The organism is Ferrovibrio sp. (assembly GCF_029255545.1).
Taxonomy (GTDB): domain Bacteria; phylum Pseudomonadota; class Alphaproteobacteria; order Ferrovibrionales; family Ferrovibrionaceae; genus Ferrovibrio.
Genome location: NZ_JANLJJ010000027.1, coordinates 18,700 through 67,376, shown reverse-complemented (window position 1 = coordinate 67,376; position 48,677 = coordinate 18,700). Strand labels below are relative to the sequence as shown.

At 63.9% G+C, this 48,677-nt stretch carries 51 protein-coding genes; 25 read left to right on the top strand and 26 right to left on the bottom strand.

Annotated elements, in window-relative coordinates; all coding sequences use genetic code 11:
* The coding region (locus Q1J79_RS04905) for an AMP-binding protein (protein ID WP_300297320.1) at nucleotides 1-766 on the bottom strand (766 nt) is incomplete at its 3' end.
* Nucleotides 767-821: 55 nt separating this feature from the next.
* Nucleotides 822-1,289 carry a flavodoxin domain-containing protein gene (locus Q1J79_RS04900; protein ID WP_300297317.1) on the bottom strand — a complete coding sequence of 156 codons (468 nt, stop codon included), beginning with the start codon at nucleotides 1,287-1,289 and terminating at the stop codon, nucleotides 822-824.
* Nucleotides 1,290-1,385: 96 nt separating this feature from the next.
* Here Q1J79_RS04900 and Q1J79_RS04895 point away from each other — a divergent pair, with 96 nt between their 5' ends.
* The 5 genes from Q1J79_RS04895 (at nucleotide 1,386) to gpt (ending at nucleotide 6,643) form a co-directional block, all read left to right on the top strand.
* A complete protein-coding gene (locus tag Q1J79_RS04895; protein WP_300297314.1) occupies nucleotides 1,386-2,288 on the top strand; it encodes a helix-turn-helix transcriptional regulator in 903 nt (300 codons plus the stop codon).
* 86 nt (nucleotides 2,289-2,374) lie between these two features.
* Nucleotides 2,375-4,054: a 2,3-epoxybenzoyl-CoA dihydrolase gene (gene boxC, locus Q1J79_RS04890; protein WP_300297311.1), complete on the top strand. Its 1,680-nt coding sequence runs from the start codon at nucleotides 2,375-2,377 to the stop codon at nucleotides 4,052-4,054.
* Nucleotides 4,055-4,068: 14 nt separating this feature from the next.
* Nucleotides 4,069-5,481: a benzoyl-CoA 2,3-epoxidase subunit BoxB gene (gene boxB / locus Q1J79_RS04885; RefSeq protein WP_300297308.1), complete on the top strand. Its 1,413-nt coding sequence runs from the start codon at nucleotides 4,069-4,071 to the stop codon at nucleotides 5,479-5,481.
* A 126-nt stretch (nucleotides 5,482-5,607) separates the two neighbouring features.
* Entirely contained in the window at nucleotides 5,608-6,108 is a 501-nt protein-coding gene (locus Q1J79_RS04880) for a thioesterase family protein (protein WP_300297305.1), read from the top strand.
* 19 nt (nucleotides 6,109-6,127) lie between these two features.
* The gene (gene gpt, locus Q1J79_RS04875) at nucleotides 6,128-6,643 is read left to right on the top strand and encodes a xanthine phosphoribosyltransferase (RefSeq protein WP_300297302.1); all 516 of its coding nucleotides are present in this window, start codon (nucleotides 6,128-6,130) and stop codon (nucleotides 6,641-6,643) included.
* 6 nt (nucleotides 6,644-6,649) lie between these two features.
* Here the strand turns inward: gpt and Q1J79_RS04870 are convergent, their stop codons facing one another.
* From Q1J79_RS04870 to Q1J79_RS04855, 4 genes are read right to left on the bottom strand one after another with little or no spacing between them, the layout of a single operon-like run.
* A complete protein-coding gene (locus tag Q1J79_RS04870; protein ID WP_300297299.1) occupies nucleotides 6,650-7,276 on the bottom strand; it encodes an ABC-type transport auxiliary lipoprotein family protein in 627 nt (208 codons plus the stop codon).
* Nucleotides 7,273-8,262 (bottom strand): MlaD family protein, encoded by a 990-nt coding sequence (locus Q1J79_RS04865; RefSeq protein WP_300297296.1) that lies wholly within the window; start codon nucleotides 8,260-8,262, stop codon nucleotides 7,273-7,275. Before Q1J79_RS04865 ends, Q1J79_RS04870 begins: the two co-directional genes overlap by 4 nt.
* Before the next feature lie 4 nt (nucleotides 8,263-8,266).
* Complete coding sequence (locus Q1J79_RS04860) at nucleotides 8,267-9,052, bottom strand: ABC transporter ATP-binding protein (protein ID WP_300297294.1); 786 nt, start codon at nucleotides 9,050-9,052, stop codon at nucleotides 8,267-8,269.
* Between the two features lie 2 nt (nucleotides 9,053-9,054).
* Complete coding sequence (locus Q1J79_RS04855; RefSeq protein WP_300297291.1) at nucleotides 9,055-10,170, bottom strand: MlaE family lipid ABC transporter permease subunit; 1,116 nt, start codon at nucleotides 10,168-10,170, stop codon at nucleotides 9,055-9,057.
* A gap of 171 nt (nucleotides 10,171-10,341) precedes the next feature.
* Between Q1J79_RS04855 and otnI the strand changes: the two genes are divergently transcribed.
* Nucleotides 10,342-11,136: a 2-oxo-tetronate isomerase gene (otnI, locus tag Q1J79_RS04850; protein ID WP_300297288.1), complete on the top strand. Its 795-nt coding sequence runs from the start codon at nucleotides 10,342-10,344 to the stop codon at nucleotides 11,134-11,136.
* 17 nt (nucleotides 11,137-11,153) lie between these two features.
* Here the strand turns inward: otnI and Q1J79_RS04845 are convergent, their stop codons facing one another.
* From Q1J79_RS04845 to Q1J79_RS04835, 3 genes are all read right to left on the bottom strand, one after another.
* Nucleotides 11,154-12,452: a TRAP transporter large permease gene (locus tag Q1J79_RS04845; protein ID WP_300297285.1), complete on the bottom strand. Its 1,299-nt coding sequence runs from the start codon at nucleotides 12,450-12,452 to the stop codon at nucleotides 11,154-11,156.
* A complete protein-coding gene (locus Q1J79_RS04840) occupies nucleotides 12,449-12,976 on the bottom strand; it encodes a TRAP transporter small permease (RefSeq protein WP_300297282.1) in 528 nt (175 codons plus the stop codon). Before Q1J79_RS04840 ends, Q1J79_RS04845 begins: the two co-directional genes overlap by 4 nt.
* Before the next feature lie 82 nt (nucleotides 12,977-13,058).
* Nucleotides 13,059-14,120 carry a TRAP transporter substrate-binding protein gene (locus tag Q1J79_RS04835; RefSeq protein WP_300297279.1) on the bottom strand — a complete coding sequence of 354 codons (1,062 nt, stop codon included), beginning with the start codon at nucleotides 14,118-14,120 and terminating at the stop codon, nucleotides 13,059-13,061.
* A gap of 209 nt (nucleotides 14,121-14,329) precedes the next feature.
* Here Q1J79_RS04835 and Q1J79_RS04830 point away from each other — a divergent pair, with 209 nt between their 5' ends.
* Nucleotides 14,330-15,460 carry a TRAP transporter substrate-binding protein gene (locus Q1J79_RS04830; RefSeq protein WP_300297276.1) on the top strand — a complete coding sequence of 377 codons (1,131 nt, stop codon included), beginning with the start codon at nucleotides 14,330-14,332 and terminating at the stop codon, nucleotides 15,458-15,460.
* A gap of 3 nt (nucleotides 15,461-15,463) precedes the next feature.
* Here Q1J79_RS04830 and Q1J79_RS04825 read toward each other — a convergent pair whose 3' ends face one another.
* Nucleotides 15,464-16,195 carry a hypothetical protein gene (locus Q1J79_RS04825; protein WP_300297273.1) on the bottom strand — a complete coding sequence of 244 codons (732 nt, stop codon included), beginning with the start codon at nucleotides 16,193-16,195 and terminating at the stop codon, nucleotides 15,464-15,466.
* Between the two features lie 218 nt (nucleotides 16,196-16,413).
* On the opposite strand from Q1J79_RS04825, the gene Q1J79_RS04820 reads away from it, so the two are divergent.
* From Q1J79_RS04820 to Q1J79_RS04775, 10 genes are all read left to right on the top strand, one after another.
* Nucleotides 16,414-16,794, top strand: a complete 381-nt coding sequence (locus Q1J79_RS04820; protein WP_300297270.1) for a cytochrome c family protein — start codon at nucleotides 16,414-16,416, stop codon at nucleotides 16,792-16,794.
* A gap of 152 nt (nucleotides 16,795-16,946) precedes the next feature.
* The gene (locus Q1J79_RS04815) at nucleotides 16,947-17,291 is read left to right on the top strand and encodes a rhodanese-like domain-containing protein (protein WP_300297266.1); all 345 of its coding nucleotides are present in this window, start codon (nucleotides 16,947-16,949) and stop codon (nucleotides 17,289-17,291) included.
* Nucleotides 17,292-17,376: 85 nt separating this feature from the next.
* On the top strand, nucleotides 17,377-17,973 hold the full coding sequence (locus Q1J79_RS04810; RefSeq protein WP_300297264.1) for a gamma carbonic anhydrase family protein: 597 nt from the start codon (nucleotides 17,377-17,379) through the stop codon (nucleotides 17,971-17,973).
* Between the two features lie 103 nt (nucleotides 17,974-18,076).
* Nucleotides 18,077-18,724 (top strand): RNA polymerase sigma factor, encoded by a 648-nt coding sequence (locus Q1J79_RS04805; RefSeq protein WP_300297261.1) that lies wholly within the window; start codon nucleotides 18,077-18,079, stop codon nucleotides 18,722-18,724.
* A 15-nt stretch (nucleotides 18,725-18,739) separates the two neighbouring features.
* Nucleotides 18,740-19,195, top strand: a complete 456-nt coding sequence (locus Q1J79_RS04800; protein ID WP_300297259.1) for a hypothetical protein — start codon at nucleotides 18,740-18,742, stop codon at nucleotides 19,193-19,195.
* Between the two features lie 5 nt (nucleotides 19,196-19,200).
* Nucleotides 19,201-19,776 (top strand): periplasmic heavy metal sensor, encoded by a 576-nt coding sequence (locus Q1J79_RS04795; RefSeq protein WP_300297256.1) that lies wholly within the window; start codon nucleotides 19,201-19,203, stop codon nucleotides 19,774-19,776.
* Between the two features lie 87 nt (nucleotides 19,777-19,863).
* Nucleotides 19,864-20,889 (top strand): D-erythronate dehydrogenase, encoded by a 1,026-nt coding sequence (gene denD / locus Q1J79_RS04790; protein ID WP_300297253.1) that lies wholly within the window; start codon nucleotides 19,864-19,866, stop codon nucleotides 20,887-20,889.
* 21 nt (nucleotides 20,890-20,910) lie between these two features.
* Complete coding sequence (argE, locus tag Q1J79_RS04785; protein WP_300297250.1) at nucleotides 20,911-22,095, top strand: acetylornithine deacetylase; 1,185 nt, start codon at nucleotides 20,911-20,913, stop codon at nucleotides 22,093-22,095.
* 143 nt (nucleotides 22,096-22,238) lie between these two features.
* A complete protein-coding gene (locus Q1J79_RS04780; RefSeq protein WP_300297247.1) occupies nucleotides 22,239-22,772 on the top strand; it encodes a PAS domain-containing protein in 534 nt (177 codons plus the stop codon).
* A 49-nt stretch (nucleotides 22,773-22,821) separates the two neighbouring features.
* Complete coding sequence (locus tag Q1J79_RS04775) at nucleotides 22,822-23,340, top strand: hypothetical protein (RefSeq protein ID WP_300297245.1); 519 nt, start codon at nucleotides 22,822-22,824, stop codon at nucleotides 23,338-23,340.
* A gap of 24 nt (nucleotides 23,341-23,364) precedes the next feature.
* Here the strand turns inward: Q1J79_RS04775 and Q1J79_RS04770 are convergent, their stop codons facing one another.
* Nucleotides 23,365-24,753 (bottom strand): MATE family efflux transporter, encoded by a 1,389-nt coding sequence (locus Q1J79_RS04770; RefSeq protein ID WP_300297243.1) that lies wholly within the window; start codon nucleotides 24,751-24,753, stop codon nucleotides 23,365-23,367.
* On the bottom strand, nucleotides 24,750-25,358 hold the full coding sequence (locus Q1J79_RS04765) for a TetR/AcrR family transcriptional regulator (RefSeq protein WP_300297240.1): 609 nt from the start codon (nucleotides 25,356-25,358) through the stop codon (nucleotides 24,750-24,752). Before Q1J79_RS04765 ends, Q1J79_RS04770 begins: the two co-directional genes overlap by 4 nt.
* 130 nt (nucleotides 25,359-25,488) lie before the next feature.
* Between Q1J79_RS04765 and Q1J79_RS04760 the strand changes: the two genes are divergently transcribed.
* The 3 genes from Q1J79_RS04760 to Q1J79_RS04750 all read left to right on the top strand — a co-directional run bounded on the left by Q1J79_RS04760 (nucleotide 25,489) and on the right by Q1J79_RS04750 (nucleotide 27,963).
* Complete coding sequence (locus tag Q1J79_RS04760; protein ID WP_300297237.1) at nucleotides 25,489-27,000, top strand: hypothetical protein; 1,512 nt, start codon at nucleotides 25,489-25,491, stop codon at nucleotides 26,998-27,000.
* 9 nt (nucleotides 27,001-27,009) lie between these two features.
* Nucleotides 27,010-27,303, top strand: coding sequence for a SelT/SelW/SelH family protein (locus Q1J79_RS04755; protein WP_300297235.1), 294 nt, complete (start codon nucleotides 27,010-27,012; stop codon nucleotides 27,301-27,303).
* A 192-nt stretch (nucleotides 27,304-27,495) separates the two neighbouring features.
* The gene (locus tag Q1J79_RS04750; RefSeq protein WP_300297232.1) at nucleotides 27,496-27,963 is read left to right on the top strand and encodes a hypothetical protein; all 468 of its coding nucleotides are present in this window, start codon (nucleotides 27,496-27,498) and stop codon (nucleotides 27,961-27,963) included.
* 5 nt (nucleotides 27,964-27,968) lie between these two features.
* Here the strand turns inward: Q1J79_RS04750 and Q1J79_RS04745 are convergent, their stop codons facing one another.
* The gene (locus Q1J79_RS04745) at nucleotides 27,969-29,336 is read right to left on the bottom strand and encodes an MFS transporter (protein WP_300297230.1); all 1,368 of its coding nucleotides are present in this window, start codon (nucleotides 29,334-29,336) and stop codon (nucleotides 27,969-27,971) included.
* Nucleotides 29,337-29,415: 79 nt separating this feature from the next.
* On the opposite strand from Q1J79_RS04745, the gene Q1J79_RS04740 reads away from it, so the two are divergent.
* Both Q1J79_RS04740 and typA read left to right on the top strand, forming a co-directional pair.
* A complete protein-coding gene (locus Q1J79_RS04740) occupies nucleotides 29,416-30,384 on the top strand; it encodes a LysR substrate-binding domain-containing protein (protein WP_300297228.1) in 969 nt (322 codons plus the stop codon).
* A gap of 175 nt (nucleotides 30,385-30,559) precedes the next feature.
* Nucleotides 30,560-32,383 carry a translational GTPase TypA gene (gene typA / locus Q1J79_RS04735; RefSeq protein WP_300297225.1) on the top strand — a complete coding sequence of 608 codons (1,824 nt, stop codon included), beginning with the start codon at nucleotides 30,560-30,562 and terminating at the stop codon, nucleotides 32,381-32,383.
* A 62-nt stretch (nucleotides 32,384-32,445) separates the two neighbouring features.
* Here typA and Q1J79_RS04730 read toward each other — a convergent pair whose 3' ends face one another.
* The 9 genes from Q1J79_RS04730 to Q1J79_RS04690 all read right to left on the bottom strand — a co-directional run bounded on the left by Q1J79_RS04730 (nucleotide 32,446) and on the right by Q1J79_RS04690 (nucleotide 42,625).
* Nucleotides 32,446-33,318 (bottom strand): SPOR domain-containing protein, encoded by an 873-nt coding sequence (locus tag Q1J79_RS04730; RefSeq protein ID WP_300297222.1) that lies wholly within the window; start codon nucleotides 33,316-33,318, stop codon nucleotides 32,446-32,448.
* 159 nt (nucleotides 33,319-33,477) lie between these two features.
* Nucleotides 33,478-34,725 carry an aspartate aminotransferase family protein gene (locus Q1J79_RS04725; protein WP_300297220.1) on the bottom strand — a complete coding sequence of 416 codons (1,248 nt, stop codon included), beginning with the start codon at nucleotides 34,723-34,725 and terminating at the stop codon, nucleotides 33,478-33,480.
* A gap of 4 nt (nucleotides 34,726-34,729) precedes the next feature.
* Nucleotides 34,730-35,803 (bottom strand): phosphotransferase, encoded by a 1,074-nt coding sequence (locus tag Q1J79_RS04720; RefSeq protein WP_300297217.1) that lies wholly within the window; start codon nucleotides 35,801-35,803, stop codon nucleotides 34,730-34,732.
* 13 nt (nucleotides 35,804-35,816) lie between these two features.
* Nucleotides 35,817-36,752, bottom strand: coding sequence for a glyoxylate/hydroxypyruvate reductase A (locus Q1J79_RS04715; RefSeq protein ID WP_300297214.1), 936 nt, complete (start codon nucleotides 36,750-36,752; stop codon nucleotides 35,817-35,819).
* Nucleotide 36,753: 1 nt separating this feature from the next.
* Complete coding sequence (locus Q1J79_RS04710; RefSeq protein WP_300297212.1) at nucleotides 36,754-38,367, bottom strand: ABC transporter ATP-binding protein; 1,614 nt, start codon at nucleotides 38,365-38,367, stop codon at nucleotides 36,754-36,756.
* A 2-nt stretch (nucleotides 38,368-38,369) separates the two neighbouring features.
* Nucleotides 38,370-39,209, bottom strand: a complete 840-nt coding sequence (locus Q1J79_RS04705; RefSeq protein WP_300297209.1) for an ABC transporter permease — start codon at nucleotides 39,207-39,209, stop codon at nucleotides 38,370-38,372.
* Complete coding sequence (locus tag Q1J79_RS04700) at nucleotides 39,206-40,177, bottom strand: ABC transporter permease (protein WP_300297206.1); 972 nt, start codon at nucleotides 40,175-40,177, stop codon at nucleotides 39,206-39,208. The genes Q1J79_RS04705 and Q1J79_RS04700 overlap by 4 nt, the downstream gene beginning before the upstream one ends.
* Before the next feature lie 92 nt (nucleotides 40,178-40,269).
* Nucleotides 40,270-41,820: an ABC transporter substrate-binding protein gene (locus tag Q1J79_RS04695; RefSeq protein ID WP_300297203.1), complete on the bottom strand. Its 1,551-nt coding sequence runs from the start codon at nucleotides 41,818-41,820 to the stop codon at nucleotides 40,270-40,272.
* A 25-nt stretch (nucleotides 41,821-41,845) separates the two neighbouring features.
* Nucleotides 41,846-42,625 (bottom strand): class II aldolase/adducin family protein, encoded by a 780-nt coding sequence (locus Q1J79_RS04690; protein WP_300297201.1) that lies wholly within the window; start codon nucleotides 42,623-42,625, stop codon nucleotides 41,846-41,848.
* Between the two features lie 114 nt (nucleotides 42,626-42,739).
* Here Q1J79_RS04690 and Q1J79_RS04685 point away from each other — a divergent pair, with 114 nt between their 5' ends.
* The 3 genes from Q1J79_RS04685 (at nucleotide 42,740) to Q1J79_RS04675 (ending at nucleotide 44,928) form a co-directional block, all read left to right on the top strand.
* On the top strand, nucleotides 42,740-43,456 hold the full coding sequence (locus Q1J79_RS04685; RefSeq protein ID WP_300297198.1) for a GntR family transcriptional regulator: 717 nt from the start codon (nucleotides 42,740-42,742) through the stop codon (nucleotides 43,454-43,456).
* Complete coding sequence (locus Q1J79_RS04680) at nucleotides 43,453-44,481, top strand: histone deacetylase family protein (protein ID WP_300297195.1); 1,029 nt, start codon at nucleotides 43,453-43,455, stop codon at nucleotides 44,479-44,481. The genes Q1J79_RS04685 and Q1J79_RS04680 overlap by 4 nt, the downstream gene beginning before the upstream one ends.
* Before the next feature lie 225 nt (nucleotides 44,482-44,706).
* Nucleotides 44,707-44,928, top strand: coding sequence for an acetyl-CoA carboxylase biotin carboxyl carrier protein subunit (locus Q1J79_RS04675; RefSeq protein ID WP_300297192.1), 222 nt, complete (start codon nucleotides 44,707-44,709; stop codon nucleotides 44,926-44,928).
* A gap of 13 nt (nucleotides 44,929-44,941) precedes the next feature.
* On the opposite strand, the gene Q1J79_RS04670 is transcribed toward Q1J79_RS04675, so the two are convergent.
* From Q1J79_RS04670 to secG, 4 genes are all read right to left on the bottom strand, one after another.
* On the bottom strand, nucleotides 44,942-45,331 hold the full coding sequence (locus Q1J79_RS04670; RefSeq protein WP_300297189.1) for an MAPEG family protein: 390 nt from the start codon (nucleotides 45,329-45,331) through the stop codon (nucleotides 44,942-44,944).
* 77 nt (nucleotides 45,332-45,408) lie between these two features.
* Nucleotides 45,409-46,254, bottom strand: coding sequence for a 3-deoxy-8-phosphooctulonate synthase (gene kdsA / locus Q1J79_RS04665; protein ID WP_300297186.1), 846 nt, complete (start codon nucleotides 46,252-46,254; stop codon nucleotides 45,409-45,411).
* 197 nt (nucleotides 46,255-46,451) lie between these two features.
* The gene (locus Q1J79_RS04660; RefSeq protein WP_300297184.1) at nucleotides 46,452-48,083 is read right to left on the bottom strand and encodes a CTP synthase; all 1,632 of its coding nucleotides are present in this window, start codon (nucleotides 48,081-48,083) and stop codon (nucleotides 46,452-46,454) included.
* 88 nt (nucleotides 48,084-48,171) lie between these two features.
* Complete coding sequence (secG, locus tag Q1J79_RS04655) at nucleotides 48,172-48,486, bottom strand: preprotein translocase subunit SecG (protein WP_300297180.1); 315 nt, start codon at nucleotides 48,484-48,486, stop codon at nucleotides 48,172-48,174.
* Nucleotides 48,487-48,677: the final 191 nt, after the last annotated feature.

The following is a 48,677-nucleotide window of genomic DNA, read 5'->3' as shown; positions in this document are numbered from 1 at the left end:
GGCGCTTCATCACCGCCGGCGGCGTCGGCCGCTCGGCCATCAGCACGGCCGTGGCACCGACATGCAGTGGGAAAGTCATGGCGTTGCCCATGCCATAGGCGAAGAACAGCTTGGCGGCCGAAAAGACCACGTCGTCTTCGCGGATGCCCAGCACCTCCTCGCCATACAACACGGCCGTATGCACCAGATCGCCATGCAGGTGCATGGCACCCTTCGGCGCGCCAGTCGAACCCGAGGAATAAAGCCAGAAGCCGATATCGTCCGGCGTGGTCTCGGCCGCGTCCAACTGGTCGGACTGAGCCTCCAGCAGCTTGTGCAACGGCGTCACGGTCGGCGGTACCTGGCCGGAGATCAGCACCTGCTGCAGATAGGGCTGGCCCGAAACGATGGGGCGGAATTTTTCCAGCAGCGCATCGGAAACCACCAGCACCGCGGCACGGCTGTCGCGCAGCAGGAAATCGTAATCCGGCGTGGTGAGCAAGGTGTTGATCGGCACCGGCACGGCACCGATCTTCATTGCGCCGAAAAACATCGCCGGAAAATCGATGCCGTCCAGCAACGCCAGCATGACACGCTGTTCGCGCTGCACGCCCTGGCTTTTCAGCAGATTGCCGGCGCGGTTCACCCGCGCCGCCAGATCGGCATAGGTGTAGCGACCCTTGTCGTCGATGAAGGCGGTCTTGGCCCCGCGGCCTTCGGCGATATGACGATCGACGAAATGGCTCACGGCGTTATACCGCCGCGGCAGCTCGATGAAGCGCGGCATTGTTTCCTCCCGGGAAATTGTGTTTTTTGCCGCCCGCTTTTATGTCAGCGGGCAGTTATGCGGCCTTGGCCAGCGGCGCGGTCTGCTCCGCCCATTCCAAAGCCCAGGTCACGGCTTCGTCTTCCGGCAGGCTGCCGCTTGAGGCGTTATGCTGCATGCGTTCGCCGACCAGCGTGGCGTTCAGGCTCTTCAGCAGGCTTTCGAATTGCTGGCCACCATGATTGAAGGTGTCCTGGTAGGTGCTGTCGCCCAGGCCGATGACGCCGACCAGCTTGCCGGTCAGGTCGGGCTTGGCGGCCTGTAGATCGGCGAAAAAGTCGCGGGCATTATCGGGCACGTCGCCCTGGCCATAGGTGGAGGTGCAGATCAGGAAGGCTCCGGGCCGCTCGAACACCTCGGCTTTCAGGTTGTCCATCAGCAGCACCTCGACGCTGTGGCCCTTGCCTTCCAGCGCCTTCTTCACGTCACCTGCAACCAGCTCGGCGGTGCCCGTCATGGTGCCGACCAGAATGGAAACCTGCATTTACGCTCTCCTGAACCTGCCTGACTTTGTAGCGGGCCCGAACTATAACGCAGTGTCTGCTGGCGCTCCAGCAAAAATTGCATTATAATGCATAGCATGAACGAGAGCCGCGACAAGGCCAGCCCCGACGACGTCGCTTTCCTGCAGGTTGTGGGCGAGCGCGTACGCAATGCGCGTGCAAGGCGCGGCATGAGCCGCAAAATCCTTGCCCGCGATTCCGGCGTGTCGGAACGTTACCTCGCCCAGCTCGAAGGCGGTGCCGGCAACATCTCGATCCTGCTGCTGCGCCAGATTGCCCGCGCGATGGACCTGCCGATCACCGATTTCCTCGGCGACCGCCCGCCGCTCGGCGTCGACCAGGCCCTGCTGCTGCGCCAGATCGAAGATTTGAGCGGCGAACAGTTGCAGGAATTGCAGGCTTTCGTGCGTGACCGCTTCGGCATTGCCGCCAGCGTCAAGCGCCATATCGCGCTGATTGGCCTGCGCGGCGCCGGCAAGACCTCGCTGGGCCAGCGCCTGGCTGCGGCTTTTGGCCTGCAATTCGTGGAGATGGCCAAGGAAATCGAAATCGAGGCGGGCCTCTCCTTGAACGAGGTTTTTGATCTCTACGGCCAGGCCGCCTATCGCCGCTTCGAACGTCGCGCGCTGGAGCGCGTAACGGCCGATACCGCGCCGAAAGTGATCGCCACCGGCGGCAGCCTGCCGTCTGAGCCGGCCACCTATGCCCATCTGCTGACCAATTGCTTCACCATCTGGCTGAAGGCGCGCCCGGAAGAGCATATGGGTCGTGTCGTCGCCCAGGGCGACCTGCGCCCGATCGCCGGCCAATCGGAAGCCATGGCCGACCTGAAGCGCATCCTGACCCAGCGCGAGGCGCTGTATGCCCGCGCCGACATGGCCTTCGATACCGCCGGCAAGACGCTGGAGCAGGCCGCCGCCGACCTGGCCGCCGCTTTGCGCGCCCATCCGGCCTGGCTGGCCCGCGAGGCAGCCGAATAAGAGGTGGCGACACAAAAACTGCAAAATAATTCTTGTCGCCCCGAAACTGTGTATTATAATGCATGTTAGTTCGAGGGAGGACAGGAATGGCCGACAGCCAGCAGAATGGCGCCGCTTTGGTGGATTTCCGCACCGAGCCCAGCCAGTACAAGCATTGGAAACTCAGCATCGACGGCCCGGTCGCCACCCTGGCGATGGACGTCAAGGAAGACGGCGGCCTACGCCCCGGCTATGAGCTGAAGCTGAATTCCTACGATCTGGGCGTTGATATCGAGCTGCACGACGCGGTGCAGCGCCTGCGCTTCGAGCATCCGGAAGTCCGCTCCGTGGTGATCACCTCGGGCAAGGAGCGCATCTTCTGCGCCGGCGCCAATATCCGCATGCTCAACCAGTCGGCCCATGGCTGGAAGGTCAATTTCTGCAAATTCACCAACGAGACCCGCAACGGCATCGAAGAGGCCACCGCGGAATCGAAGCAGACCTATATCGCCGCGGTGAACGGCCCCTGCGCCGGCGGCGGCTACGAACTGGCCCTGGCCGCCGACTACATCCTGATGGCCGATGACGGCAACACCTCGGTGTCGCTGCCGGAAGTGCCGCTGCTGGCCGTGCTGCCGGGCACCGGCGGCCTCACCCGCTTGGTCGACAAGCGCATGGTGCGCCGCGACCGCGCCGATTTCTTCTGCACCATCGAGGAAGGCATCAAGGGCAAGCGCGCCGTCGACTGGCGCCTGGTCGATGAAGTCGTGCCGCGCACCAAGCTGGCCGAGGAAGTGCGCGCCCGCGCCGAAGCCTTCGCTGCCAAATCCGACCGTCCGGCCAATGCCAAGGGCGTGGCGCTTTCGAAGCTGGCGCGCAAGATCGACGGTGAGCGCATCAGCTACAGCCACGTCGAGGCCAGGCTCGACCGGGCCAAGGGCATCGCCGAGATCACCGTGCATGGCCCGAAGGCGCCGCCGCCGACCTCTGCCGATGGAATCCAGGCCGCCGGCGACGGCTTCTGGTCGCTGGCGCTGGCCCGCGAGCTGGACGATCTGATCCTGCATCTGCGCACCAACGAAGACACGATTGGCATGTGGGTGTTCCGCACCAATGGCGATGCCGATCTGGTTGCCGCCTATGACGCGGCGCTGGAGCAGCACAAGGCGCATTGGCTGGTGCGCGAGATCCGCCTGTTCCTCAAGCGGGTGCTCAAGCGCATCGACGTCTCGTCGCGCTCGATCTTCGCGCTGGTCGAACCCGGCTCCTGCTTCACCGGCACGCTGCTGGAGCTGGTGCTGGCCGCCGACCGCTCCTACATGCTGGATGGCCGCTTCGAGGGCGACAACCGCCCGCCCGCCAGCATCCGCCTGACGTCGATGAATTTCGGCCCCTACCCGATGGCCAACGGCCTCAGCCGCGTCGCCAGCCGCAACCTGGATGAGCCGTCGCGGGTGGACGCGATCAAGACGCTGATTGGCAACGATCTCGATGCCCAGGCGGCCGACGAGGCCGGGCTGGTCACCTTCACGCCCGACGACATCGACTGGGAGGACGAGGTGCGCATCGCTATCGAGGAACGCGCCGCCTTCTCGCCCGACGCCCTCACCGGCATGGAGGCGAGCCTGCGCTTCGGCGGGCCCGAGACCATGGAAACCAAGATCTTCGGCCGGCTCACCGCCTGGCAGAACTGGATTTTCCAGCGCCCCAACGCCGTCGGCGAACAGGGCGCACTCAAGCTGTACGGTACCGGCCAGCGCGCCGCGTACGACCGCAAACGTGTCTAGGGAGAAAACAGAAAATGGCCATCGACTACAACTCGCGCATCCCCAACAACGTCAATCTCTCCGATAACCGCCGCCTGCAGCGCGCGCTGGAGGAATGGCAGCCGAAATTCCTCGACTGGTGGCAGGATATGGGCCCGGCCGGCTTCCAGGCCCGCGAGGCCTATCTGCGCACCGCCGTCAGCGTCGATGCCGAAGGCTGGGCGCAGTTCGGCTATGTGAAGATGCCGGATTACCGCTGGGGCATTTTCCTCGCCGAGCCGGAAGCCGAGCGCAAGGTGAATTTCGGCGACCACAAGGGCGAAGCCGCCTGGCAGGAAGTGCCCGGCGAATATCGCGGCGTGCTGCGCCGCCTGATCGTCACCCAGGGTGATACCGAACCGGCCTCGGTGGAGCAGCAGCGCCTGCTCGGCCAGACCTGCCCGTCACTGTATGACCTGCGCAACCTGTTCCAGGTCAATGTCGAGGAAGGCCGCCATCTCTGGGCCATGGTCTACCTGCTGGACGCCTATTTCGGCCGCGACGGCCGCGAGGAGGCCGAGGCCCTGCTGCAGCGTCGCTCGGGTGACGACGACAAGCCGCGCATCCTTGGCGCCTTCAACGAAAAGACGCCGGACTGGCTCAGCTTCTACATGTTCACCTTCTTCACCGACCGCGACGGCAAGTTCCAGCTCGCTTCGCTGGCCGAAAGCGGCTTCGATCCGCTGGCGCGGTCCTGCCGCTTCATGCTGACCGAGGAAGCCCATCACATGTTCGTGGGCGAGACCGGCGTCGGCCGCGTGATCCAGCGCACCTGCGAAGTCATGCGCGACTTCAAGACCGACGATGTGCGCAAGCATGGTGTGATCGATCTGCCGACATTGCAGAAATACCTGAATTTCCACTTCTCGGTCTCGATCGACCTGTTCGGCTCGGAAATCTCCACCAACGCCGCCAACTACTACACCATGGGCATCAAGGGCCGCTTCGACGAGACCCGGATCGGCGACGACCACAAGCTGACCGATGCCGCCTACAAGGTGCTGGAAGTGGATGGCGACGGCTTCCGCGAGAAGGAAGAAGCCGCGCTGACCGCCCTGAATGAGCGGCTGCGCGACGATTACGTGGCCGATTGCGCGCGCGGCGTGATGCGCTGGAACCAGATCATCAAGCGCCACGGCATCGATTTTGAGCTGAAGCTGCCGCACCGCGCCTTCCATCGCCAGATCGGCCAGTTCTCCGAACTGCGCGTCGACCCGCAGGGCCGCATCATCGGCCAGGCCGAATGGGATGCCCGCCATCACGAATGGCTGCCGACCGACGAGGATCGCCTTTACGTGATCAGCCTGATGAAGCCGGTGACCGAACCGGGCAAGTTCGCCAACTGGGTCGCCCCGCCGGCCCGCGGCATCAACAACCAGCCGATAGATTTCGAATACGTCCGCGCGTAAGTAACCGTTATCCTCCCCTCCCCTAAAAAGGCGCCCGGTTTCCTGCCGGGCGCCTCTTCTTTTTCCCGCTTCCGTGGCCCGGCCCGCGCTTTTTTTTCGCCGCTGCCCTCCGTATGATCCGCGGCCATGAGCCATCCGATCCCCGCCGATTCCGGCATCCCCGCCGCCCGGACCGACATTGCCGCCGCCTATGGTCCCGACCGGCTGTTCACCGTCGACCGCATCGTGCAATGGGGCGAATGCGACCCCGCCGGCATGGTCTACACCACCCAGTTCCTCGATTACGTGATGGAGACGCTGGAAGCGTTCTGGCGCGAGGTGATCGGGCTGGACTTCCTCAGCCTGCACCGCAAGCTGCGCCTCGGCTCCCCCACGGTGGGCACCAAGCTGGATTTCCAGCGCGCGCTGAAAGGCGGCGATCCCTTCCGCGTCGAATTGCGGGTCGAGAAGATCAGCCGCGCCACCGTGACCTATGACATCAAGGGCAGGAATGCCGGCGGCGAAGTCTGCTTCACCGCCACCCATGTCTCCTGCATCATCGACGAAATAAAAATGAAATCGGTCGATATCCCCGAGCGCCTGCGCGGGCCGATCGAAACCTATCAGCGCGCCACGACCGCGCCGTAAGACGGGGGAGCGTTTCCGCATGACCGAAGGCCATGGCTACACAAAATTCTTCCCGGTCTCGTGGGAAGAGCTGCATCGCCACTGCAAGGCGCTGGCCTGGCGCCTGCTGGACGCCGCCCAGGCGCGCGGCGGCTATCGCGGCATCGTTGCGATCACCCGCGGCGGCCTGGTGCCCGCCGCCATCGTTGCGCGCGAGCTGAATCTGCGTATGATCGAGACGATCTCCTGCTCGACCTATAACGAGCTGGAGCGCGGCTCGAAGGTCAATATCCTGAAAACCGCCGAGGCTGCGCTCGCCGATGAAGGCGAGGGCTGGCTGATCGTCGACGACCTGGTCGATACCGGCGTTACCGCCAAGGCGGTGCGCGCCCTGCTGCCCAAGGCGCATTTCGCCACCATCTATGCCAAGCCGAATGGTCGCCCGATGGTGGATACCTTCATCACCGAAGTGAGCCAGGATACCTGGATCCTGTTCCCCTGGGACCAGGAAGCGGTGATGTCGAAGCCGATCGTCGAACTGCGCAGCGGGTTGTAAGCCGCCTTACGCTGCCGGCTTCTTCGCCGTCATCAAGGTCCATTGCACGGTTTCGCGCAGCACATAGCCCAGCGCGGCATCGAAAGCCGCCACCACGGCCAGCAGCGAGGCATCCTTCGCCTTCACCCGCTGGCTGAAGGTCGCTGCGGCGATGATTTGCTGGCGCGGCTGCGCCACCAGCTTCACCTGCAATGATACATTGGCGTCCGGCAGGCTGCTGCCCTCTTTCAGCTCGGCCTGGAATTCGCGCAATTCGGCCTTCAGATTGAAATCCGAGCGCAGGCCAACCGAATGGCGGCCGACCGAGACGATCTTGCCGGTGTTCTCGAAGCTTTCCACCAGCAGGGTCTGCACCATGCGTGGCGCCCGCTCGGCCCAGCGCGCTTCGGCGTAATACTTCACCTCATAGGGGTTGGTGTAGATGGCGATCTTGTGGGTATCCAGCCCGCCCGCCGCAAACGGCTCCTCCACCACCAGCTGCCAGTCGGCGCGCGGCAGGGTATCGATGAATGTCGTCTTGGGCGACAGGTTGTAGAGATTGGATGGCGGCGCCTGCGGGATCAGGCCACCACAGGCGCCTAGCGGCAGGGCCGCGCCAGCCAGCAGAATGCCGCGTCGTGTGATATCGCTCATCGCCGCGTTCCTCCTTCATTACGGTATTCCGCATCGCGCTTGCCAAACAGGATCGCGCTCGGATCGTCTTCCAGGCGCTGCGCCACGCGCGACAGGCTCAGCACCAGCTCGCGCGCCTCGGCAAAGAAGCGTCGGAACTCGCCGAAGGTATCGGTGGTGAGGGTGTGCAGCGGCGCCCGGTTTTCTTCGGCAATCGCCTGCAAGGTCACCAGCGTGGCGCCGAGCTGCCGCATCGAGGTTTTGGCTTCGAGCAGCGCCTCGGCCGCATCGCCGTCCAGCAGGCGATTGGTCGACTTGAAGGTGCGCTCGGCCTCGCTGATCAGGCCGTCGAGCCGGCCGGCAATGTCGCCGGCGGCAGCCGCCACCTTGGAAATGTCGGTGCTGGTGCGCTCGAAACTGTCGATGGCGCGGCCGATACCCTCCTGGCGCGCCGCCAAGGTCTGCGATACCACGCGCAGATCGGCGATAAAGCCTGACAGGTTCTGCAGATTCTCGTCGCTCAGCACCTGGGCGGCCCGGGTGAACAATTCCGGCGCCGCCTCGACCAGCGCCTCGATGGCCGAGGGTTTCGAGTGGATGGTCGGATATTTGCTGGCATCGCGGCCACCCACCACCGGCAGGATCGGCGCATCGCGGCTGCCGGGCGATATCTGCACGAAGGACACGCCGGTGATGCCCTGCAGCTGCAGCGTGGCTTCGGAATCGGCGCGGATCGGCGTATCGGCATCCACCTCGGCGGTGACGCGCACCCGGCTGGTATTCTCGCGGTCGATGGTGATCTGCGACACGCTGCCCACCTTGATGCCGTTGAAGCGCACGTCGCCGCCCACGCCCAGGCCGGCCACCGAGCCGGTGAAGAAGATATTGTAGCGGGCGATCTCGCGGTCGACCTCGGATTTCGCCAGCCACAGCACGAACATCACGATGCCGGTCAGGAAGACCAGCATGAAGCTGCCGATCAGCAGATGATGCGCCCGCGTTTCCATCGCTTCACCTCTTGTCCATCGCCGCGGTGATCGCGGCAGCCCGGGCACGCGGCCCGTGGAAATATTCCATCACCCAGGGATGCTTTTCCTGCAGCATGGTCTCGATCGACCCGGTCACCAGAACCTTCTTCTCGGCCAGCACGGCGATACGGTCGCAGATGGCATAGAGAGAGTCGAGGTCATGGGTGACCATGAACACGGTCAGCCCCAGGGCCTGCTGCAGGTCGCGCACCAGCTGGTCGAAGGCTGCCGCCCCGATCGGATCGAGGCCGGCGGTCGGCTCGTCGAAGAATACCACTTCCGGATCCAGCGCCAGGGCACGGGCCAGGCCGGCGCGCTTGCGCATGCCGCCCGACAGCTCGGCCGGATATTTGTCGGCGGCATCCGCCGGCAGGCCCACCATATGCACCTTGGCGGCGGCGATCTCGTCCAGCAGATCCTGGGGCAGGTCGTAGAATTCCTTCAGCGGCACCTGGATGTTCTGCGCCACGGTCAGCGAGGAAAACAGCGCGCCATCCTGGAACAGCACGCCGAAGCGCTGGCGCACGGCGCGCAGGGCATCAGGGTCGCCGTCAATCATGTCGGTGCCCAGCAGGTCGATGCTGCCGGACACGGCCTGGTTCAGGCCAATGATGGTGCGCAGCAGGACCGACTTGCCGCTGCCCGAGCCGCCGACCACGCCGAGCACCTCGCCGCGCCAGACATCGAGGTCGAGGTTTTCGTGCACGGTATGCTCGCCGAAACGGTTGGTCAGGCCGCGCACCGTTATCACCCTTTCCCTTTCCGCCATGCCTACACCTTGAGGATGTTGAACATGATGGAAAACAGGGCATCGAACAGGATGACCAGGAAGATCGACTGCACCACCGAGCGGGTGGTGAGCCGGCCGACGCTTTCAGCATCGCGCTTGACCCGCAATCCCTCGTAGCAGCCAACCAGGGCGATCAGCGCGGCGAAGACCGGCGCCTTGACCATGCCGACGATAAAGGTGCGCGGCACGATCACCTCCTGCAGCCGGCTGAAAAACAGGTAGGGGTCGATGCCCAGCGTGTTCCACGCCATCAGCGCGCCGCCACACAGGCCCATTACGTCGGCGAAGAAGGTGAGCACCGGCAGAGTCAGCATCAGCGCGAACATCCGGGGCAGCACCAGCACCACCACCGGGTCGAGACCCAGCGTGCGCATGGCGGCGATTTCCTCGTTCACCTTCATGGTGCCGATCTGTGCGGTGAAGGCGCTGCCCGAGCGGCCGGCGATCAGGATCGCGGTCAGCAACACGCCCAGTTCGCGCAGCACCGAGATGCCGATCAGATCGACGACGAAAATCTCGGCGCCGAATTTCTGCAACTGGCTGGCACCCTGATAGGCCATCACCATGCCGATCAGAAAAGACAGCAGGCCGACGATCGGCAGGGCCTTCAGCCCGGTCTCCTCCATATGGTGCACCATGGAGGTGAAACGCATGCGGCCGGGTCGGAGGGCGGTGAGCATGGCGGTTTCGGTCACCTGGCCGATGAAGGCTGTAAAGCGCCGCGCCTCGCGCACGAAGAACATAGTCAGCCAGCCGAGATATTCGATCATGCCGATCAGGCCGCTGCCCGATGGCGGCCAGACCGTGATCGCCTCGCCGGCGCCACCGACATAATCGAACAGCGCGCGATGTTCGCGCCGTGCCTGCGGCCAGTCGATCTCAAACCCCTGATCGGCGACCTGACGGTACAGCCGCACCAGCAGGATCGCGCCAGCGGTATCCAGACGGCCCAGCCCGGTCGTATCGAGCACGGCCCGCCGCTGACCGCCGCCGGTGACATGCTCACTGGCCAGCCCGGCCGTCGCCAGTCCGCCCAGTCGCGACAGCAGGGCCGCGGCATGCGTCAGCGTCCAGTCGCCAGTCAGGCGCAGCCGCAATGCCGTTCCATCCCGTTCTGCTTGCAACCGGCCGTCGGCCATCGATCCTCGAAGGAAAAACAAGAAGACTTGCCCAACAGTTAGCAGAAATGACAGTCTCGGCAAACCGATGCTTCTGCGGAGACCGGATGACAATCCGGCCGCCGAGAGGCTGTTGCCCTGGGGGATGCCATGCCACGCTTTGCCGCGAACCTAAGCTTCCTGTTCCAGGACCTGCCCTTCCTCGACCGCTTCCCGGCCGCGGCCGACCAGGGTTTTGCCGCCGTCGAATTCATGTTCCCCTATGACCATGCCCCGGCAGCCATTGCGGCAGCCATGCGCGATGCCGGCCTGCAGGTGGCTTTATTCAATGCCCCGCCGGGCGACTGGACGGCCGGCGAACGCGGCCTGGCCTCCCTGCCCAACCGGCGCCAGGAATTCCGCGCCGCCATGGCGCGGGCCTTCGACTATGCCGCCGCCCTGAACTGCCCGCGCATCCATGTCGTGGCCGGGGTCGAGCCGGCCCGGCCCGACCGCCGCGCCATGGAGGCCTGCTACATGGACAACCTGGCCTGGGCGGCCGAGCAGGCCTCGGGCGCCGGCCTGCTGCTGCTGATCGAGCCGATCAACCGGCGCGACATCCCCGGCTTCTTCCTGAGCGACTTCGATGTCGCGCAAAAAGTGATCGAGGAGATCGGCGCGCCGAACCTGCGCCTGCAATTCGACATTTATCATGCCCAGATCATCCACGGCGACATCAGCAGGCGGCTGGAACGGCAGATGCCGTGGGTCGGCCATATCCAGATCGCCAATCCGCCCGACCGGCGCGAGCCGGGTAATGGCGAGATCGACTATCGCTATATCTTCGACCGGGTCGATGCGCTGGGCTATGACGGCTGGGTAGGCTGCGAATATCGCCCTGAAGCAGACACGGTGGCGTCGCTGGGCTGGATCAGGGAATACGGCGTGGTGCCGAAAAGGCGCTGATCAGTCCATAAGGCCCATCAGTCCATAAGGCTTGGCAGCCACAGTACGATCTGCGGAAAGCCGATCAGCAGACCGACGCGCACCAGATCGGCCAGCACAAAAGGCAGGATGCCCCGGATCACGGTCGGCAGCTTCACCTGCCCCACGCCCTGGATGACGAACAGGTTCATGCCCACCGGCGGCACGATCATGCCGATCTCGACGATCGTCACCATGTAGATGCCGAACCACAGCGGATCAATGCCCAGCGCCTGCACTGCCGGGAACACGAAGGGCAATGTCAGCAGCATCATTGCCAGGTCGTCCATCAGCGCACCCAGCACAACGTAGAAAAGCGTGAGCAGCACCAAAAACAATGCCGGGCTGACATTCAGCGCCTGGATCTGCTGCACCACCAGTTGCGGGGCGCTGGTCACCTCCAGGAAGAAATTGAACAGGCCGGCACCGATCAGGATCAGGAAGATCATCGCGCTGGTGGAGGCCGTTTCCAGCAGCGAATCCTTGAAGCGCGACAGGCCCATCGTGCGGCCGGCCAGGGCGAAAAGCAGCGCGCCAACGGCGCCCACGGAAGCGGCCTCGTTGGGCGAGAAGATGCCGGCGAACATGCCGCCGATCACCAGCACGAACAGCAGGAAGACCGGCCAGACGCTACGCATAGTACGCAGGCGCTGCGGCCAGGTCATGCGCTCGCCCGCCGGGCCGCTGGCCGGGTTGAGGCGTACGGTGGCCGCGATGGCCAGCATATAGAGCCCCGTGCCCAGCACACCCGGCAGCAAGGCGGCGACATAAAGCTTGCCCAGCGATTGTTCCGTCAGCAGGGCATAGATCAGCAGGATGATCGAAGGCGGAATCAGGATGCCCAGCGTGCCGCCGGCGGCAATGGTCGCGGTGGCCAGGCTGTCGCTGTAACCGCGACGCCGCATTTCGGGCAAGGCGACGCGGCACATGGTAGCCGCAGTCGCAATGGCCGAACCGCAGATCGAGCCGAAAGCGGCGCAGGCGCCGATGGTGGCCAGTGCCAGGCCACCGCGGAAATGCCCGAGAAAGGCATAGGCCGCATCGTAGAGCTGGCGCGACAGGCCCGCATAGGTCGCGAACACGCCCATCATGACGAACAGCGGCACCACCGACAGGCTGTAGGGGAACACGCTCTCGAACGGCGAGGAGCCCATCACATAGGCCAGGCCGTCCCAACCCTGCAGCAGCAGAAAGCCGGCCGCGCCGATCAGTCCCATGGCGACAGCCACCGGGACGCGCAGCAGCATCAGCGCCAGCACGGCACCGAAGCCAAGAATGCCGGCCAGTGCCGGGCTCATGCCGCCTCTCCTGCCCTGGCCGCCGCCACCGGATCGCGCCCCGTCAGCAACGTAACTGCGTGGCGCAATGCGACCACCAGCGCCATCAGCGCGGCAAACACCGCGCCGCCCAGCAGGGGATACCAGTACCAGGTCATCGGCAGCGCGATGGTCTGCGACCTGTCGCCCATCAGCGCCACGGTATTGAACTGCTGCCAGCCGAACCAGCCGATCGCCAGCATCAGCAGCGCGCCGCATAAAGCCGCCAGCATGCGGCACAGCGCCTGCAGCCGGAATGGCAGCCGCTCGATGCCCAGATCGACCGCCACATGGCTGTCCGAGATGAAGCCATAGGGAATGGTGAGAAAAGCGGTCGCCATGATCATCAACTGGGTGATATCGACCGTGCCAAGGATGCCCTGGCCGCCGGCCTGGCGAATCACCACATCAGCGCAGGTGGCAAGGCCTGCCAGAAGAGCGCAGAAGGCCCCGACACGTGCAGCCCAGGCCGCGCTCCAGTCAGCCGCACGATAGATCGGCATCATCCCGGCATTCCGTCTGCAAAAAAGTGCGGCCCGCCGAACCGGATAATCCGGAACGGCGGGCCGCAGGTTTACCTATACAGCTTCAGCGCTTGCCGCCTTCATACTTGGCAATGCGCTGCTGCATCTCGCGATAAATCTCGCGGGCATTCTTCACCCCCTGGCCCTCCAGATCGGTCAGCAGCTTTTCCGTGGTCGGCTTCAGGGCATCGCGCCAGCGGTTGCGCTCAGCCTCCGACAGCGACGACATCACGTTGCCTTTCCGGTTGGCCGCTTCCAGGCCCGGCGCATCCCACTGGTTCCACCAGTCGCCGAATTTCTCGGTCAACGCCGCGCCGGTGGTCTCGTCGATCGCCTTCTTCACCTCGGCCGGCAGGCTGTCGTACTTCCTCTTGTTCATCACGAAATAGAAACTGGCTGTGTAGGACCGCGCATCGAGGTGGTATTTCGTCACCTCGAACAGACGGAAGGAATTGATCGGATCCCACGGAAAGACGGCGCCATCAATCACGCCGCGCTGCAGATTCTCGTACACTTCGCCCGGCGGCAGGCCAACCGGCGTGGCGCCGAGCTGCTGCAGCATGGCGTTGATCTGCGGGCTGGGCGAACGGATGCGCAGGCCCTTCAGGTCGTCCATGCCCTTCACCTGCTTGTCGCGGGTGTGGATCAGGCCGGCATTATGGGCATGCAGGCCCAGCACCTTCACGGTATCGGGGAATTCCTGAGCGAAATGCTTGGGATACATCTCCCACAGGGTGCGGCTGGCGGCATTGGATGTTTCGACCAGGAAAGGGAACTCGATGATGCCCATACGGTTGAAGCGGCCGGCCGGCACGCCGCGCAGGCCATGGGCGATATCGACCACGCCGCTGACCGCCTGTTCCAGTTGGCGGGCCGGATTGCCGAAGGCGGAACCGGCCGGAAAGATCGTCACCTTGACCTTGCCATTGCTGCGCTTGGCCAGCTCTTCGCCCCAGGGCAGCAGCCAGTCGCGGTGGATGCCGTGGCCGGGCGGCAGGAAATGGCTCAGCTTGAGCTCGATGTCTTGCGCTGCAACATGCGGCGCTGGGACGGTGACGAACAGGGCGGCGCCCGAGGCAATCGCGACAATGGCCCGGGCCAGCATGGCCTTAAGGTTGTTTCGCACGGCAATTCCTCCCGAGGAATTTGTTCTTTGTTTTTTACCTTCCGGAAAGGTAGTTACAAACGAAACTAAGAGTCAAGCGAGTGGTGGGAAACGCCGCGGGCCAATGGACGACCGGGTTGCCCGCCGCTTATGGTGACGCCCGGCAGTTGCCGGCGACGCAGTATTGCTGATGCCCAGTATTACTGATGCCCGGTGGGAGATCAAAATTCATGGCGCGTCTGGTCACCGTTGCTGGCCTGGCATTGGTATTGGGTATCCTGATCGGTATCGGGGCCGTATCGCTGCGCCGGGCCGCCGATGCGCCGACGGCGCGCGCAATCAAGGAACCAGAGCCGACTGCCGTGCCGATGGCGGTGATCGAAGCGCCGGGCCACCGCCGCGTGATCAAGCTGGCCAGTCCGGCGCCCTCGACGGCGCCGCTGATCGGCACCATGGCCGTGGCCATGGTTGAAAAGCTGGCCACCGCCTCCGATGGCAATATCGAGTTCAAGCTGTTCGAGCCCAACACGCTGGCACCGAATGACGAACTGTTCGACAAGGTCTCGGCAGGCGATATCGACGCCGTGTGGTCATCGGCCAATTTCTTCGCCGCGCGTGATTCCGCCTTCTGGCTGTTTTCCACCGTGCCGTTCGGCCCGCCGGCCAGCGAATATCTGGCCTGGCTGTCCTATGGCGGCGGCCAGCAGCTCATGGATGAGAGTTTTGCCCGGTTCAATATCAAGCCGGTGGTCTGCACCATTCTGCCGCCGGAATCGGGTGGCTGGTTCCGCCGAGAGATCGCCTCGGCGGCCGATCTGAACGGGCTGCGCATGCGCTTCATGGGCATCGGTGCCCGGGTGATCAGCCAGCTGGGCGTCGAAGTCGTGCCGCTCAACGGCGGCCAAATCTTCGATGCGCTGCAAACCGGCAATATCGATGCCGCCGAATTCTCGCTGCCTGCCACCGATCTGCGCTTCGGCCTCGACAAGGCGGCCACGCATTTCTACTTCCCCGGCTGGCACCAGCAGAGTTCGCTTATCTCCCTGCTGTTCAACACGAAGGTATGGGAAAGCTTCACCGACGCGCAGCGCGGCCTGATCCTGAGCGTCTGCGGCGATACCGTGCGCGAAAGCCTGGCCGAGGGCGAGGCGCAACAGGTGAAGGCGCTGCAGGAGATCCGCGCCCGCGGCGTGACGATCCATACCCTGCCGCAGCCGGTGATGGGGGCGCTGAAAACCGCCTGGATCAAAGTCGTGAAAGAAGAAAGCGCCGCCAATCCAGAATTCAGCAAGGTTTGGGATTCCTATTACGGATTCCGCAAGGCCTATGCCGAGTGGCGCAATCTCGGCTACCTGCCGTAAACGTCAGGCTGCCATCGAGCGGCGCAGCTGCCGTACCCGACGTTCCACCGAGATATCCAGCGACGCCGTTACTTCCAGGCTGCGGTCTTCCAGCGCGTCGCCACGCGGATTCGCCCGGCCACGCGCTTCCACCGCTGCATCGCGGCGGCGGATCAGTTCGACGATCTCGGGCTGGAACAGACGCAGCAGGCTGCTCAGCCACCGGTTTACTTCCGGTACCGGCCAGTTATGGCGCAGCTCGAAACGCTCCAGCATGGCGATCACGTCGCGCGCCGAATACCAGGTTTCGTCGGTGACCCAGCGGTTGACGGTGAACAGCCGGATTGGCTGGCCGTAATGATCCATCGCCACGGCAATGATATGGGCCAGGGCGCGGTCACCGCGCGGCCAGTGCGGCCCGATTTTTTCCTTCGGCGAGCAGCGGCCAACGCCTGGCTTGACGTACCGCACCGGCTCGAATTTTTCCGGCAGCAGGTGCGGCCGCTGGAAGATATGGAAATGACCATGCTCACGGCCGTCATTGCGGTGTGCATGATAGTAATATTGCGCGCCCGTTTCGGGGTCGAACACGTCGCCGGCCGGGTAATGCTGCTGCTCAAAGAAATCCGGTTCGCCACGCAACAATTCAGCCACCAGGTTGCTGCGTCGGGCCGCCAGCGCCTGCTGGATCTGCAGCACGTCGCTTCCGGCAGCCGTCATCGCCTGCAACCGGCTGCGCCCCAGATTGGCCATCATGTTCATCTTCAGCCGAACTCCCGCTACGCTGGGGCGATTTCCTGCCCAGGCGGGGCAGACTAAGCAGCCGGCTGTTAAGCGGCGGTAAATGCGGCAATGCGCCGCTGTTGTTCGAGCGAGTCGCTATGCTATTTTCCATCCGGCTTCGGGAGTATCCGGGCCGCACAGGCAGGTTTTGCCCCCGAATCAACACAGAATCACGCGAGGAGCCCCACGAGATGTCGCGAGTCTTTTTTTCCGCCCTTGCCGCCCTAGCGGTGTCGTTCAGCCTCGCCGGCGCCGCCCAGGCTGCCGGTGATGTCGAAGCCGGCAAAAAATCCTTTGCCAAGTGCCGCGCCTGCCACCAGCTCGAGGCCGGCAAGAATGGCGTCGGCCCCAGCCTGGCCAAAGTTTTCGGCCGTAAGTCCGGCACCGTCGACGGCTTCAAATATTCCGATGCCATGAAGGCCAAGGCCGTGGTTTGGGACGAAAAGACCATTGCCGCCTATGTGGCCGATCCCAAGGGCTATGTGCCGGGCAACAAGATGGTTTTCCCAGGTATCAAGAAGGAAAGCGAAGTGGCCGACCTGATCGCCTACCTGAAGGACGCCACCAAGTAAGTTGCTGATTCTCCGGCGGCCTCCCTCACCGGGAGGCCGTTTTTTATTTAACATAAAATTATGTTAATATTTTTAATTACACAACAAAGAGCTATTTTATTTGCATTTCACATTCAAAGCCATATATTGCGGCTATGCCCACTGCGAATGACATGACCGTTCAATCCCCCGTCACTGTCGCTGCCGAAGCCGTGCAGGCTTGGCTGGCTGCCGGCGAGGCGATCCTGATCGACGTACGCGAACCGGACGAATATGCCGATGAATACATTCCCGGCTCGGTGCTGCTGCCATTGTCCACACTTGATGCGACCGCCCTTCCGGCCACGCCGGGCAAACGCCGCGTGCTGCAATGCCTGACCGGCAAACGCTCGGCCATCGCGCTGGCCCGTCTGGCAGAACAGGGCGTCGCTGACCTGCTGCATCTGGATGGTGGCCTGCTGGCCTGGAAAATCGCCGGCGGCAAGACCATCGAGGCCGACGAGGCCGTGGCAGCCTGACCGGATCATCTGACGGGCCCCCCTCCGCCCTTTTTCCCCCCGCCGCGCTTGGTTAAGGTCGTTCTCCAGAGATGGAGGAACAAAGATGCCCGTGCATGGCCCCGATGTGGTGCTGAACAATCCGGCCTATATCCACGACACCGCGCAGATTTACGGCAAGGTGCGACTGGAGGAAGGCAGTTCGGTCTGGATCAACGTCGCCATGCGGGCCGAGAATTACGAGATTGTCGTCGGCGCCTATACCAATATCCAGGACTTTTCGATGCTGCATGTCGGCAGCCAGACCGGCACATATGTCGGCGCCCATTGCTCGGTGACGCATCACTGCACCATCCACGGCTGCAGCATCGGCGACAATTGCCTGATCGGCATCGGCTCGACCATCATGGACGGCTGCGTGATCGGTAATAACTGCATCATCGGCGGCCACACCTTCCTGAAGGAAGGCACCGTGATCCCGGACAATTCGGTGGTGGTCGGCAGCCCTGGCAAAGTGATCAAGACGCAGAACAATTTCGTGCGCTGCCGCCTCAACGCCTGGCTGTATTACCGCAACGCCCTGGCCTACCGGCAGGGCCAATACCGCGACTGGGACCAGCCCGACATGGCCAAGGCGGTCGGCCAGGAAATCGCCCGCCTGACCGAGGAACTGAAGGCCCTGGAGGCGGCCGGCCAGGCCTGATCCGGGAAAATGGCAGACCTGCGCAGGATTTCCGGCCCGGCCCCGTATAGGGAGCATGGGAGAAATCCCGGCCCCCGTTTTGGCCAGAGCAGGAATGATCCGGATGTTTGCTTCTGTTGCGTTGCCCCGCCCAGACGCTTTGGCGGGTGTCTTCCCGACGACCCTGTTATCCTTTCCGCTGCGGCGGACTGAGACCGTGCAGGATGTCGACGCCGCGCTGATGCTGCGGGTAGCCAATGGCGACCACGCCGCCTATCGCCTGCTAGTCGACCGTTACCTGCGCCATGCCGTCACCATGGCCTATCGCGTGTTGTTCGATCGCGCCGATGCCGAGGAAGTGGCGCAGGAGGCTTTCCTGCGCGTCTGGCAGCATGCCGGCCGCTGGCGTGCCGATGGCGGCGCCAGCTTCAAGACCTGGTTGAATCGCGTGGTGGTCAATCTGTGCATCGATCGCAAACGCAAACCCGGCATGGCCGCGCTGGACGACCAGCCTGAACCCGCCGACGAGACGCAGCCCAATCCCTATCAGGCCAGGCTCGCCGCCGAGACCGGCGACCGCGTGGCCGCCGCGCTGGCGAAGCTGCCCGAACGCCAGCGCGCCGCTATTCTGCTCTGCTTCTGGGAGGGCGAGAGCAACATTGCCGCCGCCGAGGTGCTGGGCATCAGCGTCGGCGCACTGGAATCCCTGCTGGTGCGCGCCAAGCGCAGCCTGCGCGACGATCTCGGCGCCAGCTTCGGCGCAGCAGACTGATTTCGGAGTGAGACCATGAACCTCGACCGCTTCACCGATCTGCTCGACATCTACGGCGCCGACCCGCAGCTCTGGCCCGCGCGCGAACGCGCCGCGGCCGATGCCCTGCTGGCCGTTTCGCCGGATGCACGGGAGCTGCAGCACGCCGCCCTGCGTTTCGACAATCATTTGCTCAATGCCGCCTTGCCTGAACTGGAACCGAGCGACGCCCTGCGCGCCCGCATCTTCGCCCAGATGGCAGCCATGCCTGCTGCTTCCGCCGCCGCGCCCGGCTGGCGCATACAGATCACCGAAGCCCTCTCCTTGCTGTTTCCCGCTGGCCGCGCCATGCCGCAGCTTGCTGCGCTCGCCCTTGCCCTGTTCATCGGCATTGGCGCAGGCCTCAGCAATTTCTCTCTGATCGACACGCAGGAAGCCGAGCTGGTGGCCGTGCAATTGGCTAGCACTGCACCGCTTGTGTATGAGGAATAAGCGTCATGTCCGAAGCTCCCGTCTCTCCCCCGCCGGCACAGCAGCCTCCCCAGGCGCCGAAATCGCGGGCCAATCGCTGGCTTGCCATCGGCCTGATCGCCTCGGTGGCAATCAATCTCGCTTTCATCGGCTGGGGCGCTGTGCGCTTCGTCAAGTACAGCCGCTGGATGGACCGCGATCGCGCCCAGATCGAAGAGCAGTTTGCCCGCCGGCTGCCCGATGATGCTGGCAAGGCTTTCCGTAAAGCCTTTGAGAAAACGCACAAGGGCAATGCCTTCACCCTGCGCGAGATGAATCGCGAACTGGGCGCAGCGCTGGCTGCCGAACCCTATGACCACGCGAAACTGGAAGCCGCGCTGCTGGAACATCGCCGCCGGCTCGACCAGTTGCAACAGGGCCTACAGGCCGGCCTGCTGGCCGCCGCCGATGCGATGACGCCGGAGGAGCGGCAGAAATTCGCCAGGAGGCTGCTGCGCCATGGTCCACCCATGCCTCCGCCGCCGGATGGCCCCATGGGCGGTCCCGGCAGCCGCCACATGGACGGCCCGCCGCCGCACCGCCTGCCGCCGCCACAGGACTGAACCATCGCGTACCATGTCGGCCGGCTTGTTTCCGCCGGCCGGCATCGCTAGCGTGGACGCTTTCCCGGAGATTCACTGGGGGCGTTCATGCTCAATGTCGTCATCACCGGCGGTGCCGGTTTCATCGGTCAGAAACTGGCGCAGGAGCTGCTCAGGCGCGGCAGCCTGATCGGCCCGAGCGGCAAACCGGAAACGATCCACCGCATCACCCTGTTCGACACCGTGGAGGCAAACGGCCCGCAGGACGAGCGGATCGTCACCATGGCGGGTGATATTGGCGATCACGGCGAAGTACTGCGCCTGATCGGCCACAACACCCACTCGGTCTTCCATCTGGCGGCCATCGTCTCGGCTGGCGCCGAAGCCGATTTTGAAGGTGGCTATCGTGTCAATCTCGACGGCACCAAGCATGTGCTGGAGGCCTGCCGCGCCATCACCACGCATACGCCACGCATCGTCTTCGCCTCGTCCGTTGCCGTGTATGGCGGCGATGCCCTGCCCAAAACGGTAACCGACGAAACGGCACAGAGGCCCACCACTTCCTATGGCGTGCAGAAGCTGACCGGCGAATTACTGATCAACGATTACAGCCGCAAAGGCTTTGTCGATGGCCGCGCCATCCGCCTGCCCACCATCATGGTGCGGCCTGGCAAGCCGAACAAAGCCGCCTCCACCTGGGCCAGCTCGATCATCCGTGAGCCGCTGTCGGGCGTGGATGTGATCTGCCCAGTACGGCCGGACTCGCCCATGGCCTGCCTGTCGCCGCGCCGCACGGTGGATGCCTTCATCCGCGCCCATGACCTGCCCGGCGAGAGCTTCGGCAAGGATCGTACGCTCCTGCTCAGCGGCATCCGTGTCACCGCCGGCGAAATGGCCACCGCCGTGGAGCGCAACAGCCAGTTTCGCAGTATGGGGGGCAACCGCAGGATCGGCGCGATTCACTGGCAACCCGATGCCGCAATCCAGAGGATCGTCGATGGCTGGCCGGGTGAAACACGCTCGGCCCGCGCTGCTGCCATGGGGTTCACCACGGATGCCTCGATCGACGAGATCGTGCAGGGCTTCATTGCCGACGATCTCGACAACCAGATCAAAAGCCTGCAGTCCCACTAAACAAGAAAGCGTACCTCCCCCATGACCAAACCCAGCGCAGAAGCCCTCGAGATGGTTCGCCAGCTCATCGAGACGCCGACCGTCAGCCGCGATTCCAACCTGGCCCTGATCTACTGGATTCGCGAACATCTGGAAGCGCTCGGCGTGGAATCCACGCTGGTCTATGACGACAGCGGTAAAAAGGCCAATCTCTATGCCACGCTCGGCCCGCAGGACAAACCCGGGATCGTGCTCTCGGGCCATACCGACGTCGTACCGATCGACGGCCAGGAGTGGAATACCGATCCCTTCACGCTGACCGAGAAGGATGGCCGCCTTTATGGCCGCGGCACGTCCGACATGAAAAGCTTCGTCGCCGTCGCGCTCTCCTACGCACCAAAGTTCCTGGCGCAGAAACTGGAGACGCCAATCCACTATGCCTTCACCTATGACGAAGAAGTCGGCTGCCTGGGCGCCAAGAAGCTGATTGAAGTGCTGAAGGACATGCCGGTAAAACCCAAGGCCTGCATCGTTGGCGAGCCGACCGAGATGCAGGTGATCGCCCAGCACAAGGGCAAGAAAAGCTGGCGCGTCGATGTGCGTGGCTTTGAATGCCATTCCTCGCTCACCCATCTGGGTGCCAATGCGGTGGAAGCGGCCGCCGAACTGATCGCCTTCATCAAAAGCCTGGCGCGCAAGAAACGCGCCGAGGGGCCGTTCGATGGCGAATTCGCCCCGCCCTATACCTCGCTGCATACCGGAACGGTCAACGGTGGCACCGCGCTCAACATCGTGCCGAAGGATTGCAGCTTCCTGTGGGAGATCCGCTATCTGCCGCAGGATGATGTGGACGCCCTCTACGCCGAAGTGGTGGCCTATGCCAAGAACAAGCTGGAGCCTGAGCTGAAGGCGATTGATCCGAATTGCGGCTTCACCTTCACACAGATTTCCGAATTCCCGGGTCTTGCCACCGATGACCGCGCCGGCGTGGTCGAACTCGCCAAGGCGCTGACCGGCGCCAACCGGGTGCAGAAGGTTGCTTTCGGCACCGAGGCCGGCCTGTTCTCCGAACTTGGCATTCCTACCATCGTGTGCGGCCCCGGCTCGATTGAACAAGCGCACAAGCCCGACGAGTTCATTGCCCTGGAGCAAATCGCGTTATGCGAGGCTTTCATGGCCCGGCTGCTGGAGCGGGTAAAACAGGGTGGCGCGGCTTTGCCGGTCTAGTGCCGGATAATCAGGAAAAACTCTGCCTGACTACGGGATTGTGACGGCGAGCACGGCAAGGCAGCCCTGCATGGATGGCAATGGTGCAGCGCAGCAATAGTTGCTACGCCAGCCGCCACTTTTGCCACCGAAAGGCTGCCGCCGTGTCCCACGCTTCTGCCTTGCGTAAGCCGAGTCCCACACCGCATCCCAATCTTGTCACCATCGCGCGCGTGCTGCATGTCGCGCGCGATGAAAAGATCGCTGACTTTCTCGCCTATTACCGCGGCATCCATCCGGCCGACCGCTTGCCATCGCGCCGGGATTTCGACCCGATGGCCGTGCCGCGCCTGCTGCCGCATCTGATCCTGGTCGAAGTCGTGCATGGCGACCGGCCCGGTTTCCGCATCAAGGTGGCCGGCGAGGAAATCGTCCGCGCCTTCCGAATGCCGCTGCAGGGCCGCCGCCTCGAAGACATTGCCGAGGAGGATGAGCCCGGCAGGCCATACTCGATCCTGACGCGCGCAGCCGTGGCGAAAAGCGGTCTTGTGGCGCATTACTGCGGCGCGCCGCGGATGCGTTTCGCTCTCGATTTCGCCGACATCGAGTATGTTCACTGCCCGCTGGCCGAAGACGGCGTCACCGTCGACCAGATCGTATCGGTATTTCATTACCACGGCTTCGATTCCGAGCCCTGATCCAGGCCAGCGCATTGATTACCGATCAGCCGCGCGGTCATACTCCGGCATGCCTTCCCACCCAAATATCGTCGCCATAGACGCCATCCTGGGTAAATCGCAAAGCAGTGTGGTGCGCGATTTCCTGCGCTACATGCGGCAGATTCATCCGCCTGGCCATCTGCCGGCGCGGCGCGATTTCGACATGGCGGCCCTGCCGCATCTGCTGGCCAACATCGTTCTGGTCGAGGTCGAACGGAAACCTGCTCCGCAGCCGGCGCGGTTCTTCGTGCGAGTTGCCGGCGAAGCGGTACTGGATGCCGCGCCGTCGCCGATGATGAATCGTTATATCGACGAGATCGTGGCCACCAACACCCGCTTGTCGGGCCGGGATGCCGGCGTGATCCTCGACGTGCGCCAGCAAGTCTTGTCAACCGGCGTCACATATTACTGGCACGGCCCGCCGCGCATGAAGTTCCGGCATGATTACGCCGATCTGGAATATGTCCATTGTCCGCTGGCCGATGACGGCATCACCATCGACCGCATCATCTCGGCTTTTTACTACGAGGGCGCTGTCCCGCTCTGAGCGCAGGAATTTGTAGGTCGCGGCCTACCAGCGCGTGAAGCGCACCGCCGCCAGCGTCGCCAGCCCATAGAGCACCATGGCCGCGCCGGCCAGAGCGAACAGCGTCCAGGCCGGCGCGCCATTCACTGTCAGCAGCCAGCCGCCTATGCCAACCAGCACCAGCCGCAACGTACCGGCAAGTACCGGGCCGACCAGCCTGCCGGCGCCCTGCGAGGCAAAATACAGGCACAGGCCAAGGCCAAAGAAGGGAAAACCGGCGCCGGCGGCCGTGAGGTACTGCCGCGCCGCCGCGATCACCGCTTCATCCTGCGTGAACAATCCGGACCAGGCATCCGGCACCACGATCACCACCAGGCCAATGATGCTGAGTGCGCCGAAAGCCAGGCTGCCTGCCGTCCAGGCGACATGACGGGCGCGCGCCACATTTCGTGCGCCGATCGCCATACCCACCATCGGCACGCTGGCGACGCCGACCGAGAAGGCAATCGGGATCAGCAGGAATTCCAGCCGCGCACCAATGCCATAGCCCGCCAGCGCGACAATACCGAAACGCGCCACCAATCCGGTGAAGATCAGGATGGTCAGCACGGTCTGCAGCGATGACAGGCAGGCCATGGCGCCAACTTTCAGGATATCGGCAAACATCTCGCCATGGGCCACAAAGGCGCGTGGCACCAGGCGCAGCCGTGCGTGGCCCGCCAGCAAATGCCAGGCCAGATACAGCGTGCCGAGGCTGAAGGCGACCACCTGCCCCAGTCCGACGCCGAGCATGCCGAGCCGCGGCAGTGGCCCGAAACCCAGCCCAAGCGCGCCCCCGATCACAATCTGCAGCACGGCCACTGCCAAGCCAAGCACGGATGGCACCGCCATGTTGCCGGTGCCGCGCAGCACCGACGACAGCGTGTTGAACAGCCAGACCGACATGGCGCCGGCGAACACCGTGTTGGAATACAATACGGTCTGCTGCAGCGTGCCGTCGTGGCCGCCGAGCAGGCGGTAGATCGGCGGGCCCAGCAGCCAGAAGAAAACCGTAAAACCCAGTCCGGCACAAAGTGCGATCACCACGGCGTGCAGGGCCAGCATATTGGCCCGCGCGCGGTCGCCGCCGCCGAGGGCGCGTGCAATCGCCGACGAGACGCCGCCACCCATCGCGCCGGCCGACATCATCTGCATCAGCATGATCATCGGAAAAGCCAGCGCCATCGCCGCCAGCGGCTCGACGCCGAGCAGGCCGACATAGGCAGTCTCGGCGATCGCCGCCAGCGCGGTTGCTGTCATCGCCACCGTATTGGGCAGAGTGAGCCGCAGGAGGGTCGGCAGGATTGCTGCGATCAGCAGCTTTTCCTGCGCCGGCCGGGGCGCAGGTTGTGCGAATGGTCGCGGCACCGCGGCTTTAAGGCTCTGATCGTTCATGGCGCCGCCTGCGCCAGCCGGGCCTGCAGACTGGCGCGGGCGGAGTCGAGGACGCGGTCGGACAGGGCAGGATCGGTGGTGGCGCGAGCCAGCGCCACGGCCCCCGCCATCTCGGACAGCATTGCCATGGCAAAGCCTTCGGCATCGAAGCCATCATGCACGGGAAGATACGAGACAAACCGCGCGACGATGCCGCGCAGGCCGTCATCGAAGGCGGCACGCGCTGGTGCTTCGAGGCGGGCAGCATCGCTGGTCAGTGCGGCCAGCGCGCAGCCGCCGCCGGGATTGTCACGATGCGATGGCGAGACATAGGCGTCGACCCAGGCGCGCAATGCTTCGATACCCTGCTTGCCGGCGGTACGGGCGAAGAAGCGATTGCGTCCTTCCTCGAACATGGCGGTGATGGCAGCCGCCACCAGGTCGTCCTTCGATCTGAAATGGGCATAGAAGCCACCATGCGTCAGGCCGGCCTCATGCATGATCTCCAGCACCCCCACGCCGGCAGGACCACGCGTCCTGATAGATCGGGCCGCCGAATGCAGGATTCTCTCGCGCGTGGCCTGGCGGCGCGATGGCAGAGCGGCGGCAGGAGAAGGCTGGGCCATGGAAAAGCCTATATGATGATGATCATAATAAATGCCCTGATTTCCCCCAATGTCAAACCCCTCTTGTCACGCGAAGTCGCATATCGCGCCAAAATACGAAATAATCCATTGAAAATACTTATTATTTTATATGATCGACTCGCTGCCAGAGAAGGCGCAGACTTATTTAGCAAATCAGCACTGCACTATTTTTCCTTTCTCTAGCTCTGAAGTCAGATCTTGTCTGGGTAGAAAAAAGACACACGCAACATCACCGATGGACAGCACGCGTAGTTCCCTACTTCAGAAACTGGGGCATCTGCTTGGCGGCAACGATGCGCCGTCGGGCCCAGCGCCCCGGCGGCGCGAAATCGGTGCCGCCACCCCTGCCCCGGCTGCCACGGCGGGTCAGCACAGCCTGAGTATTCCTTCCAGTAAACTGACGGCCGGTTCCCTGCAGTTAATCGGTCTGGCCGATATCCGTACCGTCCTGGGTGACCACTGGGAACAGCAAAGCGCGCGGATTTTTCACCTGATCGAAGGAATTTTCCGCCACCGCCTTGATGTCACCGATGCTTATTACAAGGTGGACGATGAAAATTTCCTGATCCTGTTCACTCGCCTGCGCCGCCGCGAGGCCGAGTTCAAGGCACGCATGATCGCCGGGGAGATCGAGAAGCTGATCGTCGGCGAAGGCCAGGACATCACCGTGGTATCCCAGGTCGCCGAGATCGACCGGCAATTCGTACTGGAAAAAATCAATTCACTCGACGAACTGATCCACCATGTTCGCACCGCCGCCGAGGACGGCTGGTATGAATCCGATTCCGCCAGACAGGTCGCCGGATCAATGGCGGATACAACGGAACTGTCCTACATCCCCGAGTTGGAGCAGGATTTCAGCGCGTTGTTCCAGCGCACCACCGTTGAGGAATACCTCAAACATTGCAGTGCCAGCTTCCGGCCGATGTTCAACACGCGGCGCCGCGCTTTCACCTCCTTCCTCACCAATGTCATCAACAAGCGTACCGGCCGCATGGTGCTGGTGGACGACGATCCGATGCTCGACAAGCCGGAGGACCTGTTGCCGGCACTCGATCGTTTCACCCTTGGGGCGGCCTTGCTTGGCCTGCATCGCATGATGGCGGCAGGCCTGCAGACCAAGCTGGTGGTGCCGATCAGCTACGACACCATGAGTATCAGCCGCCTGCGCGAGCAGTATTTCAGCCGCCTGCGCGATCTTCCTGATGGCATCCGCACCTATATCGCCTTTGCCATCACCAATTTGCCGACCGGCATGCCGGCCAGCCGGCTGGCGGAGCTGATTTCCTATCTGCGGCCATTATCGTCCCTGCAGGTAGCGCATATGCAGCCCGACCCCCGGCTGGTCGACACCTTCGCCACCGCCGGCTGCTATGGCCTGAGCACCGAAATACCGGCCGACCAGTCCGACACGATGAAACTGCAGGCTGACCTTGGCACGTTCGCCAAGCGTATCCACCTGCATCGCAACATCGCGATCCTGGCCAATATCAACAACCGCGATTATCTGCGTACCGGCATTGCGGCCGGTTTCGACATCATCTGGGGCGATGCAGTCAGTGGCACGGTCGACACGCCAGGCATGCTGGAAGGGCTGCGCAGCGAACATATTCCAGGCTAGCATGCCGGCATGACCGATCCGACTGCCAGCACCAGACCCCGCATCACCATCACCTATTGCACGCAATGCCACTGGCTGCTGCGCGCCGCCTGGATGGCGCAGGAACTGCTTTCCACCTTTTCTGATGAGTTGGCCGAGGTGGCCCTGGTGCCTGGCACCGGCGGCATCTTCGAAATCTGTTATGACAATGTCACGATCTGGGAACGCAAACGCGACGGCGGCTTTCCTGATGTGAAGACGCTCAAAAAGCTTCTGCGCGATCGTCTCGATCCAGGCCGCGACCTAGGGCATGTCGACCGCTGAGCAGACAGAGGCACCCGGCAAATCACACCGCATCATCGTGCCCAGGCGGCAGAAAATTCCGCTTAACTGCCGTTTACCAAACTCCGCAACATTGTGATTATGCCGATTTCCGCAATATCCTGACACGCGACCACCCTGCAACCTTTGGCATGCACATTGCTTCCTGTGCCCACAAAGCAAGTGGAGGACAGCATGTCGGTTTCCGATATCCGCGGTGGCAGCAGTCGCCTGCAGCAGCTCAGCTTCGACAGCGAGACGATGGAAAGCTTCCTGAAGCTCGCAAGGGCGAAGAAGGAAGAAGCGAAGGGCAGTGATCCGCAGACCCGCCCGGCCTGGCTGACCACGGCAACTGGCCCAGTCGATGAGGCGCAGGCAACGCAGTCGTCTTCCGCGGCCCAGACCGCCGCCGCCGTAGCGGCAACCGCGCGGCCCGAAAAACCCGATGCCGCCCAGGACTTCCTGGATTACGCCAAGATGTCAATCCCCGAGCGCATCCGGGCGAAATACCTGGAAGAAAACGGCCTGACTGAAGAGGGCCTCGCCCAGCTCGACGAAAAGCTGCGCAAGAAGATCGAGGAAGAGATCCGCGAGCAGATCGAGGAAGCCGTCAAACAGGGCACCGGCAAGAGCGCCGGCGGCATCGCCGACATGCTGGTCTGAGCTGTCTAGATCAGAATTCTCTTCAGCGTCAGCGCAGCAGCCGCTGCACCAATGGCGGCGGCAAACGCCGCCACGCCAAAGGCAGCGGCATAATCCACGCCGCCGGAAACTGCGCCAAGCAGAGCGATGCCGATGGCAAAGCCAGCCTGCCGCAATGTCGTTGCCATGGCAGACGCCATGCCGGCGCGATCCGGCGGCGCCAGCGCCACCAGCGCGCCCGAGACCTGCGAATTGCTGATCCCCGCCCCGCTCGCCAGCAGCAGCATGGCGCCCAGCACGAACCAGAGCGATGCGGCCGTGAAAGCGGCATAGGCCAGCAGTGCCAGCCCGGCCGTGAGCAGCAGCATGCCGCCGGTGAACGTCGCCTGCCAGCCATAACGCTGGGTCAACCAGACGCCGACCGGCGGCAGCGCCAGCATCGGTAACGTGGCGGCCAGCATCGCCAACCCGCCCTGTTCGACATCGAGGCCGAAAGCCGCCAGCAGATATAGCGGCAGATAGATCAGCGTGGCCCAATAGCCGGCCGACAGTGACAGCAGCAGGCAGCCGATACCAATGGCCTCGCGCCGCCGGAACAGCATCGGGTCGAGCATCGGTTTCGCACGGCGCTTCTGTTGCCACACCAGCACGATCCCGAGCAGCACACCCGCTCCCGTAGCCAACCAGCGCCAGACCGGCGCACCGTCGCTGTGCAGCAGCGCCTGTACCGGCAGGGCGATGGCCAGCGTCAGCAGAGCCACGCCGGTAATATCAAGCGCCCGCCCCTCTTCATCGCGCGATTCTGCAATCACGCGACGAACCGCCCAGGCGCAGATCGCGCAAACCGGCAGATTGATCAGGAATATCCAGCGCCAGCCCAAGCCGGCGGCGACAAAGCCGCCCAGCGTGGGGCCCAGCGCCATCGCCGCGCCGCTGGTAACGCCGATGATGCCGAAGGCCCGGGCGCGATTTGCCGCGTTCGATATCGGATAGGCCAGCGAGATCGCAGCCAGGCCGCCGGTGATATAGAAGGCGGCGCACAGGCCCTGCAGTGCGCGGGCAAACCACAGCGACGGCCCGTCCCAGGTCAGGCCGCAGAGCAGCGACGCCATCGCGAAGCCGGCATTGCCCAGCAGCAGCATGCGACGGCGGCCGAACCGGTCGGCCAGCGCGCCGGCGGCGAACAAAGAGCCGGCAAAGGCCAGGCTGTAGGCGTCCATAACCCAGGCAGTGGCGCCGATCGAGAAGCCCAGTTCGTCACGTATGACCGGCAACACCACGGCGACGACGGTGACATCGAAGTTGGCCAGGCTGACCGACAGTGCCAGCACCCAAGCCACGGCCATGGGATGATTGAGGCCGAAGCGTGGCATCGGTTGCGCGAGATCGGACATGGCACTGCATCGCATGCCGCCGTGCGCCGGGCCAACGACATCGCTTCACAGTATCATGAATCTAATTCATAATACGGGCATGCGCTCCCTGCCGCCCTTCGACTCCCTCGTGGCCTTCGATGCCGTGCTGCGCCATGGCAGCATGACCGCGGCGGCCAGTGAGCTGGGCATCACCCAGAGTGCGGTGAGCCATCGCCTGCGCCGTCTGGAAGCCTTCATCGGCACATCTTTGCTGCTGCGGCGTCGTGCAGGCCTGTTCCCGACCCCGGCAGGCGCGGCTTTGGCTGAAGGGCTGGGCGATGTGTTCGACAGCATGGCCGGCCTGCGCGAACGTTGCCGCGCGGCGACAACACCGGGCCGCCTGCGCGTCAGCATCGGCGCGGCGCTGACGCAGCACTGGCTGGTGCGCCGCCTGCCGGCTTTCGCACGGCGGCATCCCGGCATCGAGATCGAACTGGTCATCGCCACCACCCAAGCGCAGATGAAGGCGCGCAGCGGCGATTGCGATCTGAGCGTGCTGTGGGTCAGGCCCGAGGAGGCTCGCAACACCAGCACCCAGCGCCTGCTGTTCCGCGAGCAGGTTTTCCCGGTCTGCGCACCCTCGGTGCTCAGGAAGCCGCTGCGCGATCCGGCGCAACTCGCGACCCTCCCCCTGCTCTACAAGGGCACCGAGGAGGGCAACACTCCGGAATGGGAATGGAGCACCTGGTTCAAACGGCTCGGCATTGCCGGCAAACCGAAAACCAGCCTGCGGTTCGTCGATATCGGCACGGCCATCAGCGCCGCCATCGAGGGCGGCGGCGTGGTGCTGGCCAGATCCCTGCTGGTCGATGATGCGTTGAAGGACGGCCGTCTGGTCAGGCCGCTAGGGCCCGGCTGGGGTATGCCCTGCAGCAAGGTGCATCTGGTGCGCTGGCCAGCGGCGCTGTCGGGCGATCTGCGGGTACGGGCCTTCGTGGCCTGGCTGGCGGCCGAAGCAGAGAAAACCGTGGCCGAAGGGGCGCCCGCCGCCCCTGCCCCAGCTAAGCTACGGATTCGGCGAGGTTAATTACCTGGCGCAATGCCGGCATGGCAGCCTTGCGCCGCCGTCACCGCGGCGCAACAAATCTGTCCTTGTAACAATCGGTCGCGCACCGTATATACCCGCCCAACCCTAGCCGATCTAAAGGAATCGCGCCCGGCCGCCTGCCCCCAGGATGGACCGGGCCTTTTGTGTAAGCCGCATGGACATCCGCAATATCGCCATCATCGCCCACGTCGACCATGGCAAGACCACACTCGTCGACGCCTTGCTGCGTCAGTCCGGCTCGTTTCGTGAGAACCAGCAGGTCGCCGAGCGCGTGATGGATTCCAACGACCTGGAGCGCGAGCGCGGCATCACCATCCTCGCCAAGTGCACCTCGGTCGAGTGGCATGGCACCCGCGTCAACATCGTCGACACCCCCGGTCACGCCGATTTCGGCGGCGAGGTCGAGCGCATCCTGTCGATGGTCGATGGTGTGGTGCTGCTGGTCGATGCCGCCGAAGGCCCGCTGCCGCAGACCAAATTCGTGCTGGGCAAGGCGCTCGGCTTAGGGATGCGCCCCATCGTGGTCATCAACAAGGTCGACCGCCAGGACGCCCGTCCGGTGGAAGTGCACTCCGAGGTCTTCGACCTCTTCGCCGCGCTGGACGCCTCGGAGGAGCAGCTTGATTTCCCCTGCATGTTCGCGTCCGGCCGCAGCGGCTGGGCCGATGACAGCCTGGAAGGCCCGCGCAAGGACCTCGCCCCGCTGTTTGACCTCGTCGTGCGCCATGTGCCGGCGCCGAAGGTGGAGCTAAATGCGCCGTTCAAGATGCTGGTCACCACGCTGGAAGCCGATAACTTCCTCGGCCGTATCCTCACCGGCCGCATCTATTCCGGTAAGCTGAAGGTCAACTCGCCGATCCATTCGCTGCGCGCCGATGGCACCGAAATCGAGACTGGCCGCGTCACCAAGCTGCTGGCCTTCCGCGGCATCGAGCGCGTGCCGGTGGAGGAAGCCGATGCCGGCGACATCGTCGCCATTGCCGGCCTGACCACCACCACCGTGGCTGACACCATCTGCGAACCCGCCGTCACCGAGCCAGTGCCGGCCAATCCGATCGATCCGCCGACGCTGGCAATGACCTTCTCGGTCAACAACTCGCCGTTCGCCGGCAAGGAAGGCAGCAAGGTGCAGAGCCGCGTGATCCGCGAGCGCCTGCTGCGCGAGGCAGAGGGCAACGTGGCGATCCGCGTGACCGAGACCGACGAGAAGGACGCCTTCCAGGTGGCCGGCCGCGGCGAGCTGCAGCTCGGCGTGCTGGTCGAAGTAATGCGCCGCGAGGGCTTCGAGCTTTCGATCAGCCGTCCGCGCGTGCTGTTCCAGAAGGACGAGAACGGCCAGCTGCTTGAGCCGATCGAGGAAGTGCATGTCGATGTCGACGACGCCTATACCGGCGTGGTGGTCGAGAAGATGAGCCTGCGCAAGGCCGAGCTGCGCGACATGCGCCCCTCGGGCGGCGGCAAGACCCGCATCACCTTCCATGCCCCTTCGCGCGGCCTGATCGGCTATCATGGCGAGTTCCTCACCGATACGCGCGGCACCGGCATCATGAACAAGCTGTTCCATGGTTATGGTCCGCATCGCGGCCCGATCCCGGGCCGCCGCAATGGCGTGCTGATCGCCAATGGCACCGGCGAAACCGTGGCCTATGCGCTGTGGTATATCGAGGAGCGCGGCGTGCTGTTCGTCGATCCGGGCACGCCTGTGTATGAGGGCATGATCATCGGCGAGAACAGCCGTGACAACGACCTTGAAGTCAACCCGATGAAGGCCAAGCAGCTGACCAACATGCGCGCCTCGGGCAAGGACGAGGCCGTGCGCCTTACCCCGCCGCGCAAGATGACGCTGGAACAGGCGATCAGCTACATCGGCGACGACGAGCTGGTGGAAGTGACGCCGAAGTCGATCCGCATCCGCAAGAAACTGCTCGATCCCAACGACCGCAAGCGCGCTTCACGCGCCGCGGATGCCGCTGCCTGATACAGTTCAAAATTCCAGAATGCGAAAGGCCGGGGTTCAACCCGGCCTTTTTCGTTTTATCCCTACTCTGCCACCACAGCGCAATAGCGCGTGCCGGCGCGCAGTTTGCCGCAGGCTGTTTCCGCCGCCTTACGGTCGGTGAAGCCAACCAATTCCAGTCGCGCGAAAGAACCCCGGCCCTGCAACTCAACCCAGGAAACCAGCGGATCATACTGGCCATAAAGCTGCGGATTGGCTTTCAGCAGTTCCTGCCATTCGTTGATCGCCGCCGATTCCGTGCGATGCGAAGCCAGATGCACACGCCATGTGCCGCCGGTGGCGTTGCCTGGCTGCTTCATGCTGCCGGCCATCTTCGGCGGTTCGGGCCCCATTTTTGCCGACTCCGGCGGCATAGGCCGGGCCCCGGTGGCGGCAGCCATTTTCTGCTGCTCCTGCGCCTGGGCCGGATTGTCGACCACGGATGGCGACGGGCTGTAGCCGGCCGGCAGGCCGGGCGTGGCCTCCGGCACTGCGGCCGGTGCAGGAGCGGCTGAGGTCGGCGGCGCCATCCGCATGGCGGCCGGCGGGGTCTTGGCATTGCTGACGCCGGATGCGGCAACCGCGGTTGTCGCTGGCGCCGCCCCAGGCGCGCCAGCAGCCTCTATCGGCTTTTCCGGTTCCTTATAACCCACCGGCGTGGTGTTTCCCTGGTTGGTCGCAGCCGCCGTGGCTGCGCGCTGCGCCGCCCAGTTCGCCTGCGCCACGCCACCGGGCATCACCGGCGCCGCAGGCTGGGCCGGTTGGCTCGCCACGGGCCGCTGCGCCTGCTGCATCTGGTACGGGCTCGGCGGGTCGACCGGATCGATGCCGATGTCACGACGCAAAGAATAATAGGTATCGCAGCCCGCCAGCAGGCCGGCGGCGACTAGAACCGCGATGACGTTACGGCAGGACATGACAGCCTTTCGGGACTCGCCGTGAGGCCCGCATTTTACGCTGGCGCGACAGGCACTTCCAAGGCAGAAACAGGGTTAACGAGCCAGGGAGGAAGCACCGCCGTTATCGACCTGCCGGATACCCCCGTGGACTCGCCCCCACAGGCAGGAATAACGGCCTTACCCCGGCCGACATTGCTCCAGCGCGGCCATGAAGATGTCGGCATGTTCCCGTCTGAAGACCAGAGGCGGGCGGATTTTCAGCACATTGCCATCAGGGCCGGAGGCGCTGATCAGCACGCGCCGCTGCCGCAGCCGGTTGACCAGACCCTGAGCCTCATCCCCGGCCGGCCGGCCATCGGCATGACGCAGCTCGACCCCGATGAACAAGCCGGCGCCGCGCACCTCGTGGATCAGCGGGCAGGCCTGCTGCAATGCCAATAACCGTTCCCGCAGATAGGCACCGGTATCGCGCGCATTCTCGCGCAAGGCCTCGTTCTCGATCACATCGAGCACGGCCATGCCAGCGGCAACCGAAACCGGATTGCCCCCGAAGGTGTTGAAGTAGCGCGAGCGGCGGCCGAATTCCGCCAGCAGTTCGGGTTTCGCCGCCATGCCGGCTACCGGATGGCCGTTGCCCATCGGCTTGCCCATGGTCACCAGATCCGGCACCACGCCATGGCGGGCAAAGCCCCACATATGACTACCGGTGCGGCCAAAACCGGGCTGCACCTCGTCGGCGATGAACAAACCGCCGGCGGCTCGGATGGCGGCTGCGGCCTCGCGCAGGAAACCGGGTGGGTCGGCGAAGACGCCATCACTGGAAAAGATCGTGTCGACCAGCAGGGCCGCCGGACGGATGCCATGCTGGCGCATATCCTCGATCGCTGCCTCGACATGGCCGGCGAAAGCGGTCGTATCGCGCGGCGGCGGGATCAGCCGCACCGGCGAGTCCGGTTCCGGCAGCAGGCCCAGCGACGGCGACAACGGCACCAGCGCCTGGGTGACGCCATGATAGGCGGCCTGGGTGGCGATCACGCCGGTACCGCCGGTGCAGGTGCGCGCCACGCGCAATGCCAGATCATTGGCCTCGCTGCCGCTGCAGGTGAACATGATGTTGCCGATGGCTGCGGGAAACGTCGCCAGCAGCCGCTCGGCATAGTCCAGCACGGCGCCATGCAGATACCGCGTATGGGTGTTCAGGATCGCAGCCTGGCGGGCGATGGCTTCCACCACATGGGGATGGCAATGCCCGACCGAGGCGACATTGTTGTAGACGTCGAGATAACGCTCTCCGGCCGGATCGAACAGCCAGACACCTTCGCCACGCACGAGATGCACCGGCTCGTCGTAAAACAGACGATAGGCCGGGCCGAGCAGCTTCTGGCGGCGCTGCAGCAGATTGGCAACTGATTCAGTCTTATCCATGCGGTCATTCCATGTTACAGGCGCGGCGTAGCTCTGCCCGCGCCCGTTCGGCCGGTCGCTGGGTCAGATGCCGCAACCTGGACCAGGCGCCGGGTGCATGGCGCAGGATGTAGTCGCGATTCGCCGGATACCGGGCAGCGCGCCAGCCGCCGATCACCACGGTCATCACGCTGCGGGCAACGATCAGGTCAAACAGGATGTCGAGCTCGATGTCCTGCAGCGGCGCGACGGCATGATAACCGGCCACCAAAGCCGCGGCCGGTTCGAGCGCGGCCTCGCCGCTGCCGACCTGATAAGTCGCCGCGATGGCCACATCGTTGATCAAAGCCGTCTGGGTCATGTCACCGAAATCAAGAATACCGGCCACGCGGGCATGGTCGGATGGATCAACCATGACATTATTCGGATTGAGGTCGTTATGCACCAGCTGCTGCCGCAGCCGTGGCAGTACCGGTGCGATCCGGGATACGAATCCGTCCAGCGCTCCGGCCAGCAGCCTGTAATCTTCCGCGTTCAGATCCCCGATCTCGTCCAACAGCGGCCGCAGCTGGCCAGCATGCTGCAGATCCCATAGCAGCGGATGACGGGCAGCCGGATGGTGGAAGTTCCGCAGGGCGAGGTCCAACTGCGCCGCGCGTCGCCCCAGGTCGCGGCATAAAGCCAGCGAAGCCGGCGCCTGATGCAACGGCAGGCCGGGCAGATATGACAGCAGCCGCACGATACGCGCCGGCCCGTCATCGACAGCAAGAGCCAGCTCGGCCGCGCCATTGCGGGCGGGGAAAACCCGGGGCACCGGTAGCCCTGGATCTGCCTTCGCCACATGCAGCAATGCCATGGTCTGCAGGTTGGTCACCTCCGGCGCCTCGGCAGGGCTGGCGATCTTGAGCACGAAGCGGCGGCCCGCGGCATCATCCATGCGGAAATTCTGGTCGCGTTCGCTGCTCAGGCGCGTCGCAGTTGCCGCCAGGCCGAAATGCTCGGCCGCCAGGGCAACCGCCTGCCTTTCCGACAACGGTGCCGGCGTGGTGTCGAGAGCGTGGATCAGATGCGCTGGGCGAGAGGAAGCAGGATCAGGCATGGCCGGACGCGGCTCAATAGCCCCGCTGCCGATCGACCGCATGCGGCGGCCGTTCGCCGGCCTGCACGGCCGTCGCGGTCGCCATCAGGGTCGCCGCCAGGGCATCGACACTGATGTCGCAGGCATCATGTGGCGTCATGAATACCTGCGGGTGATGCCAGAAGACATGATCCTGCGGCAGGGGCTCGACAGCAAAGACATCAAGAGATGCGCCGGACAGTTGCCCGGATTGCAGCGCCGCCAGCAGATCGGCCTCGACCAGATGCTCGCCGCGTCCAACCTGAATCAGATAACCGCCCGGCCGCATCGCGGCGAACGCATCGCGATTGAGGATGCCGCGGGTTTCCGGCGTCAGCGGCAGCAGATTCACCAAAACCTCGGTTTCAGCCAGCATCGTCAACAGGCCGTCGCGGCCATGGAAGCCGCGCAGATTGGCAGGCAGCGGCTTTTGCGTGCGACTCCAGGCCAGCACCGGAAAACCCAGCGCGGTCAGCTCTTCGGCGACGCGCTGGCCGATCTGGCCATAACCGAGCAGCGCGACGGAAACCGTCTGCGGCCGGCGTTGATCAAGCCGTTTCCAGATTTTCGCCTTCTGCTGCGCCATGAAGCTGGCGAAGCGGCGCTGATGCCAGATCACATGCCAAAGAATGAAGCCCGCCATCATCTCTGCCTGGGCCGGATCGACCACACGCACCACATCGACATGCGGTGGCAGGCTGGGACAGGCCAGCACGTTGTCGGCACCGGCACCGATGGTGCAGACCGCTTTCAGATTCGGATAGCTGGCAAAGGCATCGGCCGGCGGATGCCAGGCCAGCGCCATCTGCACCTGCTCGGCATGATCATCCGCCGGATGGTCGACGGCCTGGATGTGCTCGGCAATGCCATCCAGCGCCTTGCCGAAGTAAGACCGCAGGTCGAGGGTGCGACTGACCAGGGCGCAATGCATGTCAGGCCGCCGCCGAAGCACGGCCGGGCACTGCCGCCAGCAGCTCACGGGTGTAAGGATGCTCTGGCGCCGCAAATAATTCAGCGGCAGCTTTCAGCTCAACGATCTGGCCACGCTGCATCACCGCGATACGATCGCATATCTGTGCTGCCACGCGCAGGTCATGGGTGATGAACAGCATGGACAGGCCAAGCCGCTGCTTGAGATCTTCCAGCAGGCGCAGCACCTGTGCCTGCACCGAGACATCCAGCGCCGACACTGCCTCATCGGCAACGAGGATTTCCGGCTCCAGCGCCAGGGCGCGGGCAATCCCGATGCGCTGGCGCTGACCGCCGGAGAATTCATGCGGATATCGATCAATGGCGCCAGCGTCGAGCCCGACAATCTGCAACAGGTCGCGGGCGCGCTGCAGTGCCACGTCGCACGGCACGCCATGCGCCACTGGCCCATCGGCAATGATACGGCCGACCCTGCGCCGCGGATTGAGCGAGGCGAAAGGATCCTGGAACACCATCTGGATACGCCGCCGCTGTGCCCGCAGGGCCGCGCCGCCGATCAGAGTCAGGTCGGTGCCGCCCAGCCGGATGCTGCCGCTATCAGGCTGCACCAACCGCATGACCAGCTTGGCGACCGAGGACTTGCCAGACCCGGATTCCCCAACCAGGCCAAGGGTCTCACCCTGGCGGATGGCGAAGCTGACATCTCTGGCCGCCTCGACCCGGCGGGCCGGCCGCAGCCAGCCGCCGCCGGTCACATAGGTCTTGCCCAGGCCGATCACCTCAACCGCCTTGGGCCGGTCGGCCAGCGAGGGACGCTGCGGCGGCTGCATCGATGGCACGGCGGCCAGCAGACTGCGGGTATAGGCATGCTGCGGATTCTGCAGCACCTCGTGCGCCGCGCCCTGTTCGACCAGCCTGCCATGCTGCAGCACCACGACGCGGTCGGCAATTTCGGCGACAACGCCGAAATCATGCGTAATAAACATCACCGCCATGTTGCGACGGCGCTGCAGGTCGCGGATCAGCTTGAGTATCTGCGCCTGGGTGGTCACATCCAAAGCCGTGGTTGGCTCATCGGCCACCAGCAGAGTCGGCTCAAGCGCCAGCGCCATTGCGATCATGGCACGTTGACGCTGGCCGCCCGAAAGCTGGTGCGGATAGGCGCGCACGATCCGTTCCGGATCGGGCAGTCCGACCTCGCCGGCCAGCGCCACGACGCGCGCGCAGCGCTCCTTCGGCGTCAGCAGATTATGCGCCTCGAACATCTCGGCCATCTGATCACCGATGCGCATCAATGGATTGAGCGCCGTCATCGGCTCCTGGAACACCATGGCAATGCGGCGACCGCGCAGGGCCATCCAGGCTGGCTCATCAAGGTCGAGCAGATTGCGGCCGTCGAAGGCGATGCTGCCGCTTTCCGGTTTAACCGCTCTGGGCAGCAGGCCCATCAGGGCATGGGCGCACATCGACTTGCCAGAACCGGATTCGCCGACCACGCAGAGTATCTGGCCTGCCATCAGGTCGAACGACACATCGTCGACGGCATAGCGGCGGTCACCGCCGAACGGCAGGGCGATTTTCAGATTGCGGATCGCGGCAACGGGCTGCGTCGTCATGCTCAGCGTCCTTCCTTGGCAAGGCGCGGATTGAGCGCGTCGTTCAGTCCCTCGCCCACCAGATTGAGCGCCAGCACGGTGAGCAGGATGGCGATGCCGGGAAAAACCGTGATCCACCAGGCTTGCCGGATCACGGTGCGCCCCGCTCCGACCATATAGCCCCAGGACATCAGGTTGGGATCGCCGAGGCCGAGGAATGAGAGCGAGGATTCAAGCAGGATGGCGGTCGCCACCATCAGCGAGGCCAGGACGATGATCGGCGACAGCGTGTTGGGCAGGATTTCGCGCCAGATGATCCAGCCGCCGGTATGCCCAGTCACCACCGCCGCCTGGACATATTCCCGGCTGCGCAGCGACAAAACCTCGCCCCGGACCAGACGCGCAACTGGCGGCCAGCTGACGATGGCGATGGCCGCGACCATCGAATAGATCGAGGGCTGCAGAATGGCAACCAGCACAATGGCCAGCGCGAAGCTGGGGATGGTCTGGAAAAACTCGGTGAAGCGCATCAGGGCGTCATCGACCCGGCCGCCGGCATAGCCGGCTACGGCACCCAGCGGCACGCCGATGGCAAGCGCCGCCAGCGTCGAGACCAGGCCGACCAGCAGCGAGACGCGCGCCCCGTGAATCAGGCCGGCCGCCACATCGCGGCCCAGCGCGTCGGTGCCGAACAGGAAGCCATCTACAGCCATCGGCGCCAGAAATGGGCGCTGCACCATGCGCCAGGGCGATTGCGGGAAAATCAGCGGGCCGAGAACAGCCACCAGCAGCACAACGGCGAGAATCAGAAGGCCGACCACACTGCCGGGATTACGCAGCAGGTTTTTCCAGAACTGCTTCATGACGCCATCTCAATACGTGGATCGACCAGGCGGTAGATCAGATCAGTTACCAGATTGAAGGCCAGGACCATGGCGGAGGAAACGACGAAAACCCCGAGCAGCAGGTTATAGTCGCGCTGCAGCAGCGCCTCGTACATCAGCCGGCCAATGCCGGGCCAGGCGAACACTGTCTCGGTCAACACGGCACCGCCAACCAGGGTACCGGCCTGCAGGCCAGCCAGGGTGACGACTGGCAGCAACGCATTGCGCAGCACGTGCCGACGCTGGATCAGTCCCTCGCTGAGTCCCTTGGCGCGGGCGGTCTTGACGAAATCGAGCCGCACGACCTCCAGCATCGAGGCGCGGGTCATGCGAGCATAGGTGGCGGTGAAGAAGAGCCCCAGCGTGACGGCCGGCAACACCAGATGCGCGCCGACATCGAGTATATGCACCAATCCGGTATAACCGGCGCCGACCGTCTCGTACCCGAAGCTGGGCAGCCATTCCATGGTGACCGAAAACAGCAGGATCGCCATCAGCGCCACCCAGAAGAGCGGCGTGGCATAGAAAACCAGCGCCACCACGGTGATGACCGTGTCTGCCCAACTGCCGGCGCGGCGGGCCGCCAGGGCGCCGAGCAGAACGCCGAGCAGCAGGGAAATCAGGAAAGCGGAGCCAGTCAGCAACAGGGTGGCCGGCAGGCGGTCGAGGATCAGCTTCGAGACCGGCATCTGCTGGCGGAACGAAAATCCGAGATCGAAACCGGCCACGCCCTTCACATACAGGAAAAGCTGTTTCGGCAATGGCTGGTCGAGGCCGAACTTCTCGCGCAGCTGGGCGACGAACATCTCATCGCCGGCGCCAGCCTCGCCGGCCATGACCAGCGCCGGATCACCCGGCGCGGCGCGGATCAGGAAGAAATTCAGCACGATGATCGCCAGAAGGACGATAACGGCCTTCACGATCCGCTGGGCAACAAAGGACAGCATCAGGACTTTCGGGGCAGGTCAGGGAAGGACAAACGGGCGGCCAGGCGGCCCGCGGCGACCATCACAGGATGGCCGTCGCAGGCATGCCGGTGCTATTTGTCGATCCAGGCGTCGCGGAAGCCGTCGTTGACTCCAATCGCCGTGGTGATCAGGTCTTTCACCTTGCAGCGCGTGATGGTCGGGAAGGCAAGTTCAAGCTGCCAGGCCACCGGCACGTCCTCGACCAGGATTTTCTGCGCCTTGGTGTAAAGCTCCATGCGCTTGGAATCCGGCACGGCCACGGCGCCTTCGGCGAAGAGCCGGTCAATCTCAGGATTGGAGTAGCCCTCAACATTGTTGAACGGTGAGCCCTTGGCGATCTGACTGCTGACATAATTGCGGCCGACGCCCAGCGCGGGATCGCCATACTGGTAGAGATAAGTGAAAGCGATGTCGAAATCCCATTCCGAGGTTTTCTGATTCCAGCCCGGCACGTCGGTAGCAACCATTTCGACGTTGATACCGACATCCTGCAGGTTCTGACGCACGGCTTCGGCCCAGCGCTGCCAGGTCTCGCCATAGGGCAACGGCAGCAGGCGCACCTTCTCGCCCTTGTAGCCGGCTTCCTTCAGCAATGCCTTGGCCTTGGTGGGGTTCAGCGTATATTTCGGCACGTCGTCGGTATAGAAACGGATCGCCGAACTGGACGGACCGGTGGCAACCTTGCCGAGGCCGTTCCAGATCACGTTCTTGGCGAAGTCGCGGTCGATGGCATACATCAGCGCCTGGCGAAACGCCTTGTTCGCGGTCGGACCCGAGCGGTTGTTCAGCCACAGCCATGACAGCGGGCTGAAGAACTCCCAGCCCTTGCCGGTGACGCAGACATCCTTGAGCTTGCTCAGGCGCGGCACGTCAAAATTCTCAACCGAGCCGCCAGGCAGGATGTCGACCTTGCCAGTCTCGAAAGCAACCGCGCGCGCGGCCGCATCCGGGATGACATGCCAGTAGATTTCGTCCAGGTTCGGCTTGCCCTTGACATGGTAGTCGGGGTTTTTCACCAGCTTGATGAACGAGCCCTTCTGCCACTCCTTGAACATGTAGGGACCGGTGCCGATCGGCGTGTTGTTCGCCGGATTGGTCTTGAAATCGGTGCCTTCATAGATGTGCCTGGGCACCATCGGCATTGAGCCAACCTCGAAGATGCCGAGGAACGGACCGAAGGGCTGCTTCAGGGTGAAGACCACCGTGGCGGCATCCGGCGTTTCGACCTTCTCGAGCTGCACCAGATTGCCGCGGGCACGGGCATGGGTCTGCTTGAGAAACTCGATCGTGAAAGCAACGTCGGCTGAGGTAAAAGGCTTGCCATCATGCCATTTGACGCCGGGTTTCAGCTTGAAGGTATAGGTCTTGGCATCGGCGCTGACGGTCCAGCTTTCGGCCAGTCCCGGCAGCGGCTCGAGCTTGGGACTGTAGCGCAGCAGCCCCTCGTAGATATTGCCGGCGACCATCTGGGTCGGGCCGTTCTGCACCAGACCAACCATCAGGCTGGGCGGTTCCGGCTGGATGATGACGTTGGCGACGCCACCCGTCTTCGGTGTTTGCGCGGCGGCGGATATGGCAAAGCCGCATACGGCAATAAGACCAATCAGGCTATTCTTCAGCACAGCAACCCCCTCTGTGATGCACGGTTCAAGTCTGGTAATCGGAATCAGTGCGCTCCAACATGCGCTTGAAGGCTTCCCACTCGATGTCCCGGGCATTACCGGCTTCGAGTTTGTCGTATATTTTCTGGTATTGTCCGGCCGCCTTCTGCGGCACGCCGGCTGGCGGCGGCACAATGGCAGCGCCGGCGGACTGGATGGCAAGCTGGGCGCGGCAGGAGCGCTCCAGGTTATGCATCAGCTTGAAGGCCTCGGCGACCGAACGGCCGCAGGTCAGCAGGCCGTGATTACGCAGGATAAACACCATCTTGTCGCCCAGATCGGCGATCAGGCGGCGGCGCTCGTCGAGGTCGAGGGCGATACCCTCATAGGTATGGTAGGCGATGCGGTCGGTGAACTGCATCGACCACTGGTTCAGCGGCAGCAGGCCATCCTGCTGGCAGGAAACCGCCACGCCGGCCACCGTATGGGTATGCAGCACGCAGACCACATCGGGACGGGCCGAATGAATGGCGCTGTGGATGGTGAAACCAGCCGGGTTGATCCCAAGCCCCAGCGGATCCTCGATCACGCCGCCTTCGATATCCACCGTCACTAGGTTCGAGGCCTTCACCTCATCGAACCGCATGCCATAAGGATTGATCAGGAATTTCTCATGCGTGCCGGGCAGCCGGGCCGAGATATGGGTGTAGATGCTGTCGTCCAGCCCCAGTCGGTGCACCAGGCGGTAGGCGGCGGCCAGGTCGATCTTGGCCTGCCAGATCGCATCGTTGCCGGTATTCGAGAGGGCGCGAACGGTCGCCGTCATGACTGCATCTCCGAAGTTATGCGGCATACTGTCACGCGATAGCAGTGAGTCGCAACGCAAAAGTGTCGACAGTCGACACTTTTAACGATACAATATGAATCAAGGACATAACCCATGCGTCTCGCCTCAAAACCGGTCGGACTGCCCGCCGTCACCAGCCAGGATCTGGTCAGCCAGATCGCGGCCATGCTCACCGATGCCATCATTGCCGGCCATCTGCCGCCTGGCGCCAAAGTGGCCGAGGCCGCCATCGCCCGTGAACTCGGCGTCAGCCGCGCGCCGGTGCGCGAAGCCGGGCGCCTGCTGGAAAGCCAGGGCCTGCTGGTGGCGATCCCGAGCCGCGGATTCTTTGTACGCACCCATGCGCCGGAGGAAATCGACGACCTCTACGATCTGCGCATCTGCATCGAGAAACATGCCGCCGTGCTGACGGCACGGCGCCTGACGCCGGAAGGCCACGCCGCTTTGCGGCGGCAACTGGACGTGCTGTACGAAACCGCCGCCATCAATGACCCGGCCCGGCAGGTTGAGGAAGATTATCGTTTCCATCGTCTGATCTGCGAAATGTCGGGCAACCGCCGCCTGCTCAAGCTGTTTGACGACCTGGCCTCGGAACTGCGCATCGTGATCGGCCTGATAGGACGCCTTTACGATGATCCACATCGCATCGCCGAAACCCATGAGCCGCTGCTGGCGGCAATCGAAAGCGGCGATGAGGCCCGCATCCAGGGCAGCATGGAATACCATCTTGGCGATGCCTGGCGCGGCGTCGCCAGGCTGGTGCGCACCCTGCCGCCGGAACAATCCCAACCAACGGAGACAGGCCCGTGAAAGCGGTCTACAGCGACGCCCACCAGAGTCACGACCCGCAGTTCTTCCTTGTGCGCGGCACCGTGCGCAAGACCACCGAACAACCCGAGCGCGCCGCGCGCCTGCTGACAGGACTCAATACCGGCAAGCACAGCATCATTCCGGCGCAGAGTTTCGGCGCGGGTCCACGCGCTCGCGTGCATAGCCCCGATTATTTGGCCTTCCTCGCCGATGGCTATGCCGAATGGCAGGCGCTGGGCGATGCCGGCAGCGAGATGATCCCCAATATTCATGGCATGCGCAGCCAGATGCTGAGTTATCCCACCGGCATTGTCGGCAAGCTCGGCTGGCATACCGCCGATACCGCCTGCCCGATCGGCGCCGGCACTTTCGCGGCCGCCTGCGCCGCCGCCGATGTCGCCACCACCGCGGCCCAGATGGTGCTGGATGGCGAAGACAGCATCTACGCCTTGTGCCGCCCACCCGGCCATCACGCCTATCGCGACATGGCTGGCGGATTCTGTTATCTCAACAACAGCGCGATTGCGGCGGCGCATCTGCGGCAGAAATTCGAGCGCGTCGCCATCCTTGATGTCGACGTGCATCATGGCAACGGTACCCAGGGTATTTTCTACGAGCGCGCCGACGTACTGACCGTGTCGCTGCATGCCGACCCGTCCAGCTATTACCCCTTCTTTGTCGGTTACGCCCATGAGCGCGGCGCCGGCCCCGGCCTCGGCGCCAACCTGAATATTCCATTGCCGCTCGGCACCGGTGATGCCGATTACCTCAAGGCGCTGGAAAAGGCGATGAAGACCATCACGGTCTTCGCGCCCGGCGCCCTGGTGGTGGCTCTTGGCCTCGACGCCTCGGAGGAGGACCCGCTGCAGGGCCTGAAGGTGACCACGGCCGGTTTCGGGCGGATCGGCCAGGCCTTGGCCAGGATCGGCCTGCCAACTGTGCTGGTACAGGAAGGCGGCTATCTGTCCGATATCCTCGGCACCAATCTGGCCGCCGTGCTGGCCGGCTACGAGGCGGCACGATAATCCGGAGTACCCGGAGCATGTACAGACCCTGCCGGATCGCGGATCGCCGTCATGATCGAAATGATGGCTTCGGTCGGGTAACCGCCGTGGCTGCGGGATATCGCTTGTTCATCCCGGCGACCGACCACGAAGCCTGGGCGGGCCTTGATCTAAAACCACGAAATCCCGACACTCTTGCCATCAAGGGCCGGACATCGGCCGTTCCTGCTGGGGAGTGTGGAGTATATGCCCGTTATCGAGATCAAGGCCGATGTCACCGGCAAGGTATGGAAGATCGAGGCCGAGGCCGGCGCCAGCCTGGCCGGTGGCGACATCGTGATGATCCTGGAATCGATGAAGATGGAAATCCCGGTCGAAGCGCCCAAGGACGGCAAGCTTGCCGTCCTCACCGTCGCCGAGGGCGACAACGTGAAGGAAGGCCAGGTGCTGGCGAAGCTGGAGGCGTGAGGGCGCGACGCCCTCAGACCAGGATGCGCCAGTAGATCATCACTACGCCGACGGCGCTGGCATTCCAGATCAATGTGCGCACCCAGGGCCAGCCGGCGAGATAGGCACAAACGAACCCAATACGGGCGATCAGGAATATCCAGCAACCGAGCGCGGTCCAATCATCGGCCTTGTCCGCCAGATGCGCCACGAGCACACCAATCGCAAAAACTGGCAGGGCTTCAAGCAGGTTCCGATAGGCGCGGTCGGCACGGCCGGCGATGCCTGTCGGTGCAATTAGCTGATCGCGCGGCCCGACCGTATAGGCATTGCCCACCTGTGCCTTGTAGGTGAAGGACTGCAGGGCCATCTGCGCCAGCGTCAGAAGGCCGGTGTAAGTGAGAATCGTCAGGTCGGTTGTCATGACCATGTCCCTTCATGCAAATGGCCGGGACAAGGCCCGGCCATGATGCAGAATTTGCGGTGCAAAATGCCCCTGTCTCAATGCCCGCTTTTCGCCAGATGGTCGAATTCGAGCAGCTGTTCGAGGATCGGCTCCAGCCGGTCGAATTCCACCATGTTGGGGCCGTCCGACGGCGCACTGTCCGGGTCCTTGTGGGTTTCCATGAACACGGCGGCCACGCCGATCGCCACGGCGCCGCGCGCCAGCACCGGCACGAAGCGGCGGTCGCCGCCCGAGGCCGTGCCCTTGCCGCCCGGCTGCTGCACCGAATGGGTAGCATCGAACACCACCGGGCAGCCGGTCTCGGCCATGATCGGCAGCGCGCGCATGTCGTTGACCAGCGTGTTGTAGCCGAAGCTCACGCCGCGCTCGCACAGCATCACGTTCGGATTGCCGCAATAGTCGAATTTCTCGACGATGTTCTTCATGTCCCAGGGCGCGAGGAACTGGCCCTTCTTCACGTTCACCGGCTTGCCGGTCTGGGCTGCCGCCACCAGCAGGTCGGTCTGACGGCACAGGAAAGCCGGGATCTGCAGCACGTCGACATGCGGCGCCACTTCGCGGCACTGTTCTTCCGTATGCACGTCGGTGATCACCGGCAGGCCGAGCGTCGAGCGAATCTCGTCAAAGACCGGAATGGCGTTTTCCAGCCCGAAGCCGCGGTTGGAGCGGATCGAGGTGCGGTTGGCCTTGTCGAATGAAGACTTGTAGATGAAGTTGAGGCCGAGTTTCTCGGTCAGCTCCTTGAGCGAACCGGCCATGTCCAGCGCGTGCTCGCGGCTTTCCATGGCGCAGGGGCCCGCGATCAGCGTCAGCGGCAGGTCGTTGCCGATCTCGAACTCGCCGACCTTCACATGGCGAATGGGGTTCTGGGTATCGCTCATTCTGCGTCGCTCCTGATCACTCGCCCCGCAACCACTCTAATCCGTCATGGCCGGGCCCAGAAAGGGCTTCATGGCCGGCCATCCACGTCTTAACCCGGCCGGATTACACAAAAACGTGGATGCCCGGCCAAGAAGCAATTCCTGGGGCCGGGCATGACGGTAATATATTGGAGACGATGGTGTTTTTCCAGCCGCGCCTACACCAGCCGCGACTGGTCCAGCGCCGCCTTCACGAAGCTGGCGAACAGCGGATGCGGCTCGAAGGGCTTGGATTTCAGCTCAGGGTGATACTGCACGCCGATGAACCAGGGGTGGTTCGGCAATTCCACGATCTCGGGCAGCAGGCCGTCGGGCGACATCCCGGAGAAAACCAGGCCGCAGTTTTCCAGCTTGTCGCGATACTTGGTGTTGACCTCGTAGCGATGGCGGTGGCGCTCGGAGATCGTCGTGCTGCCATAGATCTCGGCCACCCGCGAACCAGCTTTCAGCGAAGCATCATAGGCGCCGAGCCGCATGGTGCCGCCCAGGTCGCCGGCCCTGCTGCGCTGCTCCAGCTCGTTGCCGCGCATCCATTCGGTCATCAAGCCGACCAGCGGCTCGTCGGTCGGACCGAACTCGGTGCTGCTGGCCTTTTTGATGCCGGCCTTGGAGCGGGCATATTCGATCACCGCCATCTGCATGCCGAAGCAGATGCCAAAATACGGCACGTTGCGCTCGCGGGCGAAGGTCACGGCGCGGATCTTGCCTTCCGACCCGCGTTCGCCGAAGCCGCCCGGCACCAGGATGGCATGCACGCCGTCCAGCGCATGCAGCGCCGTCTCGTCCTTCTCAAAGATCTCGCTTTCGATCCACTCGATGTTGACGCGCGCGTTGTTGGCGATACCACCATGCACCAAAGCCTCGGCCAGCGACTTATAGGCATCCTTCAGGCCGGTATATTTGCCGACGATCGCGATCTTCACCGTGTTTTCCGGCGCGGTGACGCGCTGCACGATATTCTGCCAGCCCTTCAGGTTCGGCTCCTTGCCGGCATCCAGCCCAAAGGCCTTCAGCACCTGCACGTCCAGCCCGGCCTCGTGATAGGCCAGCGGCGCGGCATAGATGGTCTCGACGTCCAGCGCGGGAATAACGGCTTCTTCCCGCACATTGCAGAACAGCGCCATCTTCTTGCGGTCGCCCTGCGGGATTTCGCGGTCGGCGCGGCAGAGCAGGATGTCGGGCTGGATGCCGATCGAGCGCAGTTCCTTCACCGAATGCTGCGTCGGCTTGGTCTTCAACTCGCCCGAGGCGGCGATGAACGGCACCAGGGTGACATGGATGTAGATCGCCTGGCCGCGCCCGGCTTCCAGGCCAAACTGGCGGATCGCCTCAAGGAATGGCAGGCTTTCGATGTCGCCCACCGTGCCACCCACCTCCACCAGCATGAAGTCGACATTGTCGCGGTCGGCGGCAATGAAATCCTTGATGGCATCGGTGATGTGCGGGATCACCTGCACGGTACCGCCGAGATAATCGCCGCGGCGTTCCTTGGCGATCACGGTCTGGTAGATGCGGCCGGTGGTGATGTTGTCGGTCTTGCGCCCGGGCACGCCGGTGAACCGCTCGTAATGGCCGAGGTCGAGATCGGTCTCGGCGCCGTCATCGGTGACGAAGACCTCGCCATGCTGGTACGGGCTCATGGTGCCCGGATCAACGTTGATATAGGGATCGAGCTTGCGCAGCCGCACGGTATGGCCACGCGCCTGCAGCAGCGCACCGAGTGCCGCCGAAGCCAGACCTTTGCCGAGGGAGGAAACCACGCCGCCGGTGATGAAGATGTACCGCGTCATGGGATTCCTGTTTAACCTAATCGTTCGACACAATGAAGGGCTTTGCGCACCGCGGTGCGCGATTTAATCCAGCTGTAAAAACAGCGACTTACTGCGAGAGCGGCACGGCCGGCTTGGGCGACTCGGCGGGCGTCGAAGTCGACGGGGCGGGCTGCGTGTCGAGAATCGAGCGCGGCTTGGTGTTGCCGCCGGACAGGATCGCCAGAACGATGCTGGTGCCAATGAACAGGGTGGCGAGGATCGCCGTCGTGCGGGTCAGCAGGTTGGCCTGGCCGCGCGCGGTCATGAACCCACCGCCACCGCCGCCCATGCCCAGACCGCCGCCTTCCGAGCGCTGCATCAGGATGACGCCGATCAGCGCCAGCGCCAGCAGGATATGCACCACCAGAAGGAAGGTCATCATGGTCTGAATCTCCGAAAGTCCGGGGGCTTTTACACCCTCACACCAGATAGGGAAAGCCCCTGCCGCCGCCAAGGTGGAGGATTCAACAGTTTTTTGTGCCTGACCAATAGGTTAACCCACCGCCGGATCATCATAGCGGTGGCTGCAGCCCCAGGGGTCGGTAACCTGCCAGGAGCCATCTCCCTGCGGCT

Bases quoted from the DNA above. Each gene is read 5' to 3' on its own strand.
- Q1J79_RS04715 (WP_300297214.1), bottom strand. From the start codon at position 36,752: ATGCATTGCGCCCTGGTCAGTCGCACCCTCGACCTGCGGTCTTACTTC.
- Q1J79_RS04830 (WP_300297276.1), top strand. From the start codon at position 14,330: ATGGCGCGTCTGGTCACCGTTGCTGGCCTGGCATTGGTATTGGGTATC.
- Q1J79_RS04820 (WP_300297270.1), top strand. From the start codon at position 16,414: ATGTCGCGAGTCTTTTTTTCCGCCCTTGCCGCCCTAGCGGTGTCGTTC.
- Q1J79_RS04805 (WP_300297261.1), top strand. From the start codon at position 18,077: ATGTTTGCTTCTGTTGCGTTGCCCCGCCCAGACGCTTTGGCGGGTGTC.
- Q1J79_RS04860 (WP_300297294.1), bottom strand. From the start codon at position 9,052: ATGGCGGAAAGGGAAAGGGTGATAACGGTGCGCGGCCTGACCAACCGT.
- boxB (WP_300297308.1), top strand. From the start codon at position 4,069: ATGGCCATCGACTACAACTCGCGCATCCCCAACAACGTCAATCTCTCC.
- Q1J79_RS04825 (WP_300297273.1), bottom strand. From the start codon at position 16,195: ATGATGGCCAATCTGGGGCGCAGCCGGTTGCAGGCGATGACGGCTGCC.
- Q1J79_RS04870 (WP_300297299.1), bottom strand. From the start codon at position 7,276: ATGAGCGATATCACACGACGCGGCATTCTGCTGGCTGGCGCGGCCCTG.
- Q1J79_RS04895 (WP_300297314.1), top strand. From the start codon at position 1,386: ATGAACGAGAGCCGCGACAAGGCCAGCCCCGACGACGTCGCTTTCCTG.
- typA (WP_300297225.1), top strand. From the start codon at position 30,560: ATGGACATCCGCAATATCGCCATCATCGCCCACGTCGACCATGGCAAG.
- Q1J79_RS04660 (WP_300297184.1), bottom strand. From the start codon at position 48,083: ATGACGCGGTACATCTTCATCACCGGCGGCGTGGTTTCCTCCCTCGGC.
- Q1J79_RS04845 (WP_300297285.1), bottom strand. From the start codon at position 12,452: ATGAGCCCGGCACTGGCCGGCATTCTTGGCTTCGGTGCCGTGCTGGCG.
- Q1J79_RS04765 (WP_300297240.1), bottom strand. From the start codon at position 25,358: ATGGCCCAGCCTTCTCCTGCCGCCGCTCTGCCATCGCGCCGCCAGGCC.
- Q1J79_RS04685 (WP_300297198.1), top strand. From the start codon at position 42,740: ATGCGTCTCGCCTCAAAACCGGTCGGACTGCCCGCCGTCACCAGCCAG.
- gpt (WP_300297302.1), top strand. From the start codon at position 6,128: ATGACCGAAGGCCATGGCTACACAAAATTCTTCCCGGTCTCGTGGGAA.
- argE (WP_300297250.1), top strand. From the start codon at position 20,911: ATGACCAAACCCAGCGCAGAAGCCCTCGAGATGGTTCGCCAGCTCATC.
- Q1J79_RS04705 (WP_300297209.1), bottom strand. From the start codon at position 39,209: ATGAAGCAGTTCTGGAAAAACCTGCTGCGTAATCCCGGCAGTGTGGTC.
- Q1J79_RS04710 (WP_300297212.1), bottom strand. From the start codon at position 38,367: ATGACGACGCAGCCCGTTGCCGCGATCCGCAATCTGAAAATCGCCCTG.
- Q1J79_RS04775 (WP_300297245.1), top strand. From the start codon at position 22,822: ATGCCTTCCCACCCAAATATCGTCGCCATAGACGCCATCCTGGGTAAA.
- Q1J79_RS04720 (WP_300297217.1), bottom strand. From the start codon at position 35,803: ATGCCTGATCCTGCTTCCTCTCGCCCAGCGCATCTGATCCACGCTCTC.
- boxC (WP_300297311.1), top strand. From the start codon at position 2,375: ATGGCCGACAGCCAGCAGAATGGCGCCGCTTTGGTGGATTTCCGCACC.
- secG (WP_300297180.1), bottom strand. From the start codon at position 48,486: ATGATGACCTTCCTTCTGGTGGTGCATATCCTGCTGGCGCTGGCGCTG.
- otnI (WP_300297288.1), top strand. From the start codon at position 10,342: ATGCCACGCTTTGCCGCGAACCTAAGCTTCCTGTTCCAGGACCTGCCC.
- Q1J79_RS04725 (WP_300297220.1), bottom strand. From the start codon at position 34,725: ATGGATAAGACTGAATCAGTTGCCAATCTGCTGCAGCGCCGCCAGAAG.
- denD (WP_300297253.1), top strand. From the start codon at position 19,864: ATGCTCAATGTCGTCATCACCGGCGGTGCCGGTTTCATCGGTCAGAAA.
- kdsA (WP_300297186.1), bottom strand. From the start codon at position 46,254: ATGAGCGATACCCAGAACCCCATTCGCCATGTGAAGGTCGGCGAGTTC.
- Q1J79_RS04795 (WP_300297256.1), top strand. From the start codon at position 19,201: ATGTCCGAAGCTCCCGTCTCTCCCCCGCCGGCACAGCAGCCTCCCCAG.
- Q1J79_RS04740 (WP_300297228.1), top strand. From the start codon at position 29,416: ATGCGCTCCCTGCCGCCCTTCGACTCCCTCGTGGCCTTCGATGCCGTG.
- Q1J79_RS04810 (WP_300297264.1), top strand. From the start codon at position 17,377: ATGCCCGTGCATGGCCCCGATGTGGTGCTGAACAATCCGGCCTATATC.
- Q1J79_RS04670 (WP_300297189.1), bottom strand. From the start codon at position 45,331: ATGACAACCGACCTGACGATTCTCACTTACACCGGCCTTCTGACGCTG.
- Q1J79_RS04745 (WP_300297230.1), bottom strand. From the start codon at position 29,336: ATGTCCGATCTCGCGCAACCGATGCCACGCTTCGGCCTCAATCATCCC.
- Q1J79_RS04900 (WP_300297317.1), bottom strand. From the start codon at position 1,289: ATGCAGGTTTCCATTCTGGTCGGCACCATGACGGGCACCGCCGAGCTG.
- Q1J79_RS04840 (WP_300297282.1), bottom strand. From the start codon at position 12,976: ATGATGCCGATCTATCGTGCGGCTGACTGGAGCGCGGCCTGGGCTGCA.
- Q1J79_RS04690 (WP_300297201.1), bottom strand. From the start codon at position 42,625: ATGACGGCGACCGTTCGCGCCCTCTCGAATACCGGCAACGATGCGATC.
- Q1J79_RS04800 (WP_300297259.1), top strand. From the start codon at position 18,740: ATGAACCTCGACCGCTTCACCGATCTGCTCGACATCTACGGCGCCGAC.
- Q1J79_RS04880 (WP_300297305.1), top strand. From the start codon at position 5,608: ATGAGCCATCCGATCCCCGCCGATTCCGGCATCCCCGCCGCCCGGACC.
- Q1J79_RS04730 (WP_300297222.1), bottom strand. From the start codon at position 33,318: ATGTCCTGCCGTAACGTCATCGCGGTTCTAGTCGCCGCCGGCCTGCTG.
- Q1J79_RS04675 (WP_300297192.1), top strand. From the start codon at position 44,707: ATGCCCGTTATCGAGATCAAGGCCGATGTCACCGGCAAGGTATGGAAG.
- Q1J79_RS04700 (WP_300297206.1), bottom strand. From the start codon at position 40,177: ATGCTGTCCTTTGTTGCCCAGCGGATCGTGAAGGCCGTTATCGTCCTT.
- Q1J79_RS04865 (WP_300297296.1), bottom strand. From the start codon at position 8,262: ATGGAAACGCGGGCGCATCATCTGCTGATCGGCAGCTTCATGCTGGTC.
- Q1J79_RS04755 (WP_300297235.1), top strand. From the start codon at position 27,010: ATGACCGATCCGACTGCCAGCACCAGACCCCGCATCACCATCACCTAT.
- Q1J79_RS04750 (WP_300297232.1), top strand. From the start codon at position 27,496: ATGTCGGTTTCCGATATCCGCGGTGGCAGCAGTCGCCTGCAGCAGCTC.
- Q1J79_RS04815 (WP_300297266.1), top strand. From the start codon at position 16,947: ATGACCGTTCAATCCCCCGTCACTGTCGCTGCCGAAGCCGTGCAGGCT.
- Q1J79_RS04770 (WP_300297243.1), bottom strand. From the start codon at position 24,753: ATGAACGATCAGAGCCTTAAAGCCGCGGTGCCGCGACCATTCGCACAA.
- Q1J79_RS04760 (WP_300297237.1), top strand. From the start codon at position 25,489: ATGATCGACTCGCTGCCAGAGAAGGCGCAGACTTATTTAGCAAATCAG.